Raw genomic sequence first — 57671 nt, 5'->3', positions numbered from 1 at the left:
CTGCAGCTCCTGGATCTGGGCGTCGCGAAGCGGGACGGCGGCGGGCTTCCTCAGCCCGGCCCAGCCCTTCGGTGCGAGCCCCGGGGCGTCGAGGTCGACGACGAGGCTGCGGGCGGAGTCGGTGGTCAGGGCGGTGGAGTACGGGTCGGTGACCTTGTTGGTGACGATCTTCTGGACGGTGGGCGCCCACACCTTCACCAGGAAGCGGTACGGCTTGCCGGTCCACTTCGCGGTGCCGGTGACCGACCAGACGCCGGTGCGGTCGTCGCGCCGCATCGGGACGCTCCTACCGTCGAGTTCCAGGGCGACGGTCTGCGCGGTGGGGGCCCAGACGGAGAGCGTGGGCCGGCCGTGGTCGAAGACCGGGCCGAGCGCGGCGGTGCTCGCGTTCTTGCCGTACAGGTCGTCGAGCGCACCCGCGCTCTGTACGCCGGTGGCGGCGAGCAGGGCGCCGTTGGCGGCGCGCTGGGTGGCGATCAGCTGGCCGCGCAGCGCCTCGCGGACCCGGTCCCGGTCACGCGGGTCGACGGTGAAGGCCGGGTAGTCCTTGAGGTGGGGATACTTCGCCTTCTGCGCGTCGGTCAGCGCGGACGGGCTGAGCCGCAGCCACTGCCCCTCGTCGGTGAGGGCGCCGTCGGCGACGGAGATCCCGCCGTCCTTCGCATAGACGAGCTGCTCGCTGGTGGCGTCGGTGGCCTTCACCTTCCAGACGACGGTGCCGGAGTCGATCCACTGCGCCTCGGCCTTGGTGAGGTCGGGAGCGGGCATACCGCCGGTCTGCGGCAGCAGGTAGCCGGGCTGTCCGGCGACCATCCACACCTCGTGGTCGTACGTGGCGAGGTCGAGGGACTGGTCGCTGGGGAGGTCCTTCTCGTCGCCCTTGTGAAGGATGTAACTGAGCGAGGTGGCCCCGTCGGTGAGCGGGACCTCGAAGGTGATGCCGTAGGCGTCCTTCTTCACCGGCTGGAGCGGCTTCGCCCAGTCGGTGGGGTCCTTCGCGCCGGTCCAGGTGTGCAGTCCCCAGCCGTCGTAGTTGCCGTCGGCGCGGTGGTAGTGCAGGACGGCCTTCGTCCTGTCCTGCGCCGGGTAGGCGCCCTCGGGGGCCGTGTCCGACTGACCGTCCTTGCCCTGCTCGATCCAGACCTGTCCGGTCTTCGCGAGCTCGACGGTGCGCTGCGGACCGTCGGCCGTGCCGTCCTTCTCGACCGTGTACGGGACGGAGGAGGTGCCCTCGTCGAGCTTGATCCAGGCGAAGGCACCGTAGGCGTCGCGCCCGGTGAACTCGGCGGACTTGTCTCCGGACTCGATCGTCCAGCCGTCGTAGTCGCCGTCCGCGCGCTTGTAGTGGACGACGGCGTAGTCGCGCTCGACGGCGACGGGCTTCTCGGCCACCGGGGCCCGGCCCGCGGTCGTCGAGGCGAGGGCGCTCGCGGTGCGTCCGGCACGGTCGACCACAACGGCCTTGTAGCGCAGCGGCGTTCCTGCCGCCACGGTGTCGTCCAGGTGTTGGGTGATCCTGTACGGGGCGTGGTCGGCGGATCCGAGGGTGACCCACCTGCCATTGCCGGTCTGGGCGGCGAAGACGACCCGGTTCAGCGATCCGCCGTCGGTGTCCGCGGAGATGTCGACGGTGCCGGTGGCTCCGGCCGCGGGCGCCTTCAGCGTGATCGAGGGCTTGGCGGCCGGGGCGCCAAGAGGCTTCTCGGCACGCAGCACGATGCTGGAGAGGGCGGGCACGGTGACGGTGATCTTCTTGTCGGCGTCGCTGCGGACCGTACCGGAACCGCCGTACAGCGTGCGGAAGTTCATCGCGGCCGACTCGGTGGACAGCTCGACGGTCTTCGCCTCGGTGCCGTTGTTGGTGGCGACGACGTACTCGTTGGCGCGCTTGGGGTCCGTACGGGAGAACGCGTAGACGGAGCCTTCCGCGTACCGCTCGGTCTGGACGCCGTCACGCAGGGCCGCGTTCTCCTTGGTCAGCTCGGAGAGTGCGGCGATGTTCCGGTACAGCGGGTGGCCGGTGTCGTACGCGTCGGAGGCATGCGTACGGTCGGTGCCCAGTTCGTCGTCGTCGAGGTAGTCGGCGGTCTTCGAGGCGAACATGGTCTGGCGGGCGTCCTTGTCGCCGCCCGCGCCGGTGAAGCCCTGCTCGTCGCCGTAGTAGATGACGGGGTTGCCGCGGCTGAGGAACATCAGCTCGTTGGCGAGGCGGGCCCGGTCGAGCAGCTCGGCGTCGTCGGCCTTCGGGTTGTCCTGCTTCAGGAACGCGCCGATGCGGCCCATGTCGTGGTTGCCGAGGAAGGTCACCTGCTCATAGGCATTGGCCTTGTCGGTGGTGTAGCGGTAGTCGTCGCCGAAGACAGCGGCGAGCTTCGAGGCCGGAGCGCCCTGCGAGGCGTACTGCCGGGCCGCTTCCTGGAACGGGAAGTCGAGCGTCGCGTCGAGCCTGCCCCGGGTGACGTACGGGGAGGTGATGGCGGTGTCGGCGGAGTAGATCTCGCCGAACATGAAGAAGTCGTCACGTCCGTGCTGGGCGGCGTAGGCGTCGAGGGCGGTCGCCCACTGGGTCCAGAAGTCCAGGTCGACGTGTTTGACCGTGTCGATCCGGAACCCGTCGATGTCGAAGTCACGGACCCACTTCTCGTAGATCTTCTCCATGCCGGAGACGACCTCGGGCCGCTCGGTCCACAGGTCGTCGAGCCCGGAGAAGTCGCCGTACGTGGTGGACTCGCCTGCGTACGTCGAGTCGCCGCGGTTGTGGTACATCGTCGGGTCGTTGAGCCACGACGGGATCTTCGTTCCGGTGTTCTTCGGGGTGTACGGGAACGAGTCGGCGTCGACCTTCGCCAGGCCCTTGCTGTCGTCGAAGGGGCGGCCGTCCCTGTCGAGGTAAGGGTAGGCGCCCTTCGGCTTGTAGCCGTACTTCTTCTCGGCGTAGTCGACGGTGTCCGCGGTGTGGTTGGTGATGACGTCGAAGAAGACCTTCATGCCCTTGGCGTGGGCCCTGTCGATCAGCTTCGACAAGTCGGCGTTGGTACCGAAGTGCGGGTCGACCTGGGTGAAGTCGGTGATCCAGTAGCCGTGGTAGCCGGCCGAGGCATCCTTTCCGGCGCCCTGGACCGGGCGGTTCTTGAAGATCGGGGCGAGCCAGATGGCGGTGGTGCCGAGGTCCTTGATGTAGTCGAGCCGGTTGGTCAGGCCCTTGAGGTCACCGCCCTGGTAGAACCCCTTGTCCGTGGGGTCGTAACCGGTCTCCAGGCGCGAACCGGTGAGTCCGCCGCGGTCGTTGGAGGTGTCTCCATTGGCGAACCGGTCGGGCATGACGAAGTAGAACTGCTCGCGGGTCAGGTCGTGCCGGGCGGGCTCGGCGGCGAGCCGGGCGTCCGACGGCGGGCCCGGGGGTCTCGGCGCGGCGGAGGTGGCTGCCGCCGGGACGACGGGGAGGAGCGCCGCGCACAGTGCGGCTACGGCTCCCCGTCGGAGGAGGGTACGGGACACGGGGCAGGGTCTCCTTGGTTGCGGGGGTTGCAGGGTTCTCGGGGTGGACGGAGGCGTGGGGGCCCAGGGGGCGGGGTGCACCAGGGGACGGGGTGCACCAGGGGACGGGGTGCACCAGGGCGTCTCCTCGGACGCCGCAGGATCCCCGATGCGGCACCGGGCCCCGGTTCAGCACCCGGACCGGGACGCTGTGATCAGCTGCCCCGGCCCGGGTATCGGGTTCAGCTCCGCCAGACGTCGCTCGTCAGCGACACCTTGCCGGTCGACGGAACCGTCGCCGTGCGGTTGGCGCCGCTCTCCCAGGTGACGGCGCCGCTCGCGTCCTTGCGGATGTACTTGTACTCGAACGACGTCCCGGCGGGCATGCTCACGTCGAGCTTCCAGACCGGGTAGGTCGCCGGGTCCAGCTTGAGCGCGCTGTCGGTGTTCCAGCTGCCGAGCGCGGACTGGTTGCCGACGACGTAGATGTTCTGGCCGAGCTGGGTGGTGGCGTTGACGCCGAAGGAGGCTCCGGAGGTGCTGCTGCCCGGGTCCGTCGTACCGCCGCCCGTGCAGGTACGGGCGTTCACCTGGAGCGCGAGGGCCGTGTTGGCGCCGAGTGTCGCGGTGAACTGGCCGGAGCCGTTGACGGTGACACCGTTGCCGGACTGGATGTCGCAGTAGTCACCGGCGGGCAGCGACGTCTGGAAGGTACGGGTCAGCGACGAGCTCTCGTGGTTGATGGCGACGTACGCCTTGGCGCCGCGGCCGAACGCGATCCGGTCGCCGCCGTTGTCCCACCAGTTGGTGACGGCCTCACCGCGCGCGGTGTTGCGGAAGCCCACCATGGAGGAGATCTGCGGCCAGGCGTGCTGGCACTTCCAGCCGTCGCTGTAGCAGGCGTTGACCGTGCCGCCGTTGGGCGGCCCCGCGTCCTTGTCGGACCACTCGTAGCCGGAGTGGATGTCGGGCGAACCGTACGGCCAGGCCAGCATGAAGACGTTGGCGAGGGTGTAGTTGGCACCGTCCTTGTAGTTCAGCGTGTCGCCGCCGCGCTCGGTGTCGTGGTTGTCGACGAAGACCGCGGTCCTCGATGACGTCATGAAGCCCCAGCCCTCGCCGAAGTTCTTCAGGTAGGCGAGGTTCTCGTTGTTGAAGACCTGCTTGAGGCTGCGGGCGTAGCGGAACTCCTGGACGTCACCGGTGCCGGCGTACTCGTCGGGCGAGACCGCTTCGCCCGCCCCGTAGATCGCCTCCTGCTTCCAGTAGGCGCCGGAGTCGGTCAGCCGCGACTTGATGTTGGCGAGGTCGTTCGCGGGGATGTGCTTGGCGGCGTCGATGCGGAAGCCGTCGACTCCGAGGGAGAGCAGGTCGTTGAGGTATCCGGCGATCTTGCCGCGGACGTAGTCCTCACCGGTGTCGAGGTCGGCGAGCCCGACGAGTTCGCAGTTCTGGACGTTGGCACGGTCCTGGTAGTTGCTGATCTGCGCGGTGCAGTCGTCCATGTCATAGGAGGAGTACAGGCCGGGGTAGTTGTACTTCGTGTACGAGGAACCGCCGGTGCCGGTGCCGGATCCTGCCGCCATGTGGTTGATGACGGAGTCGGCGACGACTTTGACGCCCGCGCTGTGGCAGGCGCTGACCATGTGGGCGAAGGCGGTGCGGTCGCCGAGCCGTCCTGCGATCTTGTAGCTGACGGGCTGGTACGAGGTCCACCACTGGCTGCCCTGGATGTGCTCCTGGGGCGGCGAGACCTGCACGTAGCCATAGCCGGCGGGACCGAGGGAGTCCGTGCACGCCTTCGCGACAGAGTCGAACTTCCACTCGAAGAGGACTGCGGTGACGTCCTTGTCGCCCGGCGTGGACGCCTGGGCGGTCGTGGTGGGGGCCACGAGAGCGGCGGCGCCTGCTATCAGGGCGAGCGCTGCAGACAGGTGCCTGCGTGCCATGTCTTTCCTCCTGCTGTGGGGGAAATGCGGGTGACGGTGCAGCCTCACGTGGCAACGCGCCCTGCCCTCAAGGCTCCTGAAGGTTCTTGCTGCAAGAATGCAAACCTTGCCGCGGGGAGACCGTACGAGCCCGTCAGGTTCCGGTCAACCCTTTGGACACCACCCGCCTACATCCGCGAAATGCTGCAGTTTTCTTTCTGCAAGGTCTTACGCAAAACATTGCAGCGCTGTTACGTTTCTCCCGACTCCGGTCCGGTCGGTCGGGGGTCCCGGTAACCCGGGCCCCACGCGCCCGGCCGGCCGGGCCGGTCACGGACAAGAGAGGCACCCGGAGTCGCTCACTCCCCGCCGGCCCATTCAGGGCCGACTCCCGGTGCCTCTCCTGTACGTCGGCCTGTCCTCGTACCCAGAGACGACGAGGTCCTGGATCCCCCTCCGGATCCAGGACCTCTGCGCATGCCGCACGCACCATCAGGCGGTGCGGACCGCCGCGGTGGACCCCCGTACCACCAGCTCCGGCTGGAACACGTACTCCGTGCGCTGCACGGGGCTGCCGCCGATCTCCTCCAGCAGCGCCCCGACCGCGGCCGCCGCCATCGCCTGCACGGGCTGCCGCACCGTCGTCAGCGGCGGATCGGTGAACGCGATCAGCTGGGAGTCGTCGAAGCCGACCACGGACACGTCGCGCGGCACGTCGAGCCCACGGTCCCGGGCGGCGCGCACCACGCCCAGCGCCATCAGGTCGCTGCCGCAGACGATGCCCGTGCACCCCTGGTCGAGCAGCGCCCCGGCCGCGACCTGGCCGCCCTCGACGCTGAACAGCGTCGAGCAGACGAGGAGTTCGGCCTCGGCGCGGTCCAGTCCCAGCAGGTTCACCGCGGCGTCGAGGAAACCGTCCCGTTTACGGCGGGACGGCACATAGCGCTGCGGTCCGATGGCCAGGCCGACCCTGCGATGGCCGAGTTCGGCGAGATGACCGACGGCCATCCGGACTGCGGCGGTGTCGTCGGGCGAGACGAAGGGCGCGCTGATCCGTTCGTTGTAACCGTTGATCAGGACGAACGGGACGCCGCGGTCGGTGAGCGCGGCGTACCGGGCGGGGTCGGCCGACAGGTCGGCGTGCAGTCCGGAGAGGAAGACGATGCCGCCGACGCCCCGTTCGACGAGCTGCTCGACGAGCTCGTCCTCGGTGGCGCCGCCGGGCAGCTGGGTGCAGAGCACCGGGGTGTAGCCGTGCCCGGCCAGGACCTGTTCGACGGACTGCGCGAACGCCGGGAAGATCGGGTTGGTGAGCTCGGGGGTCACCAGTCCGATCAGCCCGGCGCTGCGCTGCCGCAGCCGCACGGGACGCTCGTAGCCGAGGATGTCGAGCGCCGCGAGCACCCGCTGACGCGTGGTGTCCGCGACGCCCGGTTTACCGTTGAGCACCCGGCTGACGGTCGCCTCGCTGACCGAGGCCTGACCGGCGATGTCCGAGAGCCTCGGCGCACCGCCGGCCCTGGGCAGAGGGACGGTCACACCGTCCACCACACCGTGGTGTCCGCGGGCAGCTCCATCTCCGCGCCGTCGGTGACGACGGGGCTGCTGGAGAGCAGCACCTGGCCGCGGACCGGGACGCGGACCGGCCGGCCGGTCGTGTTGACGGTGCAGACGAAGCCGGGGCGGGCGAAGGCCAGCAGCCCTTCGGGGGCGTCCAGCCACTCCACGGCGGTCCCGGCGCCGAGCCCCCGGTGCACCCGGCGGGCGGCGAGCGCGGCCCGGTACATCTCCAGGGTGGAGCCCGCCTCGCCGGTCTGCGCCTCGACGCTCAGCTCGGCCCAGCTGTCGGGCTGGGGCAGCCAACTGCCGCCGGTGCCGAAGCCGTACGAGCTGCCGTCGCGGGTCCACGGGATCGGCACCCGGCAGCCGTCGCGGAAGCCGTCCTGGCCGTCGGCGCGGAAGAACGACGGGTCCTGGCGGGCCTCGTCGGGCAGGTCGGTGACGTCGGGCAGGCCGAGTTCCTCACCCTGGTAGACGTACGCGGATCCAGGCAGCGCCAGCATCAGGAGGCTGGCTGCGCGGGCCCGGCGCAGCCCCGTCTCGCGGTCCCCGGCGGTGCGGATCTGGGTGCCGAGGCCGGGCGGGTTGGCGAACCGGGTGGCGTGCCGCGTGACGTCGTGGTTGGAGAGCACCCAGGTGGTGGGGGCGCCGACCGGGCGCATCGCGTCGAGCGAGCCGTCGATGACCTTGCGCAGCTCTGCGGCGTCCCAGGCGGTGGAGAGGTACTGGAAGTTGAACGCCTGGTGCATCTCGTCGTGGCGCACGTAGTTGGCGGTGCGCTCGACGGTCGGGGTCCATGCCTCGGCGACGGCGATACGGTCGCCGGGGTACTCGTCGAGGATGGTGCGCCAGGAGCGGTAGATCTCGTGCACCCCGTCCTGGTCGAAGAACGGCATGACATCGTTTCCGAGCAGCTTGAGCTGGTCGTGGGTGCCGAGGTCGGGCAGCCCCTCGGCCTTGACGAGGCCGTGGGCGACGTCGACGCGGAAGCCGTCGACGCCCATGTCGAGCCAGAACCGCAGGATGGAGCGGAACTCGTCGGCGACGGCCGGGTGTTCCCAGTTGAAGTCGGGCTGCTCCGGGGCGAACAGGTGGAGGTACCAGTCGCCGGGGGTGCCGTCCGGGTCGGTGGTCCGGGTCCAGGCGGGTCCGCCGAAGATGGACTCCCAGTCGTTGGGCGGCAGATCACCGTCCGCGCCCTTGCCGGGGCGGAAGTGGTAGCGCTCGCGCAGCGCGGAGCCGGGGCCCTCGGCGAGGGCGCGCTTGAACCACTCGTGCTGGTCGGAGGAGTGGTTGGGCACCAGGTCGACGATGATCCGCAGGCCCAGGTCGTGGGCGTCCCGGATCAGCCCGTCGGCATCCAGCAGCGTGCCGAACATCGGATCGATGGCGCGGTAGTCGGAGACGTCGTACCCCGCATCCGCCTGCGGCGACGCGTAGAACGGGCTGAGCCAGACCGCATCGACGCCGAGGTCCTTGAGGTACGGGAGTCTGCCGCGTACGCCTGCGAGATCGCCCATGCCGTCGCCGTTGCCGTCGGCGAAGCTCCGCGGATAGACCTGGTAGATCACCGCGTCCTGCCACCAGCCGGTGCGGTGGCCCGGAGCGTCGTCGGACGTGCCGGTGGAGGGGGCAGCGAGGTGCTGGGTCATGTCGTCCCTGGGGTGTCTGGGTGGGGAGCGGCGCCGGGACCGGGTCGGGGATCCGGCGCCGCCGTGACTTGGTGCGTGCGGTCGTACGGTCGTGCTGCTGCGTACGTCAGCCCTTGACGGCTCCGGCGGACATGCCGGTCACCAGGTGGCGCTGGGCGAAGAGGAAGACCAGGGCCGCGGGTATCGCGATGAGCACGGACGCGGCGGTCATCGGCCCCCACTGGGCTCCGTACTGGTTGACGAACTTCTGCAGTCCGCCGGCGAGCGTGAGGTTCTCGTCGCCGACCATGAAGGCGGAGGCGTATGCCACCTCGCCCCAGGCGGTGATGAAGGAGTAGAACGCGGTGACGGCGAGGCCGGGCTTGGCGAGCGGCAGGATCAGCCGCCAGAACGTGCCGAACGGGGTGAGGCCGTCGACCTGCCCCGACTCGTCGATCTCGCGCGGGATGGTGTCGAAGAAGCCCTTCATCATCCAGGCGCAGAACGGCACCGCGATGGTGAGGTACGTGATGACGAGACCGGCGGGCTGGTTGAGCAGTCCCAGGCCCGACATGATGTTGTAGATCGGCACGATGAGGACGGCGACCGGGAACATCTGGGTGATCAGCAGCGTCCACATCAGCCCGCGCTTGCCGGGGAACCGGAAGCGGCTGACGGCGTAGCCGGTGGTGGCGGAGACGAAGACACCGAGGACGGTGGTGAGCCCGGCGATGACCAGGGAGTTGCCGAACCAGGTCAGGAACTCGGTGTCCTTGATCAGGCCGGTGTAGTTCTCGAAGGTCGTGTCCTTGAAGAAGTCCGTCGTCGTCGCGTACGCGGCGGGCTTCAGCGAGGTCAGCAGGACCCACAGCACGGGGAACACGGCGATCACGGACGCCACGATCAGCGTGAGGTGCAGTCCGACGGAGGCGAGCGGCGAGCGTTCGCCGCGGAGCCGGACCTCGGCCTTGCGCGCCGAGTGGTGCGCGGTGGGTGCGGGGGCGGTGGTCACCAGTTATCTCCCTGCGTGCGGAGGACTCGCCGGTAGACCGCGGCGAAGAGCATCAGGAGGACGAGGATCAGCACGCCCCACGTGGAGGACTGCGCGAAGTCGCGGGGGCTGATCTCGAAGGAGAACTTGTACGCCTGGGTGACCAGGATCTGGGTGGCCTCGCCGGGTCCTCCGCGGGTCAGCAGGAAGATCACCGGGAACATGTTGAAGGTCCAGATGGTCGACAGCAGGATCACCGTGGTGGAGACCGGCCGCAGACCCGGCAGCGTGATGTGGCGGAACCGCTGCCAGGCGGTGGCGCCGTCCATCTCGGCGGCCTCGTACTGCTCGCTGGGGATGGACTGCAGACCGCCGAGCAGGGCGACCATCATGAACGGCACGCCGAGCCAGACGTTGACGGCGATGACGGCGAACTTCGCCCAGGTCGGGTCGTTCAGCCACGGGACGCCGTCGATACCGGCGCCGGAGAGGATCTTGTTGAGCAGCCCGCGGTCCTCGTTGTAGAGGAAGCGCCAGGCGAACACGGAGACGAATCCGGGAATGGCCCAGGGCAGGATCAGCGCCATCCGGTACACGGAGCGGCCGGCGATCCGGCGGTTGAGGATATTGGCGAGGGCCATGCCGAGGGCGAACGTGATGCTCACGCAGGAGACCGTCCACACCAGGGTCCACCCGAGCGTGCCGAGGAACTGGTTGCCCGTGAGTGCGTCGGCGTAGTTGTCCAGGCCGACGAACTTGTACGTCGCGGGCATGTGGTTGACACCGATGGACCGTGCGACGTTGCGCTCGTTGGCGTCGGTCAGCGACAGGTAGACGCCGCGGACGAGCGGGTAGCCGATGATCACGCCGATCACGACGACGACCGGGGCGACCATGGTCCAGGCGTACCAGTGGGTCGACAGCGCCCGACGGAGCCTGCTCGGTGGTGGAGGGTTACCAGTACCGCGGCTCCGGCCGCGGACGACGTCGTCGTCCGCGGCCTTCGCCACCGACTGGCTGGTGTGGACAGCCATCAGTCGGCCTGCCTTCCTGAGTTACTTCCAGCCCTTGAGGAGCTTGCGGTAGGAGTCACCGGTGGCCTTGGCGCCCTTCTCCGGCGTGGTCTGGCCGGTCAGGACCTTGGTGTACTCGGTGACGAGCGGGGCGAAGAGGCTGCCGGTCTCCGGGATCCAGGGGCGCTCGACGGCGGTCTCGACGACCGGCTTGAAGAAGCCGACGATCTCGTTGTCGACGACCTCTTCCTTCGTGTAGGCGGAGGTACGGGTCGGCAGGAGGCTCAGCTCCTTGGTGACCTTGGCCTGGGTGTCCGCGGACGTCATGTAGTCGACGAACGCGTAGGAGGCGTCGAGGTTCTTGGAGCCCGCGTAGACGGCCAGGTTGTGACCGCCCTGCGGAGCGCCCTGCGCGGCGGAGCCGGCCGGGACCGGGGCGATGCCCAGGTTGGCCTTGTCCTTGAACTCCTTGCCGGCGTAGGTGTCGGCGACGGCCCACGGGCCGTTGATGATCATGGCGACCTTGCCGTCCTTGAAGGACGACTGCATGTTGTCCCAGCCGTCCGTGGCATCGGTCTTGGCCGCACCGGAGTCGACGAGGTCCTTGACGACCTTCATCGCCTTGACGCCCTCGGGGTTGTCGATGGTGACGGATTTGGTGGAGGCGTCGACCATGTCGCCGCCCTCGCCGTAGAGGAAGGAGAGGAACCAGTACGCGTCGTCGCCGCGCAGGTACATGCCGGTCTTGCCGGTCTTGTCCTTGATCTTCTTGGAGACGGTCTTCAGCTCGTCCACGGTGGTGGGAACCTCGACGCCGGCCTCCTTGAAGATCTTCTTGTTGTAGAAGATGCCCATGGAGTCGATGACCTGCGGCACCGCGTACGTCTTGCCGTTGTACTTGGTGGACGCGGCGGCCTGCTTCAGGAAGTCGCCCGGGTTCTTCAGCGCGGAGGTGCCGTCGAGCGGGGCCAGGTAGCCGAGGTCCGCGAACTCAGGGGTCCAGGCGACCTCGGAGCGGATGACGTCGGGTGCGTCGGAGCCTGACTGGGCGGCGTTCTTGAACTTGTTCTGCGCGTCACCGAAGGGCACGTTGACGTACTTGATATGGACCTTCGGGTGCTGCTTGGTGAAGTCCTCGGCGATCTTCTTGAAGACCTTGTCCTCGCTGCCCACGGTGGAGGTGTCCCACCACGTCACGGTCCCGGAGAGCTCGCCCGAGCCCTTGCTGGTGCCGTCGGACTTGTCCTCACTGCCGCAGGCGGTCGCCGCGAGCGCCAGGGCCGCGACCAGGGCGGTGGCCGTTATGCCACGTCGCATCTGTGAACTCCTTCAACTGCCGTACCGCTCCGTCGCGGCGCCGGGTCGACGTGAACGTAACAAGGATGAAAGAGGGCCGAAAGACCTTGCGGAAGATTTCTGCAAGCTTCGACGATCGTTACATTCGCGTGTCCTCAAGGTTGCCGTCAAGCCTCTTGACGAGAACGGCCCAGCCCTGGCAGCAGAAGGCACGAGCGACCGATTCCGCAGTGCGACGATCCGACTGCGGGCAGCGCGACGCCTTCGCAAGTCCTTGCAAGATGTTGCGGCAGCCCTGTCCGCGACGACGCTCCGGGTCGCGGCCGCTCACCGGCGCACGCGGTTGCCGCGCCTGGCCGTACGGGTCCGGTCGCCCGATTCCTGCGCATGGTGGGCAATCCGACATACGCCCGGTACAGTCCACTTCCATGACCGCACGGCTTGCCGATATCGCAACTCAGGCGGGGGTCAGCGAAGCTACGGTCAGCCGTGTACTGAACGGCAAACCAGGTGTTGCTGCAGCCACCCGCGAATCCGTACTCGCCGCGCTCGACGTCCTCGGCTACGAACGGCCGGTACGGCTGCGCAGGCGCAGCGCGGGGCTGGTCGGGCTGATCACGCCCGAGCTGGAGAACCCCATCTTCCCGGCGCTCGCCCAGGTGATCGGCCAGGCGCTGACACGGCAGGGCTACACCCCGGTGCTGGCCACACAGACGCCCGGCGGTTCCACCGAGGACGAACTCACCGAGATGCTCGTCGACCGTGGCGTCTCCGGCATCATCTTCGTCTCGGGCCTGCACGCCGACACCTCGGCCGATATGCAGCGGTACGAGCAACTGCGCGCCCAGGGCGTCCCTTTCGTCCTGGTCAACGGATTCTCGCCGAAAGTCCAGGCACCCTTCATCTCGCCCGACGACCGGGCGGCGATGCGACTCGCGGTGACGCATCTGGTGTCGCTCGGCCATCAGCGGATCGGTCTTGCGGTCGGGCCCAAGCGTTTCGTTCCCGTACTCCGGAAGATCGAGGGTTTCCGCGCCACCGTGCAGGAGCAGTTGAACCTCACCTCGGACGAGGTGGAGGCGCTGATCCAGCACTCGCTGTTCACGCTGGAGGGTGGCCAGGCGGCCGCCTCCGCACTGATAGAGCGTGGGTGCACGGCGGTGGTGTGCGCGAGCGACATGATGGCGCTCGGAGCGATCCGGGCCGCGCGCAGGCTGTCGATGGAGGTGCCGCGCGACCTGTCGGTCGTCGGCTACGACGATTCGCCACTCATAGCGTTCACCGATCCGCCGCTGACGACGATCCGGCAGCCGGTCACGGCGATGGGTCAGGCCGCGGTCCGTACCCTGCTCGAGGAGATCGGTGGCACGCCGGCTCCGCACAGCGAGTTCGTCTTCATGCCGGAACTGGTCGTACGGGGTTCAACTGCCGCGGGTCCCGGCCCGGATCCGGCTTCCGCTTCCGGAACGGCCCCAGGGTCGCACGCCCGCCCGTAGGGTGCATCATGTGCAGCCGGAACCCGACCGGAGGATGATCGGGCAGAGAGACGTATCTGGCAGAATCGATGCCTATGGGTGAATTGAGCGTGAAGTCACAGGAAGGCCGAACGGCGGCCCCCCCGTCACCCATCGTGGACGAGGCGGCCCTCGAGGCGAGGCCGAACGACAGGCTCGCGAGACTGCGCTCGCTGCGGTCTCCCGGTAGGCCGCGCATCTGGTTCGAAGTCGCGCTGATCGCGGTCAGTTACTGGCTCTACTCGCTGGTGCGCAACGCCGTCCCCGAGCAGAAGGTCGCAGCCCTGGCGAATGCCGACCGGCTCTGGTCGGTGGAGAAGTTCCTGGGCATCGCCGTCGAACAGACGGTCAACCACGCGGCGAATTCCGTGACATGGCTGATCGTCTCGATGAACTACTACTACGCGACACTGCACTTCATCGTCACCATCGGTGTGTTGGTGTGGCTGTTCCGCTTCCATCCAGGCCGTTACGCGGCCGCCCGTATGGTGCTGTTCGCAACGACGGGTGTCGCACTGCTCGGTTACTACCTGTTTCCCCTCGCGCCGCCGCGTCTGATGAACGGCGGACACTTCATCGACACCGTGCTGGTGCACCACACCTGGGGTTCGATGGCCTCGGGCAACTTCAAGAACATGTCGAACCAGTACGCGGCGATGCCATCGATGCACATCGGCTGGTCGCTGTGGTGCGGGCTGACCGTCTTCGCGCTGGCCTCCGCGCCCTGGGCGCGGATCCTGGGCCTGTTGTACCCGGCGGTCACCCTGGTCGTGATCGTGTCGACGGCCAACCATTTCTGGCTCGACGCGGTGGGCGGCATGGCCTGCCTGACATTCGGTTTCGCGGTGTCGTACGCCTGGTACGGGGCGCTGCCGCACCACCTCCCGAAGCGGGTGCAGGTGCCGCGGGGGCGGGCACGCCTGGCAGGGCTGAGCGCGGGGACGCCGATCCGGGCGAGCCACCCGGCCACGGAGGCAGCGGTGCGCCGGTGAACGCCTCCGGTCTCCCTCGCAGGACGGGCTCGAATGTGCCGGCCGTACGAGCCCGTCCGGCATGTGAGGACGTCTTTCCGCCCCGTCCCCTCACGCCCCGTAGAACCGCTCCTCCACCACCGCACGTGCCCGCCGCGTGATCCGCCGATAGTCGTCCAGCATGTCCCCCACGTGCCCCGGCTCGTACCCCAGGTACCGCCCCACCGCCGTCAGCTCCCGCGGCCCCGAAGGGAACGTGTCCGCCGGGCGTCCGCGCACCAGCATCACCGCGTTACGGACCCGGGTCGCCAGTACCCATGCCTCGTCCAGCGTCTGTGCGTCCTCGCCGGAGATCAGTTCCGCCGCGCACGCCGCGGCCAGCGCCTCGCGCGTGCGGGTCGTGCGCAGCCCCGGTTCCACCCAGCCGTGCTGCATCTGCAACAGCTGGACCGTCCACTCGACGTCGCTCAGCCCACCCCTGCCCAGCTTCGTGTGGAGCGTCGGATCGGCGCCGCGCGGCATCCGTTCGGACTCCATCCGGGCCTTGAGGCGGCGGATCTCGCGGACCGCGTCCTCCCCCAGCCCCTCCATCGGGTAGCGCAGGGGATCGATCAGTTCGATGAACGCGCGGCCGAGGTCCGCGTCACCCGCCATGGGTTCGGCGCGCAGCAGTGCCTGGCTCTCCCAGACCAGCGACCAGCGCCGGTAGTACGCGTCGTACGACTTCAATGTGCGCACCAGCGGTCCGCTCTTGCCCTCAGGCCGCAGATCCGCGTCGATGATCAGCGGCGGGTCGGCGGTGGGCAGCTGCAGCAGTCTGCGCATCTCGGCGACGACGGTGTTGGCGGCCCGGGCCGCCTCCTGCTCGTCGACGCCCTCGCGCGGTGCGTGCACGAACAGGACGTCGGCATCGGATCCATAACCGAGTTCATGACCGCCGAAGCGGCCCATGCCGATGACGGCGAACCTGGTGGGAAGGGTGTCGCCCCACTGTTCGCGTACGACGGCGCGCAGCGCGCCCGCGATGGTGACCGCGTTCAGGTCCGTGACCGCGTTGCCGACCCGGTCGACGAGTGCGCCGTGGTCGGGTTCCGCGGGGTTCTCCTCCGTGCCGTACGAGCCGATGAGGTCCGCCGCCGTCGTACGGAACAGTTCGCGCCGCCGCACACCGCGGACCACCGCGACCGCGGACTCCGCGTCCTCGGCCCGCCCCACCGCGGCCAGCACCTCCTGCTCCAGGTGATTGCGGCTGCGCGGCTTCAGCCCCTGCGGGTCGCCGAGGATCGCCACCGCCTCGGGCGCCCGCAGCAGCAGGTCGGGGGCGAGCCGGCCGGCCGACAGGACGCGGGCGAGGTTCTCCGCAGCCGCGCCCTCGTCGCGCAGCAGCCGCAGATACCAGGGGGTCTTGCCGAGCGCGTCGGACACCTTGCGGAAGCCGAGGAGCCCTGCGTCCGGGTCGGCGGAGTCCGCGAACCAGCCGAGCAGCACCGGCAGCAGGGTCCGCTGGATCGCTGCCTTGCGGGACACCCCGGAGGACAGCGCCTCCAGGTGCCGGAGCGCGGTGGTCGGATCGGCGTATCCGAGCGCTTCGAGCCGGACCTCGGCGGCCTTCGCGCTGAGCCGGGTCTCGCCGGGTGCGAGCTGGGCGACGGCGTCCAGCAGCGGACGGTAGAACAGTTTCTCGTGCAGCCGCCGCACCACGGACGCGTGCCGCTTCCACGCCTGATTGATCTCGGCGATGGGGTCCGTACGCATCCCGAGGGAGCGCCCGAGCCGCCGCAGATCCGATTCGTCCTCCGGCACGAGGTGGGTGCGGCGCAGCCGGTAGAGCTGGATGCGGTGCTCCATGGCGCGCAGGAAGCGGTACGCGTCGTCGAACTGCGCGGCGTCCACCCGGCCGACGTAGCCGCCCTCGGCGAGCGCCCGCAGGGCGTCCAGGGTCGAGCCGCTGTGCAGGGTCGCGTCGCTGCGGCCGTGTACGAGCTGCAGCAGCTGTACGGCGAACTCGACGTCCCGCAGCCCGCCGGGCCCGAGCTTGATCTCGCGGTCGACACGGTCCGCGGGGATGTTGTCGACGACGCGGCGGCGCATCTTCTGTACGTCGCCGACGAAGTTCTCCCGGTCCGCTGCCTGCCAGACCATCGGCGAGACGGCTTCGACGTACTCCGCACCCAGTTCGGGGTCTCCGGCCACCGGCCGGGCCTTGAGCAGCGCCTGGAACTCCCAGGTCTTGGCCCAGCGCTGGTAATACGCGAGATGTGAGGAGAGCGTCCGTACCAGCGGTCCGTTGCGGCCCTCGGGACGGAGGTTGGCGTCGACCGGCCAGATGGTGCCCTCGACGGTCGTCTCGGAGCAGATCCGCATCATGTGCGCGGCCAGCCGGGTGGCGGCCTGGATGGCCTTGCTCTCCTCCGAGCTGTCGACCGGTTCCGCCACGAAGATGACGTCGACGTCGGAGACGTAGTTCAGTTCGTGCCCGCCGCACTTGCCCATCGCGATGACCGCCAGCCGGCACAGGGCGGCGTCGGCGGGTGCGGCCGTCCGGGCGATGGCGAGCGCGGCCCGCAGGGTCGCGGTCGCCAGGTCGGCGAGTTCGGCGGCGGTCTCGGCGACGTCCCTCGTACCGCACACATCCCGGGCCGCTATGGCCAGCAGGCATCGGCGGTAGGCGATGCGCAGCGTGTCCGGGTCGTGGGCGCCCCCGAGCTCGTGCTCGAATTCGGCGACCCCGGGGTGCAGGTCCGTCGCCTCGTACATGACGAGCGCCTGCCAGTGGCGGGGGTGCCGGGCCAGATGGTCGCCGAGCGCCTCGGACGCCCCGAGCACCCCGAGCAGCCGGTCCCGCAGCGGCTTGGCGGAGACGAGCGTGTCCAGCAGCATCTGCCGCTCGGCGGCGTCCTCCGCCTCCACCAGCCGGACGAGTCCGCGCAGCGCCAGATCGGGGTCGGCGGTCGCCCCGAGCGCGTCGAGCAGCACCGGATCGGTGCGCACGGACGCCAGGGCGGGCAGGTCGAGCAGCCGCTCGGCGGCGGCGGGGTCGGTGAAACCGTGCCGCAGCAGTCGGGTGAACATACTGCTTCTGCGCCCCGGCACCGTCGTCATTCCGTGCTCTCCTGCTCGCCGCTCGTTCCCGTCCCAGCATTCCGAGCCTAGCCCGGCGCCGATGAATTCGTAGCGGGTGCGCGGTCCGTACTTCGCAGGCACGATCGCTTGCAGAACCTGTATCAGGAGGGCGCCATGTCCGGACCCGAACCCGTCGCCGAGCTGCAACACGAGTACAGCGACAAGGGAGCCACTGCCCGCCCGTGGTCGGAAGCCGTGGGTGTGCTGACGCGGGCAGGGGTGTTCTGGCTGTCCACGGTCCGCCCGGACGGTCGCCCGCATGTCACTCCGCTGATCGGGCTGTGGACGGACGGCGCGGTGCACTTCTGCACGGGCCCGACGGAGCGCAAGGCCCGGAACCTGGCGGAGAACCCGGAGGTCGTGCTGACGACCGGCACCAACACGCTGTCCCGGGGCTTCGACGTGGTGGTCGAGGGCCGGGCGGTCCCGGTGACGGACGAGACCCGGCTGACCCGGCTGGCGGAGCTCTGGGAGGACAAGTACGGCGCGGACTGGCACTTCGAGGTCCACGCGGGCGCGTTCGCGAACGGTGCGGGCGGCCGTGCCGAGGTGTTCGAGGTGACCCCGCGCAAGGCATTCGGCTTCGGCAAGGGCGAGCCGTACAGCCAGACGCGCTGGCTCTTCGGCTGAGAGCCTGTCGTCGCTGACGCGCACGGCGGCTGAGCGGGAGCCGCTCAGCCGCCCCGAGGCGGGCTACCTGCCGTCCCCGGTGCCGGGTCTGGTACCGATGACGACGGTCGCGTACAGCTCGTCGGAGGTGACCACCCGCGCAGTCAGCCCGCTTCGGGCGACGGTCTCCTCGGCGCGCGCCGCCTGCCGTTCGCTCGTCTCGACCAGCAGATGGCCGCCCGGCGCCAGCCAATGCGGCGCTTCGGCGGTCACCCTGCGCAGCACATCGAGCCCGTCGCTCCCACCGTCGAGCGCCACCCTCGGTTCATGGACCCGGGCCTCCGCGGGCAGGAGTTCGACGTCCTCGCTGGGTACGTACGGCACATTGGCGAGCAGAATCCCGACGCGGCCGCGCAGCGAGGCGGGCAGGGGTTCGAAGAGGTCGCCCTCGTACACCTCCCCCGTACCGGCGACATTGCGGCGAGCGCACCGCACCGCGGCGGGTTCGACATCGCTGGAGTGCAGCTCGACCCGGTCCAGGGCCGCGGCGAGCGCGGCACCCAGCGCGCCCGAACCGCAGCACAGATCGACGACGACGGCGGGCCCGTCCGCGGGACGGACAAGACCGACGGCCTGGTCGACGAGGAATTCGGTGCGGCGCCGGGGGACGAAGACGCCGGGGTCCACGGCGATCCGCAGACCGCGGAACTCGGCCCAGCCGAGGACGTGTTCGAGGGGAAGTCCGGCTGCCCGCCGGTCGACCATGGCCGCGAGTTCGGCCGCGTTCGCGGCCGTGGAGAGAATCAACTCCGCCTCGTCCTCGGCGAATACACAACCGGCGGCGCGAAGTCTGTTGACGATGACGGAGTAAGGGAGCGGTGTCGAGGAAAGCGACATGGAGCGGAGCCTTTCGGAATGCCGATGGGTGCTCCGCGGTCCGCCCAGGACCTGGTGTCGTGACCGGCAAAGCTTGCCGGGAGGGGCCCTAGACCGGTCCGGCCACGCAGTCGCGAGAGGTGAGCACCCAGCCTGATACAGCGGTAATGGGTCTCACCTCCTCGGTATGTCCCCGTGCTGGGGTCGGCAACACTACCCGAATCGAGCCGGCGTGTCGGCCACTGCCCGGGACGGCCGGACGGCGATGGCGGCGGGTCAGGAACGGCGTCCTCGACCGCCGTCGAAGAGCCGGTTGTGGACGGCCACCGAGGTGTTGTTGGCGCGGGTGTGCCGGATCGCCTCGCGATGCTGCCGCTCGATCTGCTGGCCCTCGAAGCTTTCGGTCCTGCGCCGCGACTTCAGCTGCAGTTTGACGATGAGCGCGACGATCAGCGTCAGCAGCCCACCGAGCAGCATCAACACGCTTGCCATGAAACCCCCGTGTCCGGACCGTGCGATGTCCGCCGATTGTCCCCCGTGGGAAACGCCGCGTCCAGACTCTCGAACCGGTGCCGCCCGCTCCCGCGGCAGCGGGGCCGTACGCGCGTGCGCCCCGTGCCTGACCGGCAGGGGCGCACGCGCGTACGGGGGACCGCCTACAGGTCCACGCTGTCGCGCAGCTTCGTCGGCGTCAGGAACAGCGCCGCGATCACACCGACCACCGCGATCCCCGCCGAGATCAGGAAGATGCTGCCCGTTGCGTCACCGTACGCGGCACGCACCACTTCCTGGATCTGCGGCGGCATCGCCGCCACGTTCAGGGTGGAGCCCCCGGAGGCCGAGGCCGCCGGGTCGACGCCGAGTTCGGCCAGGCCGTGGGTGATCTTCGTGGCGACCTGGTTGGCGAGCACCGCGCCGAGCACCGAGACACCGATCGTGCCGCCGAGCGAGCGGAAGAACGTGATCGCACCGCTGGCGGCGCCGAGTTCGCTGAGCGGGACCGTGTTCTGGAGGACCAGGACGAGGTTCTGCATCGACATGCCGACGCCCGCGCCGACCGCGAGCATCCCGACGGAGACGAGGACCAGCGACGTCTCGTGGTCGATCGTGGACAGCCCGAGGAAGCCGAGGGTGAGGACGACGACGCCGGTGATGATGTACGGCTTCACCTTGCCGGTCTTCGAGACCAGCCGTCCGGCGACGGTCGAGGAGACCAGGACGCCGAACATCAACGGAATGGTGAGCAGGCCCGCTTCGGTCGGCGAGTAGCCGCGGCCGATCTGGAAGTACTGACCGAGGAAGACCGCACCGCCGAACATCGCCATGCCCACCGCGAGGCTCGCGACGATGGCGAGGGCGGGGTCCCGGCGACGTACGACGTGGAGCGGGACGACCGGCTCCTGGACCCGGGATTCGACCAGGACGGCGGCGAGGAGGATCAGGGCACTGGCGGCGACCATGACGAGGGTCTGCCAGGAGAGCCAGTCGAAGTCGTTCCCGACGAACGTGACCCACAGGAGCAGCAGGCTGACGCCGGCGGCGATCAGTGTGGCGCCCAGGTAGTCGACCTTCACGTCCGTGCGGCGGACCTCGGCGAGGTGCAGGGTGCGGGTGAGCATCACGAACGCGAGCAGGGTGAACGGTACGGCGATGAAGAAGCACCAGCGCCAGCCGAGCCACGAGGTGTCGGTGATGAAGCCGCCGAGGAGCGGTCCGCCGACGGTGGCGACGGCCATGACGCCGCCGAGGTACCCGTTGTAGCGCCCGCGCTCCTTGGGGCTGATCATCGCGGCGATGATGACCTGGACGAGCACCTGGAGTGCGCCCATGCCGAGCCCCTGGACGGCCCGGAAGGTGATCAGCTGGCCGGTGCTCTGGGCGAATCCGCAGGCGATCGACGAGATGACGAAGATGCCGATGGATATCTGCAGCAGCAGCTTCTTGCTGAACATGTCGGCGAGCTTGCCCCAGATCGGGGTGGACGCCGTCGACGCCAGCAGGCTCGCGGTGACGACCCAGGTGTACTGCGACTGGGTGCCGTTGAGCGAGCCGATGATCTGCGGGAGCGCGACCGAGACGACGGTGCTGCTGATCATGGCCACGAACAGCACGATGAGCAGTCCGCTCAGTGCCCGCAGTACATGACGATGGTCCATCGGCGCGACTTCGGTCGGCGCGGCCGTCTGTGCGCTCACGCGCAACCTCCGGAGGGTTCGAACGGGGGTGGGTACGAAATACCGAGTCACCTTACATGCCCAGTGGGCAATTTTACCCATTGGGCAATAATATCGAGGCAGGGAGATAATGAGTCCATGGAGAGCTCTGTGGGACTGCGGGAACGCAAGAAGGAAGCCACCCGGCAGGCCGTGCACGAAGCGACGCTGCGGCTGACCGTCGAGCACGGCTTCGACCACGTCACCGTGGAGGCCGTCGCGGACGCGGCCGGGATCTCCCGCAGAACGTTCTCCAACTACTTCACGGGCAAGGAGGACGCCCTCCTCTACGGGGAGGAGCAGCAGATGAGGGACCTCGTCAGGACCGTGCGCGAGCGCCCCGCGGACGAGCCCGCCTGGCCCGCGCTGCGGGCGGCCGTCGCGGAGTTCGGGAAGCGGGTCGCACCTCCGGAGCGCGAATGGGCGATCCGCACCCGGCTGGCCATGCGGCATCCCTCCCTGCTGGCCCGGCAGCTCGCCAACCACGCCACTCTGGAACGGGACTTGGCGGAGGCGGTGGCGTCCCGTCAGAGCCCGGCGGAGAACGCGGTACGACCGCTGGTCCTCGCGGCGGCGTTTCTTTCGTCGCTGCGGATCGCGATGCGCATGTGGATCGAGGAGGACCTGGCGCGGGAGCCGTCCCAGGTGATCGGCGAGATCCTCGACGAGATGGCCCGCAGCTTCGAGTGAGCGCGGGCCAGGGCCGCGACAAGGGCGGGCCCCGGCCCGCTTCGGGAAACGGCCCGCTTCGGAAACGGTGCGCGCACAGACTTCTGACCGACGGTACGAAACCGTCGGCCCGAAGCCCCTTACCTTCGCTCAGATGAGGCGTTGCTGTATTCAGTTGCTGTACCTCTGTTGCAGCATCACCGTAGGAGACGGCAAGGTTGTTGCGCGCTCCGAGGTGGCGGCCCGGCCCGGTCCGCGGTGCCGTACGGGGCGTGTACTGGGCACCGTTGCCGGGTGGGTCGAACCGGATACCAGGAGCGGACGGACGGGGGATTCCCGCTCTTACCCCGAGGGAGGTCAGATGCTTTCGGACAAGTCGCGTCCCGTTGTCGCCGCGACACTGCCGGTCGTCGGCGACCACATCGGTGAGATCGCCCAGCGCTTCTACAGGCATCTCTTCGACGAGCATCCCGAGCTCATGGACGGTGTCTTCAACCGGGGCAATCAGGTGCACGGCCACCAGCAGCAGGCGCTGGCCGGGGCGGTGGCCGCGTTCGCGACGACGCTGCTGGAGACGCCGGAGCGGGTACCGGAGCAACTGCTGCGCCGGATCGCCCACAAGCACGCCTCGCTCGGCATCCGTCCGGACCAGTACCAGGTCGTCCACGACAACCTGATGTGGGCGATCGGTGACGTCCTGGGGGACGCGGTCACCCCGGAGGTCTCCGCGGCCTGGGACGAGGTCTACTGGCTGATGGCCAACGCCCTGATCAACCAGGAGCGCGGCCTGTACAGCGCCCGCGGGGTCCGGCCGGAGACGGTGTGGCGGGACTGGCAGGTGGTGCGGAAGATCCAGGAGACCGACGATGTGGTGACCTTCGTGGTCAAGCGGATCGACGACCGCCTGGTGAAGACCTCACTGCCCGGCCAGTACGTCACCCTGCGGATGCGGATGCCCGACGGCAAGCTCCAGCCCCGCCAGTACAGCTTGACCCGGGCCGACGACGGGGAGCATCGCCAGTTCTCGGTCAAGCGGGAACGCGGCGAGGGCGGCGACCCCGACGGCGAGATGTCGACGCTGCTGCACGAGACGGTGGGAGTGGGCGACACCCTGACGCTGTCCCTGCCGTACGGCGACGTGGTCCTCGACGACTCGGGGCGCCCGGTGGTGTTCGCCAGCGCGGGCATCGGCATCTCCCCCATGGCCGGGATGCTCTCCCACCTGGTGGCGGCCGAGTCCGGGCTGCCGATCACCGTGCTGCACGCCGATCTCGACGAGGCGTCCTTCCCGCTGCGCCGGCAGGTGGTCAACGACGTGCTGGCACTGAAGAACGCCCGGATGTACCTCTGGTACGAAAAGGGCGCGCAGAGCCTGGAACCCGTGGACGGCGTCTTCGAAGGGCTGATGGACCCCACCGCCGCCGACATCCCCGGTGACGCCCTGTACTACCTGTGCGGCCCGCTGCCGTTCATGAAGGCGGTGCGCAGCCGGCTGATTGAGCACGGGGTGGCCGCGCGCGACATCCAGTACGAGGTCTTCGGGCCGGACCTGTGGCAGGCCGACCTGGACTGACCACGCGCGGCGACGGCGCCGCGTGTACGGCCGCTCCCGTCGGGCCTGCGGCGAGTTCGCAGCACTCGACGTAGCCGCTTCCACGGTCGCCGTGGACCTCCTCGGCACTGCGGCACTTCTACGCGTCCGTGCTCCTGGACGCGGGCGACAACATCGAGGTGTTGAGCCAGTATCCCGGGCACAGCGATCCGGGATTCGCGCTGCGGGTCCACACGCACCTCATGCCGAGCAGCGAAGGCCGCACCCGGAGGGCCATGGACAGCATGTACGAAGCCGCCGATTCGGAGCCGGACGGCCCACAGACGGCCCAGGGTGGGTGAAACAGCTTCGGGCCGACGGTACGAAGCCGTCGGCCCGAAGCCCCGTACAAGCGCTCCAACAGCGCCGGCCTGCGGTTACAGCACCGGCAGCAGTGCCTTCAGCTCGAAGGCCGTGACCTCGCTGCGGTACTCCTCCCACTCCTGCTTCTTGTTGCGCAGGAAAAAGTCGAAGACGTGCTCGCCGAGCGTCTCGGCGACCAGTTCGCTCTTCTCCATCAGCGAGATCGCCTCGCCCAGGTTCTGCGGCAGCGGCTCGATGCCCATCGCGCGACGCTCGGCGTCGGACAGCGCCCACACGTCGTCGTCGGCGCCCGCCGGGAGTTCGTACCCCTCCTCGATGCCCTTGAGGCCCGCGGCGAGCAGCACCGCGTACGTCAGATAGGGGTTGGCGCCGGAGTCGATGGAGCGGACCTCGACGCGGGCCGAACCGGTCTTGCCGGGCTTGTACATCGGGACGCGGATCAGCGCGGAGCGGTTGTTGTGGCCCCAGCAGATGTACGAGGGGGCTTCGCCGCCGGCGCCCGCGGCGCGGGAGGAGCCGCCCCAGATGCGCTTGTACGAGTTGACCCACTGGTTCGTCACAGCGGAGATCTCCGCGGCGTGCTTGAGCAGGCCCGCGATGAAGGAGCGGCCGACCTTGGAGAGCTGGTACTCGGCGCCCGACTCGTAGAACGCGTTGCGGTCGCCCTCGAAGAGGGAGAGGTGGGTGTGCATGCCGGAGCCGGGGTGCTCCGAGAACGGCTTCGGCATGAACGTCGCCTGGACGCCCTGTTCCAGCGCCACCTGCTTCATCACGAGACGGAAGGTCATGATGTTGTCGGCGGTCGAGAGCGCGTCCGCATACCGCAGGTCGATCTCCTGCTGGCCGGGGGCGCCCTCGTGGTGGCTGAACTCGACGGAGATGCCCATGGATTCGAGCATGGTGATCGCCTGGCGGCGGAAGTCCATGCCGACGTTCTGCGGGGTGTGGTCGAAGTAGCCGGAGCTGTCGGCGGGGGTCGGGCGGCTGCCGTCGACCGGCTTGTTCTTCAGCAGGAAGAACTCGATCTCCGGGTGGGTGTAGAAGGTGAAACCCAGGTCGGAGGTCTTGGCGAGGATGCGCTTGAGCACATAGCGCGGGTCGGCGAAGGACGGTGAACCGTCGGGCATCAGGATGTCGCAGAACATCCGCGCGGTGCCGGGGGCCTCCGCACGCCAGGGCAGGATCTGGAAGGTGCCCGGATCCGGCTTGGCAATCATGTCGGACTCGTACACCCGGGCGAAGCCCTCGATGGCCGAACCGTCGAAGCCGATTCCCTCGTCAAACGCCTGTTCCAGCTCGGCAGGGGCCACGGCAACGGACTTGAGATACCCGAGCACATCGGTGAACCACAGGCGCACGAAGCGGATGTCGCGCTCCTCAAGTGTCCTGAGGACGAATTCCTGCTGCTTGTCCATAGCCACATCCTTGCAGTTCAGACGGTCTGTGCACCACCGCCCGGGATAGGGGAGAGACTCCAGTATCACGACCCGGGATTTCACCCAGATTACGCACTCGACGTGAGATGGAGCACTCGGCCACCCACTACGATCGGCGGCCATGGTGTGCGGGGCCTCCGAAGGAGAGGTCCCGGGGGCGGAGCGGCGTCGCGACTGCCCCGTGCGCGCCGGTTTCCCGACCCGTTCCTGTCCCTCCCCGCCCGTTCGCAGAAGGACCGAAGGACCAGACGACATGAGCTTCGACCGCAGGACCCGCATAGAGCAGATGCGCAACGCCGACCGTGCACGCGACCGTCGCAACCGTGCCCTCGCCATAGGGCTGAGCGCCCTTGTCGTCGCTGGTCTGGTCGCTTTCGGTTCCTACGCGCTGCTGGACAGGTCCGAGGCTGCGGACAAGGGGGACGCCGTCGCGGCCGATGAAGCGACGGCGTCCGCGGCGGAGAAGAAGGAGCTGGCGGCCGAGCCGATCGAGGGGCTCAAGACGTGGGACGCGAAGAAGCTGACCCGGAACCACGTCACCGAGACGGTCACGTACCCGATGAAGCCTCCGGTCGGCGGTGACCACAGCCCCGTCTGGATGAATTGCGACGGCGAGGTATACAAAAAAGCGATCCCCGACATGAACGCCGTGCACTCGCTGGAGCACGGGTCGGTGTGGGTGACGTACACGGACAAGGCGTCGGCCGCCGACGTGGCCGAGCTCGCGGCCCTGGTCGGGAAGACGCCGTACTCGCTGATGAGCCCGTACAAGGACCAGGCCGGCACGATCATGCTGAGTGCCTGGGGCAAGCAGGTCACTGTGGACAGCGCCGATGACCCGCGGGTCGGCCGGTTCTTCGCCAAGTTCGTGCAGGGGGAACAGACCCCGGAGCCGGGTGCGGCGTGCACGGGCGGGCTGGGGTCTCAGTGACCGGTACGAAACAGTGGGTGGCCGGTTCCGCCGTGGCCCTTGCGCTGCTCCTCGCGGGGGTGGCGACGGTCGCCTCGGCGCGGGACGACACGGCCGACGGGAAGCAGCCCGGAGCGGCCCCCGCGGCCGTCCGGGTGCCCGGCCCGGACTCGGCGGACGCCGGGTTCGCCCGCGACATGGCGGTCCACCATCAGCAGGCCGTGGAGATGTCCTTCATCGTGCGTGACCGCACACAGGACGAGGAGGTACGCCGTTTCGCGTACGACATCGCCAATACCCAGGCCAATCAGCGGGGCATGCTGCTCGGCTGGCTGGATCTGTGGGAGCTGCCGAAAGTGGCCGCCGGGCAGGAGCCGATGGCGTGGATGACGGCCCACGGTGGACACGGCACGCACGGTGATCACGGCACGGTCGGCACGGACGGCATGGACGGCATGGACGGCATGGACGGCATGGACGGCATGGGGGACGCGGGCGGGCCGGACGGCGCCTTCACCGCTCATGACGGCGCCCTCATGCCCGGCATGGCCACGCGGACCGAACTCGACCGGCTCAGGAAGGCAAGCGGCAAGCAGGCCGAGATCCTGTTCCTGCAGCTGATGACCGACCACCACAAGGGCGGCGTCGCCATGGCGCGCGGCTGCGCCGAGCTCTGCGCGGTGAAGGCGGAGAAGCGCCTCGCCCAGGGCATGGTCGAGGCCCAGCGGTCCGAGCTGGACGCGATGGCGAAGATGCTGGCGGCGCGCGGGGCGAAGCCCAGGTCCTGAGGCATTCCGCCGTTCCCGAAGCGGTACGGATGCACCCGAATGGGTGATACCGGTCGCGCACCCCGAACGGGCCCATGACGATGGGTTCGCTCGGGGTCGGACCGCAGTGCCCATTCGGCACCAGGAGGAATCCCCATGACCACCGCCAAGGACATCATGCACACCGGGGCCCAGTGGATCCCCGCGCACGAGACGCTCGACCGCGCCGCCCAGATGATGCGCGAACACAACGTCGGCGCACTGCCGATCTCGGCCAACGGCGAGCAGGACCGGATGGTCGGCATCCTCACGGACCGCGACATCGTGGTCGGCTGTGTGGCGATGGGCCACGATCCGTCGAAGGTGACCGCGGGTGAGCTCGCCCAGGGAACGCCGCGCTGGATCGATGCGAACGCAGAGGTGAACGAGGTTCTGGAGGAGATGCAGAACCACCGGATCCGCCGGCTCCCGGTGGTCGAGAACAAGATGCTGATCGGCATGATCAGCGAGGCCGACCTCGCCCAGCACCTCTCCGAGGACCAGATCGCGGGCTGGGCGGAGAAGGTCTACGCCCGCGGCTGACCGGCCTTCGACAGCGCACCACCGCGGCCCGGCACCCATGACAACGGGGGGTGCCGGGCCCACGTGCGAGGTATACCCGGCGGGGGTAGGGTGCCTGACATGAGCCCGAAATGTAGTGCGATGTACGGACAGCTGTTGCTGTTCACCGCGCTGCTGTTCGGGATCTTCACCATGCACACCGTCGGGTATCCGGCGGAACACGGCGGCCACGAGGCCGTGGTGACGATGGACCACCTGCGGGACCAGGAAGCTCAGGGGGTACACCCGGCGAGCGCCACGACGGAGCCCTCGGCGGAGCACTCCTCCGTCCCGCCGACGCCGATGGGCGACGGCACGGACCCGATGGCGGTCTGTCTCGCCGTGTTGGGCGCCTGGGGTCTCGCCCTGCTCGTTGGCCGGCTGATGGCGCTCCGGACCGCGGAGCATCTCCTCATGGCCGCCGGGGCGCTGTTGTCGCGTGCGCTGTGGTCCGGCCCCCCGCCCGCGATGACGGCTCCCGCCCGGTTGTCGGTGCTTCGGATATAGGAGCGGGCCGCTCCGCATCCCTCCTCCAGCCCGCACCGACAGCATCAGAGGTGTTCCAGCCATGCCTACTCAACCCACTCGACGCTCCGTACTCGGCGCCGGAATCGCCGTGGCCGGCACGGGAGTTCTGGCCGCGTGCTCCAGTGGTACGGCCCCGGAACGGCACGCCGCGAACCCCGGCCCCACGCATCACGACGCCATGGGCCACAGCCCGTCGCCCGCGTCGAAGAGCCGCGGGGAGTACATCTCTCCCGGCGACGCGGAGATCGCGGCGGTCGAGGCGAAGCGAGGCTCCGGCCCCGTACGGAAGATCAACCTCACCGCCACCCCGACCCGCCTCGATCTGGGCGGCGGGCTCACCGTCAACTCCTGGGCCTTCGGTGACCGGCTGCCCGGCAAGGAAGTCCGGATCACCGCGGGCGACACCCTGGCAGTCACCCTCGCCAACCACCTGCCGACGTCGACCACCCTCCACTGGCACGGCCTCCATGTGCGCAACGACATGGACGGTGTTCCCCAGCTGACCCAGCAGGCCATCAAACCGGGCGCGGAGTTCACGTACCGTTTCGCGGTGCCGCAGTCGGGGACGTACTGGTTCCATCCACACCAGGGCGTCCAGCAGGACCGCGGTCTGTACGGACCACTGATCATCGACGACCCGAAGGAGCCCCTGTCGTACGACAAGGAGTGGGTCGTCGTCCTCGACGACTGGCTCGACGGGGTGGAGGGTTCCACTCCGGAGGCGGTGCTCGCCGAGCTCAGCCACGGCATGGGCGGCATGGATCACGGGTCTTCCGGGGCCGATGACAAGCCCCGTTCCGGGTCCGGACCCTCGCGGGTGATGGGGGGCGCCCCGAGCGAACTGCTCGGTGGCGACGCGGGCGATGTCGACTACCCGTACTACCTGATCAACGGCCGCATCCCGAAGGACCCGACCACGTTCACCGCGAAGCCCGGCGACCGGATCCGGGTGCGCATCATCAACGGGGGCGGCGACACCCCCTTCCGCGTCGCGCTCGGCGGCCACCGGATGACCATCACCCACGCGGACGGCTTCCCGGTCCGGCACACCACGACGGACACGCTGCTGCTGGGCATGGGCGAGCGGTACGACGTGCTGGTCACCGCCGGGGACGGGGTGTTCCCGCTGACGGCGGTCGCCGAGGGCAAGAAGGCGTCGGCGCTGGCCCTGCTCCGTACCGGCGACGGCGCGGCGCCGACCGCCTCCGTGCGGCCCAAGGAGCTGACCGGGCAGCTGGTGTCGGCCTTCGAACTGCAGGCGGACAGCTCCGTGGCGCTGGCTGCCCGCCGGCCCGACCGGACGATCCGGATCAAGATGACCGGCAGCATGAGGGCGTTCGACTGGGCCTTCGACCACAGGAAGTACGACCCCGCTTGGCGCCATCCGGTCCAGGCGGGCGAGCGTGTGCGGCTGGAGTTCTACAACATCACGGAGATGTGGCACCCGATCCATCTGCACGGGCACACGTTCGGCCTCGCGGGACGTGCGGGAAAGTGGTCGGTGCTGGGCAGGGCCCCCGGGGCGCGCAAGGACACCGCGATCGTCCTGCCCAACAGGTCGGTGGCCGTGGAGTTCGACGCGGACAACCCGGGGCTGTGGATGCTCCACTGCCACAACGTCTACCACTCGAACATGAACATGATGACGGTCCTCGGCTACCGCCGCTGACCCGGTGCCGACGGGCGGCGTCGGCCGCGGCAGCGGAAGTGCGGCCCGCCAGGACATCGCGTCAGAAAGACGATTACACTGAGGCGCGTGCCTCAACTACGCCTCGCACTGAATCAGATCGACTCGACCGTCGGTGACCTCGCCGGCAACGCCGAGGCGATCGTCCACTGGACCCGGCACTCCGCCGAACAGGGCGCCCACCTGGTGGCGTTCCCCGAGATGGTGCTGACCGGATACCCCGTCGAGGACCTGGCCCTGAGGTCGTCCTTCGTCGAGGCGTCGCGGAACGCGCTGCGTGCGCTCGCCGCCCGCCTCGACGCGGAGGGCTTCGGGGAGCTGCCGGTCGTCGTCGGTTATCTCGACCGTTCCGAGACGGCCCAGCCGCGCTACGGCCAGCCTGCCGGATCTCCGCAGAACGCCGCCGCGGTGCTGCACCGCGGGCGGGTCGCGCTGTCCTTCGCCAAGCACCACCTGCCCAACTACGGCGTCTTCGACGAGTTCCGGTACTTCGTGCCGGGCGACTCGATGCCCGTCGTACGGGTCCACGGTGTCGATGTGGCGCTCGCGATCTGCGAGGACCTCTGGCAGGACGGCGGTCGGGTACCGGCCGCGCGCGCCGCCGGGGCCGGGCTGCTGCTGTCGATCAATGCCTCGCCTTACGAGCGGGACAAGGACGACACCCGGCTGGAACTGGTCCGCAAGCGGGCGCAGGAGGCCGGCTGCACCACCGCCTATCTGGCGATGATCGGCGGGCAGGACGAGCTGGTCTTCGACGGTGACTCGATCGTCGTCGACAGGGACGGCGACGTGATCGCCCGTGCCCCGCAGTTCGCCGAGGGCTGCGTCGTCCTCGATCTGGAGCTGCCCGCCGCGGCGCCCGAGGCGCCGTCCGGGGTGGTGAACGACGGACTGCGGATCGACCATGTGGTCCTCTCCGACAAGCCCGTCCCTGCGTACGAGGCGGAGCTGACCGGCGGCTACGCCGAGCGGCTCGACGACGACGAGGAGCTGTACTCGGCGCTGGTCGTGGGTCTGCGCGCGTACGCCGCGAAGAACGGTTTCAGCAGTGTGCTGATCGGGCTCTCCGGCGGGATCGACTCGGCGCTCGTCGCGGCCATCGCGTGCGATGCGCTGGGAGCGCAGAACGTGTACGGCATCTCGATGCCGTCGAAGTACTCCTCGGACCACTCCAAGGGCGACGCGGCGGAGCTGGCGCGGCGCACCGGACTGAACTTCCGCACCGTACCGATCGAGCCGATGTTCGACGCGTACATGGAGGCGCTGGGCCTCACCGGTCTCGCCGAGGAGAACCTCCAGTCGCGACTGCGCGGCACGATGCTGATGGCCGTCTCCAACCAGGAGGGCCAGATCGTCCTCGCGCCGGGCAACAAGTCGGAGCTGGCGGTCGGTTACTCGACGCTGTACGGGGACTCCGTCGGCGCGTACGGGCCGATCAAGGACGTCTACAAGACGTCGATCTTCCGGTTGGCGAAGTGGCGCAACCGGGCCGCGGAGGAACGCGGCCAGACGCCGCCGATCCCGGAGGCGTCCATCACCAAGCCGCCCAGCGCCGAGCTGCGGCCCGACCAGGTCGACACGGACTCACTGCCGGACTACGACGTGCTGGACCGGATCCTGGAGCTGTACGTCGACCGGGACCTGGGGCTGGAGTCGATCGTGGCGGCCGGGTTCGACGAGACGCTGGTGACGAGGACGCTGCGGATGGTGGACACCGCCGAGTACAAGCGGCGGCAGTACCCGCCGGGGACGAAGATCTCGGCCAAGGGGTTCGGGAAGGACCGGCGGCTGCCCATCACCAATCGGTGGCGCGAGTCGGTGTGACGCGGCGGGGCGGGCCGGCCCGATGAGAGCCGGCCCGCCCCGCCGGCCGTTCCGTCCTCAACCGCAGGGCGGACCCGATGTGCCCGGCCGCCGTCGTCATGGCCGGCGGCGCAGGGACATGGGATCGGGCCCGGCGGGAGCAACCCGTCCGGCGCTCGGGGAGGAGCGCCCCGCCGGCGTGCGGCAGTGTTCAGCCCACGTCCGCGTGGGACTTCGGCGTCCTGGACGCCCCCGTGCCCGCCACCACCCGGGACTCACCCGGCCTCCGACGGTCCAGCACCCCCGCCGTCGCCGCCACCGCCAGACCCGCCACGGCCAGCCCCGCGCCCACCGGTGCCGGGGACGTCCAGCCCCAGCCCGCCGCGATCGCGGCCCCGCCCAGCCAGGCGCCGCCCGCGTTGGCGAGGTTGAAGGCCGAGTGATTGGACGCGGACGCCAGCGTCGGGGCGTCCTTGGCCTTGTTCATGACGAGCATCTGCAGCGGCGTCGTGGTCATGAAGCCGATCCCGCCGAGCAGGACGACCATGACCAGCGCCGCCCACTTCACGTGCACGGCGAACGGGAAGACGGCCAGGACCACCGCCAGTGCGCTCAGCGAGCCGTACAGGGTGGGGCGCAGCGCCCGGTCCGTGAGCGGTCCCGCCGCGAGGGCGCCCAGGGTCATGCCGATGCCGAACAGCGCCAGGACCGGTGTCACCGAGGATTCTCCGAAGCCCATCACCTCGGTCGTCATCGCCGACAGGTACGAGTAGACGGCGAAGACGCCGGCGAAGCCGAAGACAGCGGTGAGCAGGCCGAGCAGCACCTGCCGGTTGCCGAGGGCGCGGAGTTCGCGGCCGAGACCCTGGTGCGCGTCGGCCGGCGCCCGCGGGACGAGCCGGGCGAGCGCGGCCATCGAGCACAGTCCGATCGCGGCGACGACCAGGAACGTCGCGCGCCAGCCGAGGTGCTGGCCGAGGAGCGTGGCCGCGGGTACGCCGACGATGTTGGCGACCGTGAGGCCGAGGAACATCGTCGCCACCGCCCGCGCCTGCCGCCCCTCGGCGACCAGGCGCGCGGCGACGACCGCGCCGACGCCGAAGAACGCTCCGTGCGGCAGCCCGGCGAGGAACCGGCCCGCGAGCAGCCAGCCGAAACCGGGGGCGAGCGCGGAAGCGAGGTTGCCGACGGTGAACAGGGCCATGAGCAGCAGGAGCATCCGCTTGCGCGGGACCCGGGAGCCGACGGCGGTGAGCAGCGGGGCGCCGAGGACGACCCCGATCGCGTACGCGGACACGAGATAGCCGGCGGTGGGTACCGACGTACCCAGGTCGTCCGCGACATCGGGCAGCAGGCCCATCATCACGAACTCGGCGGTTCCGATGCCAAATGCGCTGATGGCGAGCGCGAGAAGAGCCAGTGGCATGGCGGGAGAGACCTTTCCGCAGGGAACTCGGCCCGCCGGTCCGGGCATCGCTGACCGGCCGCCGGGTGGGGACGAGGGCGTGGGGGCGGCGGGCCCGGGCAGCGCGGCGCGCCCGGCCCGAAGGCCGGGTCGCACCGCGGTCACCGGCTCCATCGCCGGTCGGCTCGCGTTCCCCGGAGGAACAAATACTCTCAGACGGTTTATGCCAGAAGGTAAACGGACCGTTGCCTCAGAGCCTGTCGGGTGACCTCTGATCGGGCGGCCACGCCCTGGCACGCACGCTTCCCGAGTTGCCGAAATGTCCTAGTAGCTCCGCTACGAGGACATCCCGCCGCCTTGGAATCGCACGCACCAGACCGCGTCCGCTATCCGATCGAAGGTCGCCCGACAGGCTCTCAGAGCTCGACGCGGGCGGCGATCGGGAGATGGTCGCTGCCCGTGGCCGGGAGCGTCCATGACGACATCGGTTCGATGCCCTTGACCATGATCTGGTCGATCCGGGCCATCGGGAACGACGCCGGCCAGCTGAAACCGAAGCCGTTGCCCGCGGCGCCCTGCGTGGACCGCATCTGGGAGGTGACCGCGTTCAGCGAGCGGTCGTTCATCGTGCCGTTGAGGTCGCCGAGCAGGATCACCTTGCCGAGCTGTTCGTCGGCGATGGCCTCACCGAGCGCGTCCGCGCTCGCGTCGCGCTGGGTGGCGGTGAATCCGGCGTTCAGTTTGACCCGCACGGACGGCATGTGGGCGACATAGACGGCGACCTTGCCCTTCGGCGTCGTCACCGTGGAGCGCATGGCCCTGGTCCAGCCCATCTTGATGTCCACGGGGCGTGTGCCGCTCATCGGGTACTTGCTCCACAGACCGACGGTCCCCTGCACCGAGTGGTACGGATAGCGGTCGGCGAGCGCCGATTCGTACGCGGGTACCTGGCCGGACGGCAGCTCCTGCAGGGCGATGATGTCCGCGCCGGAGCCCGCGACCTGCTGGGCGGTACCCGCGGGGTCGGGGTTGCCCGCGTTGACGTTGTGGGTGGCGACGGTCAGGTCTCCGCCGCTGCCCGACTTGTCGGTGAGCAGCCCGCCGAAGACATTGAGCCAGACCACGGCCGGCAGCAGCAGCGCGATCAGTGCGGTCGCGGAGCGGCGCACCAGGCCCAGGACGAGCAGCACCGGGACGAACACGCCGAACCACGGCAGGAATGTCTCGGAGAGGCTCCCCAGGTTGCCGATCCTGTTCGGGATCTCCGCGTGGAAGATCATCACAAGGGTCAGCAGGACCGCGCAGGCGGCGAGGACGATGCCGCGCCGCCACATGCCCTTGCCGCTGGTCCATCTGTCGCGCAGGTTCCGGAAGCGGGACCCGGTGCGCCGCGGTCCCGCGCTGCCGTTCCCGGTGTCCGCCCTGTACGCCTGCACCATCGCGCTGTCCTCACTGCTTCGCCGTACCCATCGCCGCGCTCCCGACCCTAGGCGATGAGCAACGCCTTTCCTGCCGTCCACGACGGCCGTACTGCCACGAGGACGAAGGGCGTGGTCCGGCGGGTTCCGGCCGGACGGATCTTGTGGGGCGTTGTGACACAACGCTCATACTCGAGCGGGGGCCGGGCGTGTCAGGCCTGGCCTGCGCTTTTGCCGGACGGACGGGTGGCGGGCGCGGCTGCCCGGGCGGGGACCGGGGTGGTGTCGGGAGCCTTCGGGCGCGGCGCCAGGCCCTCGACCAGCGTCCGGATGATGCGATCGGCAAGGTCTTCCGGGAGTGGCGCGTCGGGCCGGTGAATGGTCCGTACGAGCATGGGACCGATGAACAGGTCGTCCATCAGCTCCACATCCAGGTCCGCCCGGAGTTCGCCCGCTTCGACCGCCCGCCGCACGGCCGCCGTCATCGCGACCCGGCGCGGTGCTATCACCGTGCACTGGTACTCGGCCCACAGTTTGGGGTGGCTCTTCATCTGTGCGAAGACGTTGTGGAGGAGGACCGAGGAGCGCTGGGCGAGTCCGCGCCTGCGCAGCGATTCCAGCATCACGCGGAGGTCGCTGAGCCCGGCGGTGCCGGAGATCTTCGGTTCCGGGGGTTCGATGTGGCGCAGCACATCGACGAAGAGCTCTTCCTTGCCGCTCCAGCGCCGGTAGATGGTGGCCTTGCCGACGCCTGCGGTCCGGGCGATGCGCTCGATGGACAGCCCGGCGAGCGGTTCGCCGGTCTCCAGGAGGTCGACGACGGCGTCCAGGATCGCCCGCTCCGCCGCCGCACTGCGCGGTCGGCCGCGCCGCGGTTCCCGGTCCTCGTCCTGCGCCTGCACCTGGCTCCACCTCTCGCCGCGCCCGTCCGGTCCCTGTCCCGATTCTCACCGACCGGGGCGGTGTCCTGCTTCCCGCCCCGGTCGGCCCGGTGTGTCCGGGGTGACCGGGGTGACCGGGGCGGGCTTTCAGCCGTCCGGGCCCGTGGCCGTCATGGCGTCATCGGCGCGCGCCCGCGGGCACGGCCCGGTCGTCGTCGCCGTGTCCGGTCCGCTGCCCGGCGGGCGGCCTGCCCGGCAGGAAGATTCCGACCACGAGGGCTCCGATCAGGGCGACGCACGCGGAGCCGAGGGCGGTGACGTGCATGGCGCTGATGAAAGCGTCGTTGGCCGCGCCGACCAGCGGGGCGCCGGCCGGACCGAGCTTCTCCGCGATGCCGAGGGTCGCCTCGATCGACTCCCCCGCCGCGTCCCTGGCCGCGGCCGGGAGCGTACCGAGGTGGCCCTCGATGTCACCGCGGTAGACGGTGGACAGCACCGAGCCCAGGACAGCGATCCCGAGCGCCCCGCCGACCTGTCGGAACGTGTTGTTGATGGCCGATCCGGAACCGGCCTTCTCGCGCGGCAGCGCCTGCATCACGGCCACGGTGACGGGCGGCATGACGTGCGCCATGCCGGTGCCCTGGATGAAGAAGACCAGACACATCACCCAGATGGGTGTACTGGCATCGAACAGTGCGAACGCCGACAGTCCGACCGCGACCAGCAGCATGCCGGCGGTGCACACCGCACGGGCGCCGAACCGCTCGACGACCAGCCGGGCGCGCGGCGCGAAGATCATCTGCGCGGCGGCCAGCGGCACGATCAGGAGTCCGGACTGCAGGGCGCTGTAGCCGCGCACGCTCTGCAGGTAGAAGGCGGAGAAGAAGGTCACGCCCATCAGCGCGAAGAAGACCAGCGCCACAGCGGCGACGGCGGCGGAGAACGCGCCGTTCTTGAAGTACGTGATGTCGATGGCCGGGTGGCTGCTGCGCTTCTCGTGCCAGACGAATCCGGCCAGGACGACGAGACCGCCGATGATCGAGAGGAGCACGACGGCGTCGCCGAAGTCGGCGAGTTCGCCGCCGCGGATGATGCCGAACACCAGCAGGACCAGACCGACGATGGAGAGGACGACCCCGAGCGGGTCGATCCGGCCCGGCTTCGGGTCCCGGGAATCCGGCACCAGCACCGCCATCGCGATCAGTGCGATGACGACGACGGGCACGTTGACCAGGAAGATCGAGCCCCACCAGAAGTGTTCGAGCAGCAGTCCGCCGGTGATCGGGCCGATGGCGATGCCCAGGCCGACACTGCCGGCCCAGATGCCGATCGCCTTGGGCTGCTCGTCGCGCTCGAAGACGTTCATCAGGATCGCGAGTGTGGCGGGCATCACGAACGCGGCGCCGAAGCCCATCACGGCGCGCCAGGTGATGAGTTCGCCGGGCGAACCGGACATCGCGGCGAGTGCCGAGCCGATACCGAACAGCAGGATGCCGAAGAGCAGGACCTTCTTGCGGCCGATGCGGTCGCCGAGCAGACCGGCGGTGAAGAGGAGTCCGGCGAAGACCAGCGTGTACGAGTTGATCGCCCACTCCAGCTCGCTCTGGGTGGCTCCGAGCCCGGTGGGCGACGGGCTCGCGATGGTCTTGACCGCGACGTTCAGGATCGAGTTGTCCAGCACCACGATGAGCAGGCTGAACATCAGAACGGTGAGGATCACCCAACGGCGACGGTGGATCGCCTCGGGAACACGGGGCACGGCGGCCGGAGGGCCGGACGGTATCGACATGACGGCGAGCGTATCCCATTTCGATACGAGACCGTCTCGTATTGGAAAGTCTTTGCCCAGTCGTGCCCACTTCCCGCGGACGGCCCCGGGATGCCACCATGGACGCGATCCGGGGACGCCGTCAGGGCGCCTCGAGATGACGAAGGAGCCGTTGACAATGACGCTTCAGGCTGCACAGAACCAGCCCGCAACCCCCGCGGGGGCCCCCACCGACAGCAGCAAGGCGCTGTACGGAGGCAAGAGCACCCGCCGCATCACCGTCCACGACATCGCCGCCGCCACCGAGCGCGGCGAGAAGTGGCCCATGCTCACCGCCTACGACGCGATGACCGCGTCCGTCTTCGACGAGGCCGGCATCCCGGTCATGCTCGTCGGCGACTCCATGGGCAACTGCCACCTCGGCTACGAGACCACCGTGCCCGTCACGATGGACGAGATCGCCATCCTCTCCGCCGCCGTCGTACGGGGCACCAAGCGCGCCCTCATCGTCGGCGACCTGCCCTTCGGGGCCTACCAGGAAGGGCCGGTCCAGGCCCTGCGCAACGCCACCCGGCTGGTCAAGGAGTCCGGCGTCGGGGCGGTCAAACTGGAGGGCGGCGAGCGTTCGCTCCCCCAGACCGAGCTGCTGGTCTCGGCCGGCATCCCGGTCATGTCTCACCTCGGCCTGACCCCGCAGTCCGTGAACACCATGGGCTACCGGGTGCAGGGTCGCAGCGACGAGGCCGCCCACCGGCTGGTCCGAGACGCAAAGGCGGCGCAGGACGCGGGGGCGTTCGCCGTCGTCCTGGAGCTCGTACCGGCCGAGGTCGCCGCCGAGATCACCCGCAGTCTGCACATCCCGACCATCGGCATCGGCGCCGGTCCTGACACCGACGCCCAGGTGCTGGTCTACACCGACATGGTGGGGCTGACCGGCGGCAAGGTGCCGCGCTTCACCAAGCAGTACGCGAACATGCGCAAGGTGCTCGGTGACGCCGCGAAGGAGTTCGCCGACGAAGTCGTCGGCGGCACGTTCCCGGCGCCGGAGCACACCTTCCACTAATAAGACTTGTCCCGCATATCACCCCAGAGGGTGAGCTGCTGCGGGATGCAACGGGGGCGTGAGCCGGGCGTTCCAGCGTGGTCACCTTGCGGTGTCTCATCCGGGTTTGCTCGGCTCCGCCCTGCGGCGGTTCGGGGAGCAGAGGTCGCACGGCATTGCCGTGGGACTGCCACGCGACCAGCACCTCGTACGGTGTTCTGGCTCTGTGTGGTCGACTTCCGCAGGGCGTCTTCCAGCCCTTCTCCAAAGATGATCTGCGCGTGCCGGGACTGTGCGGTGTCCAGGTACGCGGTCTTGGGGTCGTCCACGTCGGCGAAGCGGACGAACGCGGCCGGCGCGGCGGACACGAGGTCTCGTTTCCCGGCGAGGCCGCAGGCGATGCACCGTCGGCTACGAATTCAGTCCGCTCAGCGAGCGCGCACTGCGACCCGGCCCACATCCACCAGATTTGAGCCGGTGCCACGCTTACGGAGCTTTACCACCGGTTCTCCTTCGATTCCCCGCGCTTCACGACGCACTGGCGCCTCGTGGCACACCTACCAGGTACAACAAGCTCACCGTCCGCTACGAAGCGACCGTCCAACTCACCCTGATACAGCAGTGTTTGTGAGAATCTCAGAATGATTTCATCGCCCTGCTGCTGCCGCTGCGTATCGTTATGCCACGGCCAGGTGACTGCGGAAGTGCCGCGGGGTCTCGGCCTCGTCGAGCAGGATGAGTGCGAAGTCGGCGTAGGAAATGCGGGCTGCGGTGTCGCCCTGTTCGCGCATGTCGTAGTGACCGGTGCGCTCGCCCTCGTGGTCGAAGTCGCCAGCCGGGCTCACATACACCCAATCCAGTGCGCCGCCCTCGACACGGAGAACCTCCAGACCGGCGGCGTGGGCCAGGCAGAAGGGCCGAAACTCCGCGGGGAAACCGGGCGCGTCCAGCAGCCGGGTCCCATCGGGGCCGGGCAGCAGCGCCGATAGCCCGACAGCGACGAGTCTGTCCACTCCGGCCTGCCGCAGGCCCTTGACGAGGGCGTGCGCGGCGCTGGTGAAGAATGCGTCCGGGTCGGTTCCCGCGCCGTACACCGCTGCCGCGGTGATCGCGGCGTCGTGGCCGGCCGCGAGGGCGGCGACGTCCGCCACGTCGGTGACGTCACCAGCGGCGATCCGTACGTCACCATCCGCCAAGCCGCTGTAGCGCGCGGGGTCGCGCACCACCGCGGTGACCTCGTGCCCACGCCGACGCGCCTCGGCGACGGCCTGTCGGCCGGCCCGGCCGCCCGCACCGAAAATCACGATCCTGCTCATCTTCGGAATACCTCCTGGTGAGTCGATGCTCCGGAAGGTACCCGTGAGGGCAGTTACCACCTGGATACCGCTGACACCAGCGGCGAGGCAGGAGACCACCATGACGCACCGGCAGCCGCTGGCCCCCGACATGTTCGACGAGCTGTGCCCCTCCTCACTGTTGCCATTTCGCTTCGGAGACAAGTGGGCGGCCCTGGTCATCCGCTGCCTGGAGGACGGCCCGCGCCGCTTCTCCGAACTCCGCGTGCCGCTGCGCCGCGTCACCCCGAAGGTGCTGACGCAGTCGCTACGCGGCCTGGAGCGTGACGGGCTCGTGTCACGTACGGTGCACGCTGCCCCGGAACTCCGGGTGGAGTACGCGCTGACGCCACTGGGCCGCAGCATGCTGGAGCCGTTGGACGCGGCGTGTGCGTGGGCAGCGGCGCACTGGGATGAGCTACTCGATGCGCGGGACTCATACAACGCACCGTAGCCCTGGCTCGGACACCAGGGCGTAATTAACCCACCGTGGTGTCTGTCGAAGCATTCCGAACACGCTTTGGTTCCACCAGGACCTGTCCGAAAGAAGGGCCCTGGACACTGGCCACTGCCCCCACGCCGACAGCCCGCCGACTTCCCCCGTCGGCGGGCTGTCGGCGTGTGCCGGCCGCTGCAGGCACCCTGTCGGCAGGATGTCGGTGGGCTGTCGGTGGCGGCTGGTCCCATGGTGGACATGACGCGAATCGACAAGAACCCCAGGAGCGGCGGCAACGCCGTCGAGGTACGGGGGCTGGTCAAGCACTACGGCTCGACCAAGGCTCTGGACGGCGTGGACCTCGATGTGCGCGAGGGCACCGTCCTCGGTGTGCTCGGCCCCAACGGCGCCGGTAAGACCACCCTCGTACGCTGCCTGTCCACGCTGATCGTTCCCGATGCAGGGCACGCCACCGTGGCAGGCTACGACGTGGTGAAGCAGCCGCGGCAGCTGCGCCGCATCATCGGCCTGACCGGCCAGTACGCCTCGGTCGACGAGAAGCTCTCCGGCTGGGAGAACCTCTACATGATCGGGCGCCTCCTCGACCTGCCCCGCTCGACCGCGCGGGCCCGCGCCGACGAGCTGCTGGAGCGGTTCTCGCTCACCGAAGCCGCCAAGCGGCCCGCGATGAACTACTCCGGTGGCATGCGGCGCCGGCTCGACCTGGCCGCCTCGATGATCGGCAGCCCGGCCGTGCTGTATCTGGACGAGCCGACGACGGGGCTCGACCCCCGGACCCGCAACGAGGTCTGGGACGAGGTGCAGCGGATGGTCGTGGAGGGGGCGACCGTGCTGCTCACCACCCAGTACATGGAAGAGGCCGAGCAGCTCGCCAACGAGCTCACCGTCATCGACAAGGGCAGGATCATCGCCAGCGGCGGGGTCGACGAGCTCAAGGCGAAGGTCGGCGGCCGCACCCTGCAGATCCGGCCCACGGACCCGGGCCAGCTGCCCGCCATGGCCCGGGCGCTCGCCGAGGCCGGTCTCGACGGGGTCGCTGGTTCGCAGGCCGTCCCGGACGAGGGCATGTTGTACGTACCGATCCTCAGCGACGACCAACTGACCGCCGTCATCGGCCTGTTCGCCGGCCGTGGTCTCTCCATCGCGCACATCGCCACCGCGCTGCCCAGCCTGGACGAGGTATTCCTGGCCATCACCGGCGAGAAGACCGCGCCGTCCGTGACCGACACGATTCCCGAGGAGGTCGCGGCATGAGCACGGCGACTCTGACACCCGACGCCCCGACGGGCTCCGCACCGGCGAAGGTCCTTCCCGACGAGGGCCGGATCGGACTGCGCGGCAATCTGCGGCACATCGGCGCGCTGGTGCGGCGCAATCTGCTCCAGATCAAGCAGGACCCGGAGTCGATGTTCGACGCGCTCCTGATGCCGATCATCTTCACGCTGCTGTTCGTGTACGTCTTCGGCGGCTCGGTCGGCGGGAGCCTGGGCGGTGGGCGGCAGGAGTACATCAACTATCTGGTCCCCGGTCTGATGGCGATGATGGGCATGAACATCGCCTCAGCGGTCGGCACCGGCGTCAATGACGACTTCCGCAAGGGCGTCATGGACCGGTTCCGGACCATGCCGATCGCCCGTTCGTCGGTACTCATCGCAAAGATCGTGGTCGAGCTCGGCCGGATGATGGTCGCCACCGTGATCCTGCTGGCCATGGGTTTCGCCCTCGGCATGGAGATCAAGACCTCGGTGGTCGGCCTGCTGGAGGCGGTCGCACTGTCGGCGGTGTTCGGCGCCGCCATCATGTGGATCTTCATCCTGCTCGGGCTGTCCCTCAAGACGTCCCAGTCGGTTCAGGCAATGGGGTTCCTCGTGCTGATGCCACTGCAGTTCGGTTCATCGATCTTCGCCCCGCCGGCCACGATGCCCGGCTGGCTCCAGGCCTTCACCGACTACAACCCGCTGTCCAATCTCGCGGACGCGGCACGCGGGCTGATGCTCGGCGGTCCGGTGGCGCACTCGGTGTGGCTGACGCTCGGCTGGGCCGCGGCCATCACCCTGGTGACGGCGCCGCTCGCGGTCGCCAAGTTCCGCAAGAGGACCTGAGGACGGGACGTCCGGGGTCAGTCCCGATACGCGTCCACGAGGGCGGCGGCCTCCTCCAGTGTGAGGCCGCCGCCCTCGGCGGACGCGGCGGCGTAGGAGGCCTCCCCGAGGACTGCGCGGACCAGTTCCACCGCCCGCGCATGGTTGTCGCGCTCCAGCGACGCCTCGACATGACCGGCCGGCAGCAGACCCTCCCGGGCCCCCAGCAGCCGAGCCGCGTCCGCCGCCCGGCGCTCGCCACCGAGTCCGCCGAGGGCCCAGGCCACGGTGACGAGATGAAGGGCGGACATCTGGGGTGCCACCATCTGCGACAGCGGGTCCTGGGACCGGACCAGAGCCTGCCGGCCCCGGTCGAGGGCGTCGGCGTACAGGCCGTCCTCGTTGTCCAGCCACGCCATGCCGCCCAGCACGAACCCGTCGAAGATCGCCACCGTCTCGGACCGGAACTCCTCGCGCAGCTCGATGAGTTGCTCCCGCGCCTCGGCCGTACGCCCGGAGCGGCCCAGCCACATGGCGAGATGGAGCCGGGCGGCCGGCATCGCCTCGTGCCCCGCCTGACGGCCCTCGGTGAGCACCTCACGGAGGATCGTCTCGGCCTCGGCGCCGCGGTCGAGCTCGGTCAGCACGGAGGCGTACCGGGTACGCAGAAGCGACACCTGGGAGCGGGCCCCCAGCTGCTCGGCCCAGCCGATCGCAGCGAGGAAGTCGTCCGCCGCGCTGGTGTATTCGCCCTTCTTCTCATAGGCCTCGCCCCGGCAGGAGAGCGCTTCCGCGGCACCCCAGGCATCGCCGAGCCGGTTGAAGATCTCCAGGCTCTCGTCGGCGTCCCCCCGGGCCTCGCCCGCCCAGTCGGGACGATTGGCCAGCACATTGGCGCGCATCTGGAGAGCGGCGGCGAGCTCCCATTCGTAGCCGAACTCCCGGCAGGAACGGACCGTTTCGTCCAGCAGCTCGCGCAGCCGGCCCACGTCCCCGGTGAGCAGGACCGCGAAGAACCAGAGCGACGCCGGGGCGCGGCAGGTCTGCGGCTGACCCGCCCGGTAGGTGCCCGCGATGACGCGCAGCCGCTCCATGCTCTGCTCGGTGGTCCACTCGTCCATCGCATGGTCCATGCTGACCAGCTGGATCAGCCGCACCCCGCGCCGCGCCTCTTCGAGGAGCTCGGACGACATGGGCGGCGGCGCGTCGGTGCACCGCTCATGGAGCGAGGGCACGGGCCGGGCGGGCGGGGCGAACGGGTCGGGGCCGAGCTCGGCGGCTGCGTCGGACCACTGGCGTGCATCGGTCCGCAGGTCACGCATCTGCCAGTACCAGGCGAGGGAGAGGACCAGGCAGAGCACCTCCTGCTCGTCGCGGGCGGCGACGGCGCGCCGCAGGGCCGTGCGCAGGTTCTCGTACTCGCGCTCCAGGAGCTCGATGGCGGCCCGCTGTCCCGCGCCCCTGAGCTCGGGGTCGGTGGTACGGGCCAACTCCCGGTAGAAGACAAGGTGTTGCCGCTCAACGACGGTTCGCTCCCCTGCCTCGTCGAGCCGTCCTGCGGCGTACTCGCCCACGGTCTCCAGGAGCCGGTAGCGCATCTCGCCGTCGTCGGCGGGCGCGGCGACGACAAGGGACTTGTCGACGAGCGAGCCGAGCAGGACGGCGACATCACGCGGGTCGACGGGCTCGACCGGATCGTCGGGGACGATCGGGGCGGGGTGGGCGCAGACCGACTCCGCCGCGGCGAGGGTGCAGCCGCCGGCGAACACGGACAGGCGGCGCAGGACGGCACGTTCGGGCGCGTCGAGGAGGTCCCAGGACCAGTCGACGACGGCACGCAGGGTCTGCTGGCGCGGCAGAACGGTACGGCTCCCACTGGTCAGCAGGCGGAACCGGTCGTCGAGCCGGTCCGCGATCTGGCGCGGGCTGAGCATGCGCAGCCGGGCGGCGGCGAGTTCGATGGCGAGCGGCAGTCCGTCGAGCCGGCGGCAGATCTCGGCGGCGGCCGCCGCGGTCTCCTCGTCGGCGTCGGTCCGGAACCCCGGCTTCGCGGCGGCGCCGCGGTCGGCGAGCAGGCGCAGCGCCATCGGGTCGGGCAGCGGGTCGACGGGGCGGACGAACTCGCCGGGTACGCCGAGGGGTTCGCGGCTGGTCGCCAGGACGGTGAGGTCCGGGCAGTGGGCGAGCAGATGGTCGGCGAGCGCGGCGGCGGCCTCGATGACGTGCTCGCAGTTGTCGAGCAGGAGGAGCATGCGGCGCCGGGAGCAGTGCTCGGTGAGCCGGACGAGCGGGTCGCCCGCGCCGCGCTCGGCGGCCCGGAGCTCTTCGGCACCGGCGCCGCGCAGCACGGTCTCGCGGGCGCCGAGGGCGGTCAGTACGGCTTCGGGCACGGCCTCCGGGTCGTCGACGGGGGCGAGCTCGGCCAGCCAGACACCGTCCGGCCAGGCGGGCGCGACGGATTCGGCCGCCTCCTGGGAGAGCCGGGTCTTGCCCGCGCCGCCGGGCCCGAGAAGGGTGACGAGCCGGGCCTGCGCGAGGTCGTCACGGAGGGCGTCGATGTCGTCCTCGCGCCCGACGAAGCTGGTGAGCCTGGCGCGCAGGTTGCCGTGGGCGTGGGGGGCGGGGGTGCGGGCCGGTTCCGTCACGGGGGCCTCTGCAGCCGTCCGGCCCGGGGCAGGCGTCCGGCCCGGGGCGTGGGCCGGCTCCTGTCCCGGCGTCCGAATCGGCGGTCTGCGCACCGGCTCCTGATGAAGCAACTCCGCGTGCAGTGCGCGCAGTTCGGGTCCCGGGTCGGTGCCGAGGCGGTCGGCGAGCACGGTGCGCACCTCTTCGTACGCCGCCAGCGCCTGCGCCGTACGTCCGGCATCCCGCAGCGCCCGCAGCCGCAGCGCCTGAAGGGGTTCGTCCATCGGGTGGTCCGCGCAGAGCGCGACCAGCTCGGGCAGGACCTCGTCGGCCCGGCCCAGCGCCAGCGCCGCGGTCAGCCTGGCGCGGCGGGCGTCCAGGCGTCGGGCCGTCCAACGGGCGGCGACGGCGCCCCGGTCCGGCAGATCGGCGAGGACCGGTCCGCGCCAGAGTGCGAGGGCGTCGTCGAGGACCGTCACGGCCTTCGCCGGGTCGCCCTCCTCCAGTGCGCGCGTACCGTCCCCTGCGAGCCGCCCGAAGCGGTGCAGGTCGACCGCGTCCGGGTCGGCGGCGAGCCGGTAGCCGCTCTCCGCCGAGGTGATCGCCTCATGGCCGAGGACCCGGCGGAGCCGGCCGACGAGCGCCTGCAGGGCACCGACCGCGTCGGCGGGCGGATCGCCGTCCCACACCTCGTCGACGAGCACGGCGGCCGGGACCGTACGGCCGGGACGCAGCGCGAGAACGGTCAGCAGGGCGCGCAGCCGCGCCCCACCGATGACGACGGCCGTGCCGTCGTCGTGGAGTGCCTGTGTGGTACCGAGGATGCTGTAGCGCACGCGCCTATTCTCCTTGACCGCTCTCCTCCCCGAAGAGGGGATCACGTCGCGCCATGGGACCGGCGGGAATTTCTCGCTCACGCCGCCTGTCGGGCCTGCGGCCCGTCAGGTCTTCCGCGATCAGCACCAGCCCGGTTCGGACCTTTCCGGACGGGCATGACGCGGGCGGAGTTCCTGCTCTCTCGGGGAAACAGCTCCGCACGGGGTACAGGCGCAGGTCCGGAACCACCGCGTCGGCGCGAGACGTTTCCTCCGTGCCACCGGTACGGTCGGGGTTCGTGCCCGCCCCGACGCGCTCCCCCGCACCCAGCCACCTGGAGTCCGTTGATGACCACTGCAGCAGCCCGGAGCGACCGGCGGATCAGCCCGGTCTTCCTCGGGATCGTCGCCGTCATGGCGGTATCGGGCTGGGCGGTGTGGACGGCCTTCGGGTCTCCCCCGGGGCTCGCCGTCTTCCTCTTCGTCACGGCGGCGTGGGTCGTCTCCCTCTGTCTGCACGAGTACGCGCACGCCCGCACCGCGCTGCACAGCGGGGACATCTCGATCGGGGAGAAGGGTTATCTCACGCTCAACCCGCTCGCCTACACGCACGCGTTGCTGAGCATCGTGCTGCCGGTGCTGTTCGTGATCATGGGTGGGATCGGTCTGCCCGGTGGCGCGGTGTTCATCGAGCGGGGCCGGATCAGCGGCCGCTGGAAGCACAGCCTGATCTCGGCGGCGGGCCCGCTGATGAACGTACTGTTCGCGCTCGTCTGCACGGCGCCGTTCTGGCTGCACGCCTTGGACGGGGTCCCGAGGGAGTTCCGGTACGCGCTGGCGTTCCTGGCACTGCTCCAGGTCACCGCGGCGATCCTGAACTTCCTGCCCGTCCCCGGCCTGGACGGGTACGGGGTGATCGAGCCCTGGTTGTCGTACCGGATCCGCCACCAGGTGGAGCCGTTCGCACAGTTCGGACTGATCGCGGTCTTCGGCGTGCTGTGGATCCCGGAGATCAACCACGTGTTCTTCGACGGGATCCACAGCCTGCTGCAGTCACTGGGCGTGAGTGAATTCAGGACGTACTGCGGACGCGATGCCTACCAGTTCTGGACCACGGCGAACCCGGCCTGCGCCGTCGACAGGCCCTGAGGGCTGTCCCCCGAGGACAGTCCTCAGCCCTCGGTCCCGGCGCGCTGCTTGCGCAGGTAGTACCACGCCATGTTGGACGAGAGCCCGGCCATCAGCACCCAGACGATCCCGAGCCAGCTGCCCTGGACGAAGGAGGCCACGGCCGCACCGACGGCGAGGACGCAGACGGCGAGGGCGTAGAGAGCGAGGCGGGGCATGGGGGGCAGCTCCTGTCCGGGGGCGGTGCACGGTCCCGTCCAGTGTCCCCCATGCCCCGTTCCGCTCTCCGCAGGGTGCGGCCGTCGGCGCCCGTCCGCTCACACGTCGGTGGTACGCAGGCCCGCGTGCGCCTTGTAGCGGCGGTTGACCGAGATCAGGTTGGCGACGAGCGATTCGACCTGGTGGGCGCCTCGCAGCCGGCCCGCGAAGATGCCGCGCATGCCGGGGATCCGGCCGGCGAGCGCCTGGACGAGGTCGGTGTCGGCGCGGGCCTCGCCCAGCACCAGCACATCGGTGTCGATCTCCTCGATCGCCTCGTCCTGGAGCAGCACCGCCGAGAGGTGGTGGAAGGCGGCGGTGACCCGGGAATCGGGCAGCAGGGCGGCGGCCTGCTCGGCGGCGCTGCCCTCCTCGGGCTTCAGGGCGTACGCGCCCTGCTTGTCGAAGCCCAGCGGGTTGACGCAGTCGATGACGAGCTTCCCGGCAAGCTCCTCGCGCAGCGACTCCAGGGTCTTGGCGTGGCCGTCCCACGGCACGGCGACGATCACGACGTCGCTGCGCCGGGCGCAGTCGGCATTGTCCGCGCCCTCGACGCCGAGGCCCAGCTCGCCGGCGGCGGCCTGGGCGCGCTCGGCGGCGCGCGAGCCGATGATCACCTTCTGCCCGGCGCGGGCGAACCGGTAGGCGAGCCCGCGGCCCTGCGGACCGGTGCCGCCGAGCACACCGACGGTCAGCCCGGATACGTCGGGAAGGTCCCAGGGATCCTTGGCGAGGGGCTTGGGCGCGCTGCCACTGTCGTTCGTAGTCATGGCGCCGACATTACTGCCCGCCCTGGAAGGGAAGGCCAGGTCGCCCTCCTGCGACATCCGTCACTCAGGCCCCCGTTCGGTTGGTTCGCTGCCGTTCGCCGGTGCCGGGGACGGGCTCTGCGGCATGATGCCGGGCCATGGATGCCGTACGCGTCGCCCTGCTCCGAGAAGTGCTCGCCGGGACCGAGTGGCCCGCGGCGGCCCGGCGTTTCGCGGGGACGCTGCGCTCGTCCGTCGTTCCGCACGGCGGCGGGCTGCTGCTGGTGGGGACGGCGGCGTACGAGCCGTGGCACCTCGCGGCCCATCTCGTCGACGAGTCCACCTGGTCCGGGCTGCCGGAGCTGACTCCCACGCTTGTACGGCACCGGGTGGGACCGGGCGACCCGGCCCACCTGGCCGTCGGTCTCGGCCGGATCGAGGCGGCCGGGCGGGGCGAGACGCTGTTCCTGGTGGCCCCGCAGCGGCCCGGGGCCGGGCTGCTGGAGCGGGTGCACGATGCGCGCCGGGCCGGGGCGACGGTGCTGTCGCTGGACGACGGCGACCCGGAGGTGGGAGGGCTGGCCCATGAGACGCTCGCGGTGACCGGCACCGACGATGTGGACCTGGACACCGTGCAGCACCTGGTGAGCGCCGCGGCCGGCGAGAACAGCGCCCCGGCGCCGCGCGGTCGGCACGGCTTCCGGGACCGACTGTCCCGGCTCGCCGACCAGCTGACCGCGCCACCGCCACCGAGGTGGTGAATGACCGCGCACCGCGGCCAAAACCGGTTGCAGGCGGCACGTACAGCACCGGACCATGACCCCTCGTGACCTCCGCCTCCGCCCTGCCCGCCCGGCTCGCCGCGCTGCTGCCCGACCTCTCGCCCTTGCGGTCCTCGGCCGACTTCAGGCTGCTGTGGGTCCAGGGCCTGATCACCTATTTCGGCAGCTTCATGGCGCTGATCGCGCTGCCGCTCCAGATCAAGGAGCTCACCGGTTCGCCGCTCGCCGTCGGCGCGATGGGTGCGGTCGAGCTGGTACCGCTGGTCGTCTTCGGTCTGTACGGCGGGGCGCTCGCCGACTCCGCGGACCGCCGCAAGGTGATCCTGGGCACCGAGGCGGGGCTGGGGCTGCTCGCCGTCGTCCTCCTGGCGAATGCCGCGCTGCCCGACCCCGCGCTCTGGCCGCTCTATCTCGTCGCGGGCGGCGTCTCCGCGCTCGCCGGGCTGCAGCGGCCCGCGCTGGACTCACTGATGGCCAGGATCGTGCCGCACGACCAGCTCACCGCGGCCGCCGCGCTGAACTCGCTGCGCTGGCAGTTCGGCGCGATCACGGGCCCGGCGGTGGCCGGTCTGGTGGTGGCCTATGCCGGGCACGCGACGGCGTACGCGGTCACGGTGGTCACGTTCACCGTCTCCGTACTGCTGTGTCTGCGGCTGGCGCCCGCACCGCCCGCCGCGCACGCGCGGAAGCCGTCGCTGCGCGGGATCGCGGAGGGCGCGCGGTACGCGTGGAGCCGCCCGGTGCTGCTGGGGACATACGCGATCGATCTGGCCGCGATGTTCTTCGCCTTCCCGAACACGATCTTCCCGTTCCTCGCGGACGAGCTGCACGCCGAGTGGTCGCTGGGGCTGATGTACGCGGCGGGGTCGGTCGGGTCCCTGGTACTGGGGCTGACGAGCGGCTGGACCTCACGGGTGAGACGGCACGGGCTGTTCGTGGTCTTCGGCGCGGCCGCCTGGGGGCTGGCGATCGCTGCGGCGGGATGGTTCAGCAATGTGTGGCTGGTGCTGGGCTGCCTGGCGGCGGCGGGCGCGGGCGACATGCTCAGCGGGCTCGGCCGCTCGACGATCTGGAACCAGACCATCCCGGAGGAGTTGCGCGGACGGCTGGCGGGCATCGAGGTGCTGTCGTACAGCGTCGGGCCGCAGCTGGGTCAGGTGCGGGCGGGCGCGATGGCGGGCTGGACGGGCACCCGCTCGGCGATCTGGTCGGGCGGGGTGGCGTGCGTGGCCTCGGTCGCGCTGCTGGCGGCGGCGCTGCCGAAGCTGTTCACGTACGACTCCGGGACGGACGAGGACGCCGAACGGCGGCGGCAGGCGAGAGCATCCGGTCTCCCGGCGTCCGGACAGTCGAGCCCCTCCGGCGTGTGAGAAGCGGCGTCCGGGGCGGAGCCCCGGGGCCGGGCCTACGCGTCGGCCTCAGGAGGCGTGGAACGGTCGTGCCATTTGGGGTCGTTCTCCCACTCCAGGTTCCGCTCCTGCGCCGTCTCCATGGCGTGCCGGGCCTCCTCGGGCGTGGTATACGGCCCGAACCGGTCCTTCGCCGGGCACTCCGGGCCTTCCTCGACCTTCTTGTGCTCCAGGCAGTAGTACCATTCGCCCGGCTTGCCGGCCGTGCGCTTCTTGAACAGGGCCATCATCGGCTCCTTTCCTCGGGGCCATGCTGCCCCAAGCACGCTGGTTAGACTCGCTGACATGTCTGGCCAGTCGCTCCTCGTACCAGGGGAGATCACTCCCATCCGTTCCGTACCCGGAAACATCCGGCGCCCCGAGTATGTGGGCAAGCCCGCTCCCACGCCGTACACCGGCCCGGAGATCCAGGACGCCGACACCGTCGAGCGCATGCGCATCGCGGGGCGGATCGCCGCGCAGGCGATGGCGGAGGCCGCGAAGCACATCGCCCCGGGTGTGACGACGGACGAACTCGACCGGGTCGCCCACGAGTTCATGTGCGATCACGGCGCCTACCCGTCGACGCTCGGCTACCGCGGATTCCCCAAGTCGCTCTGCTCGTCGCTCAACGAGGTCATCTGCCACGGCATCCCGGACTCCACGGTGCTGCGCGACGGCGACATCGTGAACCTCGACGTCACCGCGTACATCAACGGTGTGCACGGCGACAACAACGCCACCTATCTCTGCGGCGACGTGGACGAGGAGTCCCGGCTGCTCGTGGAGCGCACCGAGGAGTCCCTGAACCGCGCCATCAAGGCGGTCCGCCCCGGGCGTCAGATCAATGTGATCGGGCGGGTCATCGAGTCGTACGCCAAGCGCTTCGGGTACGGCGTGGTCCGGGACTTCACCGGGCACGGGATCAATTCCTCGTTCCACTCCGGCCTGATCATTCCGCACTACGACAGCCCGCACGCGACCACCGTGATGCAGCCCGGCATGACCTTCACCATCGAGCCGATGCTGACGCTCGGAACGCACCAGTACGACATGTGGGACGACGGCTGGACCGTGGTGACGAAGGACCGCAAGCGCACCGCCCAGTTCGAGCACACGCTGGTGGTGACGGAGACGGGCGCGGAGATCCTCACTCTTCCGTAGCCCTCGTACACGATCTTTCCCACCGGGCACAGGAGCGGAATCCGGCGTATCGTTTTTACCGACAGGCCGTCGGGAAGTTGTCGGGATCGGGGCTGTCGACAGCCAGTGCTGCGCGCAGTTGCTGTCGACATCCTCTCTTTCCGGACCTTCCGTCCCCTCGGTCCCCGGAGGCCCGCCTTGGACGCCACCGCCACCGCCACGCCCTTCTCGACACTCATCCGCACAACGTCGCACGAGCAGCACACCGAGGCGGAGACCTCGACCTTCATGAGCGACCTGCTGGGCGCGCGGCTCGGAGTGGATGCGTACGCGCGCTACACCGAACAGCTGTGGTTCGTCTACCGGGCACTGGAGGACGACGCGGAGGCGCTGCGCTCCGACCCGGTCGCGGGTCCGTTCATACAGTCGGAGCTGATGCGCACCGCCGCGCTGGAGCGCGACCTGACCCATCTGCGAGGCGCGGACTGGCGCGAGGGTCTGGAACCACTGCCCGCGACGGCCCTGTACGCCGACCGGGTCGCCGAGTGCGCGCGCACCTGGCCCGCCGGATACATCGCACACCACTACACCCGTTACCTCGGCGACCTCTCCGGAGGTCAGATCATCCGCGACAGGGCGGAGAAGACCTGGGGGTTCACGCGCAAGGGCGACGGGGTGCGGTTCTATGTCTTCGAGGGGATCGCCAACCCCGCCTCGTTCAAGCGGGGTTACCGCGAGCTGCTGGATGCGGTGAACGCCGACGACCGGGAGAAGCAGCGGATCGTCGACGAGTGCAAGCGGGCGTTCTCACTGAACACGGCGGTGCTCCAGGAGTTGGGAGAGGTCTTCCCGCTCAGCACGTAGGGCCCCGGCGGTGCGGGGGTCGGGGTGACCGGCTTTCGGCGGTGGACCCGGTCCGACATGGACGTCACAGTGCCGGTGACAGGCCTGCGTCTGCCATCAGGACGCGGCCTCCGATTTCCACGGTGCCGTCCGGTGCGGGTGCGGTGAGGATCTGGGAGCCCCGTCCCTGTGTGATGTTGAGCGCACGGCCCAGTTGCGCGCTGAGCAGCAGCGCCGCCGCCCCCGTCGCCTCGTCCTCGACGATTCCCCCGGTGCGAGCCCCGGCTCCACCGGAGCGGCTGACGCCACGCTCATCGACGCGCCGCGGGAACGCCCGCGCCCTCACTCGACCCGCCGCCTCGTCCTCCCACGCCCAGACGTAGAGCCAGCCCTCCCCGGGCGGTGGTCCGTTCAGCGCCTCGACCTCGGCGACGGACGCATAGCGCTCCAGTGTGCGCGGCGGCGCCCACTCGGGGCGCGCGGTGATCCAGGTGAACTCACCGTCCTGGCGGGCGAAGACATCCCCGACCGGCAGTTCCAGAATCTCCAGATCGAGCAGCCAGGCGACGCCCACGAGCGGATGTCCGGCGAAGGGCAGCCGGAGCCCCGGTGTGTAGATGTCGACGTGACCGCGCTCGGGGTCGTCGACGAACACGGTCTCGCTGAAACCGAGTTGCCGGGCAAGCGCGTGCCGGGACGCCTCGTCGGGGTACGCGCGCCCGTCGCGTACGACCCCGAGGGCGTTGCCCCGCCGGCCGTCGGGGCCGCAGAACACCCGCAATACGTCGATGCCCGCGGGTACGTCGAAGTCATTCACGTGCGCATTCAAGCATCGCGCCGGCGTCGGTCACGCCGCAGGGCCGGAGCGGCGGGTCGCCGGTCGGCCGCGCCTGCGCCGGTCGTGGCGGAGCCACCCGAGAAGCCCGGGAGCCCGAAGCGTCTGTGGAGTCCGGGAGTTCGGCGCCCCTGTCGAGGGCCGACGGGGCGGCCGCTGCGAGCCGGGACGGAGCGTGCGGACGAGGACGACCCGGCGGCCTCCGGAAGCCGGTCACTTGACCATTGATTGACCTTTCCTTGGGTCTCCCATGGGCTATCCGTGATCATCCCGTTCCCCTGCCCTCCAGGTGAGAGCTGAATCACTGCGCGGGTGGGTATCGGTCAGGTAAGCCTCGGTTAAGTTAGGTTCGCCTCACCCGCCTTTGTCCAGCCCCAATTCTTCCTCTCTTCAGCCTGTGTGGAGCCCGTATGCGAGCCGTTCGTTTCTCCGTCGTCACCGCTGTCGCCACCGCGGCAGCCCTGACCGCCGTCACGGGCTGCGCCGAGAAGAGCGACGGCAAGGGGGACGGCGCGGTGAAGGTCACCGCGAAGGACGACTCCTGCACGGTGTCGAAGAAGACCCTCCCGGCCGGCCACGTCGCACTGGCCGTGGAGAACAAGGGATCCAAGGTCACCGAGGTCTACGTCCTCTTCCCGGACGACCGCATCGTCGCCGAGCGCGAGAACATCGGCCCCGGCACCAAGGCCACCATCACCGCCGAGGTCAAGGCCGGTTCGTACGACGTCGTCTGCAAGCCGGGCATGAAGGGCGCCGGCTTCCGGCAGAAGATCGAGGTCACCGGCGGCACCGCGGTCAAGCGCAGCCCCGAGATGGACAAGGCCGTCGCCGACTACCGCACCTATGTGCAGGCGCAGGCCGACGAGACGCTGCCGAAGGTCAAGGTCTTCACGGACGCCGTTGCCGCGGGAGACATCGAGGCCGCGAAGAAGGCGTACGCCGACTCCCGCATCGGCTGGGAGCGCACCGAGCCGGTCGCCGAGTCCTTCGGTGACATCGACCCGAAGGTCGACGTCCGCGAGGACGGCCTGGAGGACGGCCAGAAGTGGACCGGCTGGCACCGCCTGGAGAAGGCGCTGTGGCAGGACAAGAAGCTCGGCGCCGAGGAGAAGGCCCTCGCCCCGGTCCTCTACAAGGACCTGGTCGACTGGCAGAAGCGGGTCGGCACGGCGGAGATCACCCCGACCTCGATGGCCAACGGCGCCAAGGAGCTCCTCGACGAGGTCGCCACCGGCAAGGTCACCGGTGAGGAGGAGCGCTACAGCCACACCGACCTGATCGACTTCAAGGGCAACGTCGAGGGCGCGCAGAAGTCGTTCGAGCTGCTGAAGCCGATCGCCTCGAAGAACGACGCGGCGCTGACCGCCACCCTGGACAAGCAGTTCGCGGCGCTGAACACGCTGCTGGACAAGTACCGCAAGGACAAGAACTCCTACGAGTTCACCTCGTACGAGAAGGTCGGCAAGGCGGACCGCAAGAAGCTGTCGGATGCCGTCAACGCACTGGCCGAGCCGCTGTCGCAGCTCGCCGCCGCGGTGACGAAGTAGCGGACGGGGAGGCACCGGGCATGTCCGAGAAGACGCAGAACACCGCCGGGACGGACGCCGCCGGCGCGGACACCACCGAGGGGGCTGTCCCCGGCACCGGCGACCGCGCCCCGTCGCGCCGCGCGCTGCTCGGCTGGGGCGGTGCCGGGCTGGCGCTCGGCGCGGTCGCGGCCGGTGGCGCGGTCGCCGCGGTGCGCACGCAGAGCGATGCCGTGCCGGCCGCGGACAGCGGCGCCGCGGTGCCGTTCCACGGTGTGCACCAGGCCGGTATCGCCACCGCCGTCCAGGACAGGCTGCACTTCGCCGCGTTCGACGTGACGACGAAGGACCGGGCCGAGCTGATCGCCCTGCTCAAGGAGTGGACGCGGGCGGCCGAGCGGATGACGGCAGGTCATGCGGTCGGCGACGGAGCGTACGGCGGTCTCGCCGAAGCACCGCCGGACGACACGGGCGAGGCGCTGGGCCTCAAGCCGTCCCGGCTCACCCTCACCATCGGCTTCGGTCCCTCGCTGTTCGCCAAGGGGCGGTTCGGTCTTGAGGACCGGCGCCCGGAGGCGCTCGTCGATCTGCCGAAGTTCCCCGGTGACAATCTCGATGCGGCCCGCAGCGGCGGCGACCTGTGCATCCAGGCGTGCGCGGACGACCCGCAGGTCGCGGTGCACGCCATCCGTAACCTCGCCAGGATCGGCATGGGCCGCACCGCGATCCGCTGGTCCCAGCTGGGCTTCGGCAAGACGTCGTCGACGACGCCCGACGCCCAGACCCCGCGCAACATGATGGGCTTCAAGGACGGCACCCGGAACATCTCCGGCACCGACACCGCGGCCCTCGACAAGCATGTGTGGGTCGGCGAGAAGGACAAGGCGGACTGGATGACGGGGGGTTCGTACCTGGTGGCCCGGCGCATCCGCATGCACATCGAGACCTGGGACCGGACCGGACTCCAGGAGCAGGAGGACGTCTTCGGCCGGGACAAGGGCGAGGGCGCCCCGGTGGGCAAGGCGAAGGAGCGCGACGAGCCGTTCCTCAAGGCGATGCTGCCGACCGCCCATGTGCGACTCGCCCACCCGGACAGCAACGACGGTGCGACGATCCTGCGCCGCGGCTACTCCTTCACGGACGGTACGGACGGTCTGGGCCGGCTCGACGCCGGGCTGTTCTTCCTCGCCTACCAGCGCGATGTCCGTAAGGCGTTCATCCCGCTGCAACGCCGCCTCGCGGCACACGACGCACTCAACGAGTACATCCAGCACGTGGGTTCGGCGCACTTCGCCGTCCCGCCGGGCGTCCGCGACAAGGACGACTGGTGGGGCCGGGCGCTGTTCTCCTAACGGGACTCGAAGCGAAAAAGGAGAACCGAAACGTGTTCAGCAATTTCCTGATCGGCCTGCGCGAAGGTCTTGAGGCGAGCCTGGTCGTCTGCATCCTCATCGCCTATCTGGTGAAGACCGGCAACAAGAGCAAACTGCTGCCGATCTGGATCGGTGTCGGCATCGCGGTCGTCGTCAGCCTGGCGTTCGGCGCCGGTCTCGAATTCGGCTCGCAGGAGATGACGTTCAAGGCGCAGGAGGCGCTCGGCGGTTCGCTGTCGATCATCTCCGTGGGCCTGGTCACCTGGATGGTGTTCTGGATGCGGCGCACCGCGCGGCATCTGAAGAAGGAGCTGCACGGCAAGCTGGACGCGGCGCTCGCGATGGGCACCGGGGCGCTCGTCGCGACGGCGCTGCTCGCGGTCGGCCGGGAGGGGCTCGAGACCTCGCTGTTCGTCTGGCGCGCGGTGCACGCGGCGGACGACGGCTGGCATCCGATGATCGGCGCGTTCCTCGGGATCGCCGCCGCCGTGGTGCTGGGCTGGCTGTTCTACCGAGGTGCGCTGAAGATCAACCTGGCGAAGTTCTTCACCTGGACCGGCGGCATGCTGGTGGTCGTCGCGGCGGGTGTCCTCGCATACGGCGTCCACGACCTGCAGGAGGCCGAGTTCCTGGGCGGTATCCACAACCAGGCGTTCGACATCAGCGCCACGATTCCGCCGGACAGCTGGTACGGCACGCTGCTGAAGGGCACCTTCAACTTCCAGCCCGACCCGACCGTTCTTCAGGTCACGGTGTGGGCGCTGTATCTGATCCCCACGCTCGCACTGTTCCTTGCCCCGGTAGGGTTCGGACGGTCAGTGGGGGCGACGGATCAGAAGGCGCAGAAAGCAACGGATGAGAAGCCTGAGGCCGATTCGGCTGGCGACGGGGCTCGCGGCAGCGACAGTGCTGAGCATGACGGCGAGCGGGTGCGTGACGGTGCACGGCGAGCTGGAAGTCGTACCGGCGGCAACGAAGTCTGAGGCCGCGAAGGCCCTCGCGGCCTTCACCACCGCGTACAACGCGGCGGACAAGGCCTACGATCCCGCGCTCGACGCGGACCGGGTGACCGGTTCGCTCGGCGCGATCAACCAGGCCGGTCTGAAGGCGCGGCAGAAGAACAGCCCCGGCGGCAATGCCAATCACAGGCCGTTGGAGCTGACCGACGCCACCTATGTCATCCCGAAGAAGGCAGGCTGGCCGCGCTGGTTCGTCGCGGACACCGACTCCAACCGCGATCAGGACAGCGGGAAGCAGGACACCCGCTGGCTGATCGTCTTCCTGCGGTCCGGGCCCGACGCCGGGTGGCGGGCCGCCTATCTGTCGGTCGTGGCGCCCGCCGCGGTGCCCGCCTTCGCGAAGGACAGCGACGGGCGGGCCCGGCCGGTGGCCACGGACAGCAGTGAACTCTCCGTGGCGCCCAAGGACTTGGGCACCGAGTACACGGAGTATCTGCAGAAGGGCACGCCGGACGTGTTCGCCCCCGGGGTCGCCACCTCGGGCTGGCGGGACGCGCGCAGGACCACCCGCCAGGCGGGCTTCTCGTACCAGTACATCGACCAGCCGCTGGACAGCGGTACGTTCGGTCCGCTCGGCCTGGAGACCGAGGACGGCGGGGCGCTGGTCTTCTTCAGCAGCAAGCACTTCGAGCAACAGACCGCGGCGAAGGGACTGCGTCCACCCGTCAACGCGGATGTGCAGGCGCTGCTGACCGGTGAGGTGAAGACCACCCTCACCAAGGAGCGCGTCTCCAGCCAGCTGGTGTATGTCCCGAAGAAGGGCGCTGCGAACGGCGCCAAGGTGATCATGCTGAACCGACTGCCGGGGCTCACGGCGGCGAAGGGCTCGTGACGCCGCGGCCCGCGATCCGGTGGCCGTGACGTGGGAGACGGGGGCGCAGGGCTCGTAAGACCCCGCGCTCCGGCTTCAGTGGCTGAGCGGCCAGGTCACCGATCCGTGGTCGAGATCGCTCTGGTCCGCCGTGTCGGCGTACTGCGCGCAGGCGTCGGTGAGCGTCTCCAGCAGCGTCAGCGGGTCCGGCAGCGGGTTCTCCGGCCCGCGGACCCAGTGCACGTCCAGCTCACCGGGGAGCAGGGCGGGCGGCAGGAGCACGTAGCTGCCGCGGCAGTGCCAGCGCAGTCCTGGATGTTCGTCCATGGTCTCGGGGTGGCAGTCCAGCTCGCAGGGCCACCACTCGTCCTCGTCCTCGGGGGTGCCGCGGGTGGCGGTGAAGAAGAGCATCCGGTCCTCGCCGGACACGGCCACCGGGCCGACCTCGACATCCGCGGCGAGGAGCCGCTCCA

48 protein-coding genes (2 of these 48 only partly in view) are annotated in these 57671 nt (G+C 69.8%); 25 read left to right on the top strand and 23 right to left on the bottom strand.

The window, feature by feature from the left end; genetic code table 11:
• From pulA to OG395_RS36475, 7 genes are all read right to left on the bottom strand, one after another.
• Nucleotides 1–3498, bottom strand: the 5' portion of a protein-coding gene (pulA, locus tag OG395_RS36505) for a pullulanase-type alpha-1,6-glucosidase (protein WP_327246744.1). It extends 1815 nt beyond the left edge of the window; only the first 3498 of its 5313 coding nucleotides appear in the window; the start codon lies at nucleotides 3496–3498; its stop codon lies off the left edge, out of view.
• 221 nt (nucleotides 3499–3719) lie between these two features.
• A complete protein-coding gene (locus OG395_RS36500; RefSeq protein ID WP_327246743.1) occupies nucleotides 3720–5426 on the bottom strand; it encodes a carbohydrate-binding module family 20 domain-containing protein in 1707 nt (568 codons plus the stop codon).
• A gap of 471 nt (nucleotides 5427–5897) precedes the next feature.
• On the bottom strand, nucleotides 5898–6956 hold the full coding sequence (locus OG395_RS36495; protein ID WP_327246742.1) for a LacI family DNA-binding transcriptional regulator: 1059 nt from the start codon (nucleotides 6954–6956) through the stop codon (nucleotides 5898–5900).
• A complete protein-coding gene (locus OG395_RS36490) occupies nucleotides 6941–8617 on the bottom strand; it encodes a glycoside hydrolase family 13 protein (RefSeq protein WP_327246741.1) in 1677 nt (558 codons plus the stop codon). The genes OG395_RS36495 and OG395_RS36490 overlap by 16 nt, the downstream gene beginning before the upstream one ends.
• A gap of 106 nt (nucleotides 8618–8723) precedes the next feature.
• On the bottom strand, nucleotides 8724–9608 hold the full coding sequence (locus OG395_RS36485) for a sugar ABC transporter permease (RefSeq protein WP_327246740.1): 885 nt from the start codon (nucleotides 9606–9608) through the stop codon (nucleotides 8724–8726).
• Nucleotides 9605–10621, bottom strand: coding sequence for a carbohydrate ABC transporter permease (locus tag OG395_RS36480; RefSeq protein WP_327246739.1), 1017 nt, complete (start codon nucleotides 10619–10621; stop codon nucleotides 9605–9607). Before OG395_RS36480 ends, OG395_RS36485 begins: the two co-directional genes overlap by 4 nt.
• Before the next feature lie 21 nt (nucleotides 10622–10642).
• A complete protein-coding gene (locus OG395_RS36475) occupies nucleotides 10643–11917 on the bottom strand; it encodes an extracellular solute-binding protein (RefSeq protein ID WP_327246738.1) in 1275 nt (424 codons plus the stop codon).
• A gap of 407 nt (nucleotides 11918–12324) precedes the next feature.
• Here OG395_RS36475 and OG395_RS36470 point away from each other — a divergent pair, with 407 nt between their 5' ends.
• Both OG395_RS36470 and OG395_RS36465 read left to right on the top strand, forming a co-directional pair.
• Nucleotides 12325–13392: a LacI family DNA-binding transcriptional regulator gene (locus tag OG395_RS36470; RefSeq protein WP_327246737.1), complete on the top strand. Its 1068-nt coding sequence runs from the start codon at nucleotides 12325–12327 to the stop codon at nucleotides 13390–13392.
• Nucleotides 13393–13481: 89 nt separating this feature from the next.
• Complete coding sequence (locus OG395_RS36465; protein ID WP_442818634.1) at nucleotides 13482–14402, top strand: phosphatase PAP2 family protein; 921 nt, start codon at nucleotides 13482–13484, stop codon at nucleotides 14400–14402.
• A gap of 90 nt (nucleotides 14403–14492) precedes the next feature.
• On the opposite strand, the gene OG395_RS36460 is transcribed toward OG395_RS36465, so the two are convergent.
• Complete coding sequence (locus OG395_RS36460) at nucleotides 14493–17483, bottom strand: bifunctional [glutamine synthetase] adenylyltransferase/[glutamine synthetase]-adenylyl-L-tyrosine phosphorylase (protein ID WP_327246735.1); 2991 nt, start codon at nucleotides 17481–17483, stop codon at nucleotides 14493–14495.
• 135 nt (nucleotides 17484–17618) lie between these two features.
• Here OG395_RS36460 and OG395_RS36455 point away from each other — a divergent pair, with 135 nt between their 5' ends.
• Nucleotides 17619–18134: a pyridoxamine 5'-phosphate oxidase family protein gene (locus OG395_RS36455; RefSeq protein WP_327246734.1), complete on the top strand. Its 516-nt coding sequence runs from the start codon at nucleotides 17619–17621 to the stop codon at nucleotides 18132–18134.
• A gap of 63 nt (nucleotides 18135–18197) precedes the next feature.
• Here OG395_RS36455 and OG395_RS36450 read toward each other — a convergent pair whose 3' ends face one another.
• The 3 genes from OG395_RS36450 to OG395_RS36440 all read right to left on the bottom strand — a co-directional run bounded on the left by OG395_RS36450 (nucleotide 18198) and on the right by OG395_RS36440 (nucleotide 21145).
• The gene (locus tag OG395_RS36450) at nucleotides 18198–19010 is read right to left on the bottom strand and encodes a putative protein N(5)-glutamine methyltransferase (RefSeq protein WP_327246733.1); all 813 of its coding nucleotides are present in this window, start codon (nucleotides 19008–19010) and stop codon (nucleotides 18198–18200) included.
• Between the two features lie 255 nt (nucleotides 19011–19265).
• Entirely contained in the window at nucleotides 19266–19481 is a 216-nt protein-coding gene (locus tag OG395_RS36445) for a hypothetical protein (protein ID WP_327246732.1), read from the bottom strand.
• A gap of 164 nt (nucleotides 19482–19645) precedes the next feature.
• Entirely contained in the window at nucleotides 19646–21145 is a 1500-nt protein-coding gene (locus OG395_RS36440) for an MDR family MFS transporter (RefSeq protein ID WP_327249566.1), read from the bottom strand.
• Nucleotides 21146–21301: 156 nt separating this feature from the next.
• On the opposite strand from OG395_RS36440, the gene OG395_RS36435 reads away from it, so the two are divergent.
• The 3 genes from OG395_RS36435 (at nucleotide 21302) to OG395_RS36425 (ending at nucleotide 23764) form a co-directional block, all read left to right on the top strand.
• A complete protein-coding gene (locus OG395_RS36435) occupies nucleotides 21302–21892 on the top strand; it encodes an acyl-CoA-like ligand-binding transcription factor (protein ID WP_266986346.1) in 591 nt (196 codons plus the stop codon).
• A gap of 340 nt (nucleotides 21893–22232) precedes the next feature.
• A complete protein-coding gene (locus tag OG395_RS36430; protein ID WP_327246731.1) occupies nucleotides 22233–23444 on the top strand; it encodes a globin domain-containing protein in 1212 nt (403 codons plus the stop codon).
• Between the two features lie 128 nt (nucleotides 23445–23572).
• Complete coding sequence (locus OG395_RS36425) at nucleotides 23573–23764, top strand: hypothetical protein (RefSeq protein WP_327246730.1); 192 nt, start codon at nucleotides 23573–23575, stop codon at nucleotides 23762–23764.
• A 75-nt stretch (nucleotides 23765–23839) separates the two neighbouring features.
• Here the strand turns inward: OG395_RS36425 and glnA are convergent, their stop codons facing one another.
• On the bottom strand, nucleotides 23840–25201 hold the full coding sequence (gene glnA, locus OG395_RS36420; protein ID WP_327246729.1) for a type I glutamate--ammonia ligase: 1362 nt from the start codon (nucleotides 25199–25201) through the stop codon (nucleotides 23840–23842).
• Between the two features lie 274 nt (nucleotides 25202–25475).
• Here glnA and OG395_RS36415 point away from each other — a divergent pair, with 274 nt between their 5' ends.
• The 6 genes from OG395_RS36415 (at nucleotide 25476) to OG395_RS36390 (ending at nucleotide 31538) form a co-directional block, all read left to right on the top strand.
• A complete protein-coding gene (locus OG395_RS36415; RefSeq protein ID WP_327246728.1) occupies nucleotides 25476–26153 on the top strand; it encodes a DUF3105 domain-containing protein in 678 nt (225 codons plus the stop codon).
• Nucleotides 26154–26170: 17 nt separating this feature from the next.
• Nucleotides 26171–26920 carry a DUF305 domain-containing protein gene (locus tag OG395_RS36410; RefSeq protein ID WP_327246727.1) on the top strand — a complete coding sequence of 250 codons (750 nt, stop codon included), beginning with the start codon at nucleotides 26171–26173 and terminating at the stop codon, nucleotides 26918–26920.
• Between the two features lie 135 nt (nucleotides 26921–27055).
• Nucleotides 27056–27481: a CBS domain-containing protein gene (locus OG395_RS36405; RefSeq protein WP_327246726.1), complete on the top strand. Its 426-nt coding sequence runs from the start codon at nucleotides 27056–27058 to the stop codon at nucleotides 27479–27481.
• Between the two features lie 99 nt (nucleotides 27482–27580).
• Nucleotides 27581–28006: a hypothetical protein gene (locus OG395_RS36400; protein WP_327246725.1), complete on the top strand. Its 426-nt coding sequence runs from the start codon at nucleotides 27581–27583 to the stop codon at nucleotides 28004–28006.
• Between the two features lie 61 nt (nucleotides 28007–28067).
• Complete coding sequence (locus tag OG395_RS36395) at nucleotides 28068–29696, top strand: multicopper oxidase family protein (RefSeq protein WP_327246724.1); 1629 nt, start codon at nucleotides 28068–28070, stop codon at nucleotides 29694–29696.
• An 87-nt stretch (nucleotides 29697–29783) separates the two neighbouring features.
• A complete protein-coding gene (locus OG395_RS36390; RefSeq protein ID WP_327246723.1) occupies nucleotides 29784–31538 on the top strand; it encodes an NAD+ synthase in 1755 nt (584 codons plus the stop codon).
• Nucleotides 31539–31728: 190 nt separating this feature from the next.
• Here OG395_RS36390 and OG395_RS36385 read toward each other — a convergent pair whose 3' ends face one another.
• The 4 genes from OG395_RS36385 to OG395_RS36370 all read right to left on the bottom strand — a co-directional run bounded on the left by OG395_RS36385 (nucleotide 31729) and on the right by OG395_RS36370 (nucleotide 37010).
• Nucleotides 31729–32943 (bottom strand): MFS transporter, encoded by a 1215-nt coding sequence (locus tag OG395_RS36385; protein ID WP_327246722.1) that lies wholly within the window; start codon nucleotides 32941–32943, stop codon nucleotides 31729–31731.
• A gap of 395 nt (nucleotides 32944–33338) precedes the next feature.
• A complete protein-coding gene (locus OG395_RS36380) occupies nucleotides 33339–34256 on the bottom strand; it encodes an endonuclease/exonuclease/phosphatase family protein (protein ID WP_442818783.1) in 918 nt (305 codons plus the stop codon).
• A 296-nt stretch (nucleotides 34257–34552) separates the two neighbouring features.
• Nucleotides 34553–35242, bottom strand: coding sequence for a TetR/AcrR family transcriptional regulator (locus OG395_RS36375; RefSeq protein WP_327246720.1), 690 nt, complete (start codon nucleotides 35240–35242; stop codon nucleotides 34553–34555).
• A 157-nt stretch (nucleotides 35243–35399) separates the two neighbouring features.
• Complete coding sequence (locus OG395_RS36370) at nucleotides 35400–37010, bottom strand: DHA2 family efflux MFS transporter permease subunit (RefSeq protein WP_327246719.1); 1611 nt, start codon at nucleotides 37008–37010, stop codon at nucleotides 35400–35402.
• A gap of 157 nt (nucleotides 37011–37167) precedes the next feature.
• On the opposite strand from OG395_RS36370, the gene panB reads away from it, so the two are divergent.
• On the top strand, nucleotides 37168–38052 hold the full coding sequence (gene panB / locus OG395_RS36365) for a 3-methyl-2-oxobutanoate hydroxymethyltransferase (protein ID WP_327246718.1): 885 nt from the start codon (nucleotides 37168–37170) through the stop codon (nucleotides 38050–38052).
• A 656-nt stretch (nucleotides 38053–38708) separates the two neighbouring features.
• Here panB and OG395_RS36360 read toward each other — a convergent pair.
• Nucleotides 38709–39347 (bottom strand): NAD(P)-dependent oxidoreductase, encoded by a 639-nt coding sequence (locus tag OG395_RS36360; RefSeq protein WP_327246717.1) that lies wholly within the window; start codon nucleotides 39345–39347, stop codon nucleotides 38709–38711.
• Between the two features lie 100 nt (nucleotides 39348–39447).
• On the opposite strand from OG395_RS36360, the gene OG395_RS36355 reads away from it, so the two are divergent.
• From OG395_RS36355 to OG395_RS36345, 3 genes are all read left to right on the top strand, one after another.
• Nucleotides 39448–39819: a winged helix-turn-helix transcriptional regulator gene (locus tag OG395_RS36355; RefSeq protein ID WP_266986318.1), complete on the top strand. Its 372-nt coding sequence runs from the start codon at nucleotides 39448–39450 to the stop codon at nucleotides 39817–39819.
• A 231-nt stretch (nucleotides 39820–40050) separates the two neighbouring features.
• Complete coding sequence (locus OG395_RS36350) at nucleotides 40051–41076, top strand: ATP-binding cassette domain-containing protein (RefSeq protein WP_327246716.1); 1026 nt, start codon at nucleotides 40051–40053, stop codon at nucleotides 41074–41076.
• Nucleotides 41073–41924, top strand: a complete 852-nt coding sequence (locus tag OG395_RS36345) for an ABC transporter permease (RefSeq protein ID WP_327246715.1) — start codon at nucleotides 41073–41075, stop codon at nucleotides 41922–41924. Before OG395_RS36350 ends, OG395_RS36345 begins: the two co-directional genes overlap by 4 nt.
• A 17-nt stretch (nucleotides 41925–41941) precedes the next feature.
• On the opposite strand, the gene OG395_RS36340 is transcribed toward OG395_RS36345, so the two are convergent.
• Nucleotides 41942–45364 (bottom strand): AfsR/SARP family transcriptional regulator, encoded by a 3423-nt coding sequence (locus OG395_RS36340; RefSeq protein WP_327246714.1) that lies wholly within the window; start codon nucleotides 45362–45364, stop codon nucleotides 41942–41944.
• 327 nt (nucleotides 45365–45691) lie between these two features.
• On the opposite strand from OG395_RS36340, the gene OG395_RS36335 reads away from it, so the two are divergent.
• Nucleotides 45692–46492 carry a site-2 protease family protein gene (locus tag OG395_RS36335; protein ID WP_327246713.1) on the top strand — a complete coding sequence of 267 codons (801 nt, stop codon included), beginning with the start codon at nucleotides 45692–45694 and terminating at the stop codon, nucleotides 46490–46492.
• 23 nt (nucleotides 46493–46515) lie between these two features.
• On the opposite strand, the gene OG395_RS36330 is transcribed toward OG395_RS36335, so the two are convergent.
• On the bottom strand, nucleotides 46516–46689 hold the full coding sequence (locus OG395_RS36330; protein ID WP_327246712.1) for a hypothetical protein: 174 nt from the start codon (nucleotides 46687–46689) through the stop codon (nucleotides 46516–46518).
• Nucleotides 46690–46788: 99 nt separating this feature from the next.
• Nucleotides 46789–47499, bottom strand: a complete 711-nt coding sequence (gene npdG, locus OG395_RS36325) for an NADPH-dependent F420 reductase (RefSeq protein ID WP_327246711.1) — start codon at nucleotides 47497–47499, stop codon at nucleotides 46789–46791.
• 137 nt (nucleotides 47500–47636) lie between these two features.
• Here npdG and OG395_RS36320 point away from each other — a divergent pair, with 137 nt between their 5' ends.
• Nucleotides 47637–48239, top strand: coding sequence for a hypothetical protein (locus tag OG395_RS36320; protein ID WP_327246710.1), 603 nt, complete (start codon nucleotides 47637–47639; stop codon nucleotides 48237–48239).
• 65 nt (nucleotides 48240–48304) lie between these two features.
• Nucleotides 48305–49630, top strand: a complete 1326-nt coding sequence (locus tag OG395_RS36315) for an MFS transporter (RefSeq protein WP_327246709.1) — start codon at nucleotides 48305–48307, stop codon at nucleotides 49628–49630.
• A 35-nt stretch (nucleotides 49631–49665) separates the two neighbouring features.
• Here OG395_RS36315 and OG395_RS36310 read toward each other — a convergent pair whose 3' ends face one another.
• Entirely contained in the window at nucleotides 49666–49896 is a 231-nt protein-coding gene (locus tag OG395_RS36310; RefSeq protein ID WP_327249565.1) for a hypothetical protein, read from the bottom strand.
• Between the two features lie 58 nt (nucleotides 49897–49954).
• Between OG395_RS36310 and map the strand changes: the two genes are divergently transcribed.
• A complete protein-coding gene (gene map / locus OG395_RS36305; RefSeq protein WP_266986302.1) occupies nucleotides 49955–50812 on the top strand; it encodes a type I methionyl aminopeptidase in 858 nt (285 codons plus the stop codon).
• A gap of 177 nt (nucleotides 50813–50989) precedes the next feature.
• Complete coding sequence (locus OG395_RS36300) at nucleotides 50990–51655, top strand: biliverdin-producing heme oxygenase (RefSeq protein ID WP_327246708.1); 666 nt, start codon at nucleotides 50990–50992, stop codon at nucleotides 51653–51655.
• Between the two features lie 64 nt (nucleotides 51656–51719).
• Here OG395_RS36300 and OG395_RS36295 read toward each other — a convergent pair whose 3' ends face one another.
• The gene (locus tag OG395_RS36295; protein WP_327246707.1) at nucleotides 51720–52451 is read right to left on the bottom strand and encodes a PhzF family phenazine biosynthesis protein; all 732 of its coding nucleotides are present in this window, start codon (nucleotides 52449–52451) and stop codon (nucleotides 51720–51722) included.
• A 428-nt stretch (nucleotides 52452–52879) separates the two neighbouring features.
• On the opposite strand from OG395_RS36295, the gene efeO reads away from it, so the two are divergent.
• Genes efeO through OG395_RS36275 form a run of 4 tightly spaced genes read left to right on the top strand, consistent with a single transcriptional unit; the run spans nucleotide 52880 to nucleotide 57219 of the window.
• Nucleotides 52880–54016, top strand: coding sequence for an iron uptake system protein EfeO (gene efeO / locus OG395_RS36290; protein ID WP_327246706.1), 1137 nt, complete (start codon nucleotides 52880–52882; stop codon nucleotides 54014–54016).
• 20 nt (nucleotides 54017–54036) lie between these two features.
• On the top strand, nucleotides 54037–55347 hold the full coding sequence (efeB, locus tag OG395_RS36285; protein WP_327246705.1) for an iron uptake transporter deferrochelatase/peroxidase subunit: 1311 nt from the start codon (nucleotides 54037–54039) through the stop codon (nucleotides 55345–55347).
• A 32-nt stretch (nucleotides 55348–55379) separates the two neighbouring features.
• Entirely contained in the window at nucleotides 55380–56351 is a 972-nt protein-coding gene (gene efeU / locus OG395_RS36280) for an iron uptake transporter permease EfeU (RefSeq protein ID WP_327249564.1), read from the top strand.
• On the top strand, nucleotides 56284–57219 hold the full coding sequence (locus OG395_RS36275) for a hypothetical protein (RefSeq protein ID WP_327246704.1): 936 nt from the start codon (nucleotides 56284–56286) through the stop codon (nucleotides 57217–57219). The genes efeU and OG395_RS36275 overlap by 68 nt, the downstream gene beginning before the upstream one ends.
• Nucleotides 57220–57294: 75 nt before the next feature.
• Here the strand turns inward: OG395_RS36275 and OG395_RS36270 are convergent, their stop codons facing one another.
• Nucleotides 57295–57671, bottom strand: partial view of a bifunctional DNA primase/polymerase gene (locus OG395_RS36270; protein WP_327246703.1) — the 3' portion only. The gene runs 370 nt beyond the window's last position; the window shows 377 of its 747 coding nt (coding positions 371–747); the start codon falls outside the window, past its right edge — the gene reads right to left on this strand; its stop codon occupies nucleotides 57295–57297.

Origin of the sequence: Streptomyces sp. NBC_01320 (genome assembly GCF_035974375.1) — a bacterium.
GTDB lineage: Bacteria > Actinomycetota > Actinomycetes > Streptomycetales > Streptomycetaceae > Streptomyces > Streptomyces yanii.
Note: the sequence above shows the minus strand (reverse complement) of the source record. Positions and strands in the feature narration are given on the sequence as shown.

Coding starts and splice junctions, on each gene's coding strand:
- OG395_RS36500 (WP_327246743.1), bottom strand. CDS start 5,426: ATGGCACGCAGGCACCTGTCTGCAGCGCTCGCCCTGATAGCAGGCGCC.
- OG395_RS36490 (WP_327246741.1), bottom strand. CDS start 8,617: ATGACCCAGCACCTCGCTGCCCCCTCCACCGGCACGTCCGACGACGCT.
- OG395_RS36480 (WP_327246739.1), bottom strand. CDS start 10,621: ATGGCTGTCCACACCAGCCAGTCGGTGGCGAAGGCCGCGGACGACGAC.
- OG395_RS36475 (WP_327246738.1), bottom strand. CDS start 11,917: ATGCGACGTGGCATAACGGCCACCGCCCTGGTCGCGGCCCTGGCGCTC.
- OG395_RS36470 (WP_327246737.1), top strand. CDS start 12,325: ATGACCGCACGGCTTGCCGATATCGCAACTCAGGCGGGGGTCAGCGAA.
- OG395_RS36460 (WP_327246735.1), bottom strand. CDS start 17,483: ATGACGACGGTGCCGGGGCGCAGAAGCAGTATGTTCACCCGACTGCTG.
- OG395_RS36455 (WP_327246734.1), top strand. CDS start 17,619: ATGTCCGGACCCGAACCCGTCGCCGAGCTGCAACACGAGTACAGCGAC.
- OG395_RS36450 (WP_327246733.1), bottom strand. CDS start 19,010: ATGTCGCTTTCCTCGACACCGCTCCCTTACTCCGTCATCGTCAACAGA.
- OG395_RS36445 (WP_327246732.1), bottom strand. CDS start 19,481: ATGGCAAGCGTGTTGATGCTGCTCGGTGGGCTGCTGACGCTGATCGTC.
- OG395_RS36440 (WP_327249566.1), bottom strand. CDS start 21,145: ATGGACCATCGTCATGTACTGCGGGCACTGAGCGGACTGCTCATCGTG.
- OG395_RS36435 (WP_266986346.1), top strand. CDS start 21,302: ATGGAGAGCTCTGTGGGACTGCGGGAACGCAAGAAGGAAGCCACCCGG.
- OG395_RS36430 (WP_327246731.1), top strand. CDS start 22,233: ATGCTTTCGGACAAGTCGCGTCCCGTTGTCGCCGCGACACTGCCGGTC.
- glnA (WP_327246729.1), bottom strand. CDS start 25,201: ATGGACAAGCAGCAGGAATTCGTCCTCAGGACACTTGAGGAGCGCGAC.
- OG395_RS36415 (WP_327246728.1), top strand. CDS start 25,476: ATGAGCTTCGACCGCAGGACCCGCATAGAGCAGATGCGCAACGCCGAC.
- OG395_RS36405 (WP_327246726.1), top strand. CDS start 27,056: ATGACCACCGCCAAGGACATCATGCACACCGGGGCCCAGTGGATCCCC.
- OG395_RS36400 (WP_327246725.1), top strand. CDS start 27,581: ATGAGCCCGAAATGTAGTGCGATGTACGGACAGCTGTTGCTGTTCACC.
- OG395_RS36395 (WP_327246724.1), top strand. CDS start 28,068: ATGCCTACTCAACCCACTCGACGCTCCGTACTCGGCGCCGGAATCGCC.
- OG395_RS36385 (WP_327246722.1), bottom strand. CDS start 32,943: ATGCCACTGGCTCTTCTCGCGCTCGCCATCAGCGCATTTGGCATCGGA.
- OG395_RS36380 (WP_442818783.1), bottom strand. CDS start 34,256: ATGTGGCGGCGCGGCATCGTCCTCGCCGCCTGCGCGGTCCTGCTGACC.
- OG395_RS36370 (WP_327246719.1), bottom strand. CDS start 37,010: ATGTCGATACCGTCCGGCCCTCCGGCCGCCGTGCCCCGTGTTCCCGAG.
- panB (WP_327246718.1), top strand. CDS start 37,168: ATGACGCTTCAGGCTGCACAGAACCAGCCCGCAACCCCCGCGGGGGCC.
- OG395_RS36360 (WP_327246717.1), bottom strand. CDS start 39,347: ATGAGCAGGATCGTGATTTTCGGTGCGGGCGGCCGGGCCGGCCGACAG.
- OG395_RS36355 (WP_266986318.1), top strand. CDS start 39,448: ATGACGCACCGGCAGCCGCTGGCCCCCGACATGTTCGACGAGCTGTGC.
- OG395_RS36350 (WP_327246716.1), top strand. CDS start 40,051: ATGGTGGACATGACGCGAATCGACAAGAACCCCAGGAGCGGCGGCAAC.
- OG395_RS36345 (WP_327246715.1), top strand. CDS start 41,073: ATGAGCACGGCGACTCTGACACCCGACGCCCCGACGGGCTCCGCACCG.
- OG395_RS36335 (WP_327246713.1), top strand. CDS start 45,692: ATGACCACTGCAGCAGCCCGGAGCGACCGGCGGATCAGCCCGGTCTTC.
- OG395_RS36330 (WP_327246712.1), bottom strand. CDS start 46,689: ATGCCCCGCCTCGCTCTCTACGCCCTCGCCGTCTGCGTCCTCGCCGTC.
- npdG (WP_327246711.1), bottom strand. CDS start 47,499: ATGACTACGAACGACAGTGGCAGCGCGCCCAAGCCCCTCGCCAAGGAT.
- OG395_RS36320 (WP_327246710.1), top strand. CDS start 47,637: ATGGATGCCGTACGCGTCGCCCTGCTCCGAGAAGTGCTCGCCGGGACC.
- OG395_RS36310 (WP_327249565.1), bottom strand. CDS start 49,896: ATGGCCCTGTTCAAGAAGCGCACGGCCGGCAAGCCGGGCGAATGGTAC.
- map (WP_266986302.1), top strand. CDS start 49,955: ATGTCTGGCCAGTCGCTCCTCGTACCAGGGGAGATCACTCCCATCCGT.
- efeO (WP_327246706.1), top strand. CDS start 52,880: ATGCGAGCCGTTCGTTTCTCCGTCGTCACCGCTGTCGCCACCGCGGCA.
- efeB (WP_327246705.1), top strand. CDS start 54,037: ATGTCCGAGAAGACGCAGAACACCGCCGGGACGGACGCCGCCGGCGCG.
- OG395_RS36275 (WP_327246704.1), top strand. CDS start 56,284: ATGACGGCGAGCGGGTGCGTGACGGTGCACGGCGAGCTGGAAGTCGTA.